This is a genomic window from Sphaerimonospora mesophila (assembly GCF_001417795.1).
In the GTDB taxonomy this organism is placed as follows: Bacteria; Actinomycetota; Actinomycetes; order Streptosporangiales; family Streptosporangiaceae; genus Sphaerimonospora; species Sphaerimonospora mesophila.
This window is the reverse complement of sequence record NZ_BCBX01000030.1, coordinates 392,174-449,844: the sequence shown is the minus strand read 5'-3', so window position 1 is coordinate 449,844 and position 57,671 is coordinate 392,174. Positions and strand designations below refer to the sequence as shown.

At 69.2% G+C, this 57,671-nt stretch carries 49 protein-coding genes (2 of these 49 running past the window's edge); 33 read left to right on the top strand and 16 right to left on the bottom strand.

The genetic code is table 11. The features are described from left to right. Positions 1-821, bottom strand: the 5' portion of a protein-coding gene (locus AP234_RS02415) for a PLP-dependent aminotransferase family protein (protein ID WP_055477832.1). The gene continues 511 nt to the left of window position 1, outside the view; the window shows 821 of its 1,332 coding nt (coding positions 1-821); the start codon lies at positions 819-821; its stop codon lies beyond the left edge, outside the window. Between the two features lie 138 nt (positions 822-959). Here AP234_RS02415 and AP234_RS02410 point away from each other — a divergent pair, with 138 nt between their 5' ends. Further along, positions 960-1,712, top strand: coding sequence for a LysE family translocator (locus AP234_RS02410; RefSeq protein ID WP_063842737.1), 753 nt, complete (start codon positions 960-962; stop codon positions 1,710-1,712). 555 nt (positions 1,713-2,267) lie between these two features. Here the strand turns inward: AP234_RS02410 and AP234_RS02405 are convergent. The 6 genes from AP234_RS02405 to AP234_RS02380 form a co-directional block, all read right to left on the bottom strand. Further along, the gene (locus AP234_RS02405; protein WP_055477831.1) at positions 2,268-2,615 is read right to left on the bottom strand and encodes a hypothetical protein; all 348 of its coding nucleotides are present in this window, start codon (positions 2,613-2,615) and stop codon (positions 2,268-2,270) included. 24 nt (positions 2,616-2,639) lie between these two features. Beyond that, positions 2,640-3,320, bottom strand: coding sequence for a uracil-DNA glycosylase (locus tag AP234_RS02400; protein ID WP_055477830.1), 681 nt, complete (start codon positions 3,318-3,320; stop codon positions 2,640-2,642). Positions 3,321-3,470: 150 nt separating this feature from the next. Then, positions 3,471-4,364: a carbohydrate ABC transporter permease gene (locus tag AP234_RS02395; RefSeq protein ID WP_055477829.1), complete on the bottom strand. Its 894-nt coding sequence runs from the start codon at positions 4,362-4,364 to the stop codon at positions 3,471-3,473. Then, positions 4,361-5,842 (bottom strand): ABC transporter permease subunit, encoded by a 1,482-nt coding sequence (locus AP234_RS02390; protein ID WP_055477828.1) that lies wholly within the window; start codon positions 5,840-5,842, stop codon positions 4,361-4,363. The genes AP234_RS02395 and AP234_RS02390 overlap by 4 nt, the downstream gene beginning before the upstream one ends. A gap of 13 nt (positions 5,843-5,855) precedes the next feature. Then, positions 5,856-7,184: an ABC transporter substrate-binding protein gene (locus AP234_RS02385; RefSeq protein ID WP_055478209.1), complete on the bottom strand. Its 1,329-nt coding sequence runs from the start codon at positions 7,182-7,184 to the stop codon at positions 5,856-5,858. A gap of 3 nt (positions 7,185-7,187) precedes the next feature. Beyond that, the gene (locus AP234_RS02380; RefSeq protein WP_055477827.1) at positions 7,188-8,456 is read right to left on the bottom strand and encodes an ABC transporter substrate-binding protein; all 1,269 of its coding nucleotides are present in this window, start codon (positions 8,454-8,456) and stop codon (positions 7,188-7,190) included. Positions 8,457-8,663: 207 nt separating this feature from the next. Between AP234_RS02380 and AP234_RS02375 the strand changes: the two genes are divergently transcribed. From AP234_RS02375 to AP234_RS02365, 3 genes are all read left to right on the top strand, one after another. Beyond that, the gene (locus AP234_RS02375; RefSeq protein ID WP_055477826.1) at positions 8,664-9,170 is read left to right on the top strand and encodes a PadR family transcriptional regulator; all 507 of its coding nucleotides are present in this window, start codon (positions 8,664-8,666) and stop codon (positions 9,168-9,170) included. 154 nt (positions 9,171-9,324) lie between these two features. Continuing rightward, positions 9,325-10,074, top strand: a complete 750-nt coding sequence (locus tag AP234_RS02370) for an ABC transporter ATP-binding protein (protein WP_055477825.1) — start codon at positions 9,325-9,327, stop codon at positions 10,072-10,074. Beyond that, a complete protein-coding gene (locus AP234_RS02365; protein WP_235557915.1) occupies positions 10,067-12,352 on the top strand; it encodes an FtsX-like permease family protein in 2,286 nt (761 codons plus the stop codon). The genes AP234_RS02370 and AP234_RS02365 overlap by 8 nt, the downstream gene beginning before the upstream one ends. A 46-nt stretch (positions 12,353-12,398) precedes the next feature. On the opposite strand, the gene AP234_RS02360 is transcribed toward AP234_RS02365, so the two are convergent. Together AP234_RS02360 and AP234_RS02355 are read right to left on the bottom strand one after the other, a co-directional pair. After that, positions 12,399-13,871, bottom strand: a complete 1,473-nt coding sequence (locus AP234_RS02360; protein WP_200926190.1) for an aldehyde dehydrogenase family protein — start codon at positions 13,869-13,871, stop codon at positions 12,399-12,401. A 70-nt stretch (positions 13,872-13,941) separates the two neighbouring features. Continuing rightward, positions 13,942-15,318: an MFS transporter gene (locus AP234_RS02355; protein ID WP_235557914.1), complete on the bottom strand. Its 1,377-nt coding sequence runs from the start codon at positions 15,316-15,318 to the stop codon at positions 13,942-13,944. Between the two features lie 293 nt (positions 15,319-15,611). On the opposite strand from AP234_RS02355, the gene AP234_RS02350 reads away from it, so the two are divergent. Together AP234_RS02350 and AP234_RS02345 are read left to right on the top strand one after the other, a co-directional pair. Beyond that, a complete protein-coding gene (locus AP234_RS02350) occupies positions 15,612-16,208 on the top strand; it encodes an amino acid synthesis family protein (RefSeq protein ID WP_055477822.1) in 597 nt (198 codons plus the stop codon). 477 nt (positions 16,209-16,685) lie between these two features. Next, positions 16,686-17,588: a LysR family transcriptional regulator gene (locus AP234_RS02345; RefSeq protein WP_055477821.1), complete on the top strand. Its 903-nt coding sequence runs from the start codon at positions 16,686-16,688 to the stop codon at positions 17,586-17,588. Between the two features lie 111 nt (positions 17,589-17,699). On the opposite strand, the gene treS is transcribed toward AP234_RS02345, so the two are convergent. From treS to AP234_RS02325, 4 genes are all read right to left on the bottom strand, one after another. Next, entirely contained in the window at positions 17,700-19,403 is a 1,704-nt protein-coding gene (treS, locus tag AP234_RS02340) for a maltose alpha-D-glucosyltransferase (RefSeq protein ID WP_055477820.1), read from the bottom strand. A 558-nt stretch (positions 19,404-19,961) separates the two neighbouring features. After that, on the bottom strand, positions 19,962-20,402 hold the full coding sequence (locus AP234_RS02335; protein ID WP_055477819.1) for an acyl-CoA thioesterase: 441 nt from the start codon (positions 20,400-20,402) through the stop codon (positions 19,962-19,964). A gap of 1 nt (position 20,403) precedes the next feature. Further along, positions 20,404-21,036 (bottom strand): TetR/AcrR family transcriptional regulator, encoded by a 633-nt coding sequence (locus AP234_RS02330; RefSeq protein ID WP_055477818.1) that lies wholly within the window; start codon positions 21,034-21,036, stop codon positions 20,404-20,406. Positions 21,037-21,186: 150 nt separating this feature from the next. Next, positions 21,187-22,854: a hypothetical protein gene (locus tag AP234_RS02325; RefSeq protein WP_055477817.1), complete on the bottom strand. Its 1,668-nt coding sequence runs from the start codon at positions 22,852-22,854 to the stop codon at positions 21,187-21,189. A gap of 230 nt (positions 22,855-23,084) precedes the next feature. Here AP234_RS02325 and AP234_RS02320 point away from each other — a divergent pair, with 230 nt between their 5' ends. From AP234_RS02320 to AP234_RS02300, 5 genes are all read left to right on the top strand, one after another. Next, a complete protein-coding gene (locus AP234_RS02320; RefSeq protein WP_055477816.1) occupies positions 23,085-25,106 on the top strand; it encodes a glycosyltransferase in 2,022 nt (673 codons plus the stop codon). A gap of 266 nt (positions 25,107-25,372) precedes the next feature. Next, entirely contained in the window at positions 25,373-26,122 is a 750-nt protein-coding gene (locus tag AP234_RS02315) for a DALR anticodon-binding domain-containing protein (RefSeq protein WP_055477815.1), read from the top strand. Between the two features lie 127 nt (positions 26,123-26,249). Beyond that, a complete protein-coding gene (gene lysA, locus AP234_RS02310; protein WP_055477814.1) occupies positions 26,250-27,650 on the top strand; it encodes a diaminopimelate decarboxylase in 1,401 nt (466 codons plus the stop codon). Between the two features lie 89 nt (positions 27,651-27,739). Continuing rightward, the gene (locus AP234_RS02305; RefSeq protein ID WP_200926214.1) at positions 27,740-29,020 is read left to right on the top strand and encodes a homoserine dehydrogenase; all 1,281 of its coding nucleotides are present in this window, start codon (positions 27,740-27,742) and stop codon (positions 29,018-29,020) included. A 141-nt stretch (positions 29,021-29,161) separates the two neighbouring features. Continuing rightward, positions 29,162-29,980: a polysaccharide deacetylase family protein gene (locus AP234_RS02300; RefSeq protein ID WP_055477812.1), complete on the top strand. Its 819-nt coding sequence runs from the start codon at positions 29,162-29,164 to the stop codon at positions 29,978-29,980. 103 nt (positions 29,981-30,083) lie between these two features. Here the strand turns inward: AP234_RS02300 and AP234_RS02295 are convergent, their stop codons facing one another. Then, positions 30,084-30,980: an IS982 family transposase gene (locus AP234_RS02295; protein ID WP_055477811.1), complete on the bottom strand. Its 897-nt coding sequence runs from the start codon at positions 30,978-30,980 to the stop codon at positions 30,084-30,086. A gap of 200 nt (positions 30,981-31,180) precedes the next feature. Between AP234_RS02295 and AP234_RS02290 the strand changes: the two genes are divergently transcribed. The 3 genes from AP234_RS02290 to AP234_RS02280 all read left to right on the top strand — a co-directional run bounded on the left by AP234_RS02290 (position 31,181) and on the right by AP234_RS02280 (position 35,713). After that, the gene (locus AP234_RS02290; RefSeq protein ID WP_235557913.1) at positions 31,181-32,608 is read left to right on the top strand and encodes a glycosyltransferase family 39 protein; all 1,428 of its coding nucleotides are present in this window, start codon (positions 31,181-31,183) and stop codon (positions 32,606-32,608) included. A 122-nt stretch (positions 32,609-32,730) separates the two neighbouring features. Then, a complete protein-coding gene (locus tag AP234_RS02285; RefSeq protein ID WP_055477810.1) occupies positions 32,731-33,990 on the top strand; it encodes a glycosyltransferase in 1,260 nt (419 codons plus the stop codon). A gap of 31 nt (positions 33,991-34,021) precedes the next feature. Next, a complete protein-coding gene (locus tag AP234_RS02280) occupies positions 34,022-35,713 on the top strand; it encodes a glycosyltransferase (protein ID WP_055477809.1) in 1,692 nt (563 codons plus the stop codon). A gap of 3 nt (positions 35,714-35,716) precedes the next feature. Here AP234_RS02280 and AP234_RS02275 read toward each other — a convergent pair whose 3' ends face one another. After that, a complete protein-coding gene (locus AP234_RS02275; protein WP_235557912.1) occupies positions 35,717-37,327 on the bottom strand; it encodes a glycosyltransferase in 1,611 nt (536 codons plus the stop codon). Positions 37,328-37,546: 219 nt separating this feature from the next. Between AP234_RS02275 and thrC the strand changes: the two genes are divergently transcribed. The 3 genes from thrC (at position 37,547) to rho (ending at position 42,228) form a co-directional block, all read left to right on the top strand. After that, positions 37,547-38,605 (top strand): threonine synthase, encoded by a 1,059-nt coding sequence (gene thrC / locus AP234_RS02270; protein ID WP_055477808.1) that lies wholly within the window; start codon positions 37,547-37,549, stop codon positions 38,603-38,605. Between the two features lie 192 nt (positions 38,606-38,797). Next, a complete protein-coding gene (gene thrB, locus AP234_RS02265) occupies positions 38,798-39,781 on the top strand; it encodes a homoserine kinase (RefSeq protein ID WP_055477807.1) in 984 nt (327 codons plus the stop codon). 413 nt (positions 39,782-40,194) lie between these two features. After that, positions 40,195-42,228, top strand: coding sequence for a transcription termination factor Rho (gene rho, locus AP234_RS02260; RefSeq protein ID WP_055477806.1), 2,034 nt, complete (start codon positions 40,195-40,197; stop codon positions 42,226-42,228). Positions 42,229-42,372: 144 nt separating this feature from the next. On the opposite strand, the gene AP234_RS02255 is transcribed toward rho, so the two are convergent. Continuing rightward, on the bottom strand, positions 42,373-43,548 hold the full coding sequence (locus AP234_RS02255) for a hypothetical protein (protein ID WP_152990194.1): 1,176 nt from the start codon (positions 43,546-43,548) through the stop codon (positions 42,373-42,375). A 334-nt stretch (positions 43,549-43,882) separates the two neighbouring features. On the opposite strand from AP234_RS02255, the gene rpmE reads away from it, so the two are divergent. The 16 genes from rpmE to atpD form a co-directional block, all read left to right on the top strand. Next, positions 43,883-44,110, top strand: coding sequence for a 50S ribosomal protein L31 (gene rpmE, locus AP234_RS02250; protein ID WP_055477804.1), 228 nt, complete (start codon positions 43,883-43,885; stop codon positions 44,108-44,110). A gap of 132 nt (positions 44,111-44,242) precedes the next feature. Then, positions 44,243-45,289 (top strand): peptide chain release factor 1, encoded by a 1,047-nt coding sequence (gene prfA, locus AP234_RS02245; protein WP_055477803.1) that lies wholly within the window; start codon positions 44,243-44,245, stop codon positions 45,287-45,289. A gap of 90 nt (positions 45,290-45,379) precedes the next feature. Then, on the top strand, positions 45,380-46,234 hold the full coding sequence (gene prmC, locus AP234_RS02240; protein ID WP_055477802.1) for a peptide chain release factor N(5)-glutamine methyltransferase: 855 nt from the start codon (positions 45,380-45,382) through the stop codon (positions 46,232-46,234). A gap of 40 nt (positions 46,235-46,274) precedes the next feature. Next, a complete protein-coding gene (locus tag AP234_RS02235) occupies positions 46,275-46,922 on the top strand; it encodes an L-threonylcarbamoyladenylate synthase (protein WP_062416041.1) in 648 nt (215 codons plus the stop codon). 163 nt (positions 46,923-47,085) lie between these two features. Further along, entirely contained in the window at positions 47,086-49,188 is a 2,103-nt protein-coding gene (locus AP234_RS02230; RefSeq protein WP_055477801.1) for a hypothetical protein, read from the top strand. Next, a complete protein-coding gene (locus tag AP234_RS02225) occupies positions 49,185-49,571 on the top strand; it encodes a hypothetical protein (RefSeq protein ID WP_055477800.1) in 387 nt (128 codons plus the stop codon). Before AP234_RS02230 ends, AP234_RS02225 begins: the two co-directional genes overlap by 4 nt. Before the next feature lie 166 nt (positions 49,572-49,737). Continuing rightward, complete coding sequence (locus tag AP234_RS02220; RefSeq protein ID WP_055477799.1) at positions 49,738-50,919, top strand: glycosyltransferase family 4 protein; 1,182 nt, start codon at positions 49,738-49,740, stop codon at positions 50,917-50,919. A 154-nt stretch (positions 50,920-51,073) separates the two neighbouring features. Continuing rightward, entirely contained in the window at positions 51,074-51,508 is a 435-nt protein-coding gene (locus AP234_RS02215; protein WP_055477798.1) for a hypothetical protein, read from the top strand. A 158-nt stretch (positions 51,509-51,666) separates the two neighbouring features. Continuing rightward, positions 51,667-51,882, top strand: coding sequence for an AtpZ/AtpI family protein (locus AP234_RS02210; protein ID WP_063842768.1), 216 nt, complete (start codon positions 51,667-51,669; stop codon positions 51,880-51,882). A 67-nt stretch (positions 51,883-51,949) separates the two neighbouring features. After that, positions 51,950-52,741: a F0F1 ATP synthase subunit A gene (gene atpB, locus AP234_RS02205; RefSeq protein ID WP_055477797.1), complete on the top strand. Its 792-nt coding sequence runs from the start codon at positions 51,950-51,952 to the stop codon at positions 52,739-52,741. 62 nt (positions 52,742-52,803) lie between these two features. Then, on the top strand, positions 52,804-53,025 hold the full coding sequence (gene atpE / locus AP234_RS02200) for an ATP synthase F0 subunit C (protein ID WP_055477796.1): 222 nt from the start codon (positions 52,804-52,806) through the stop codon (positions 53,023-53,025). A 32-nt stretch (positions 53,026-53,057) separates the two neighbouring features. Further along, positions 53,058-53,603 (top strand): F0F1 ATP synthase subunit B, encoded by a 546-nt coding sequence (locus tag AP234_RS02195; protein WP_055477795.1) that lies wholly within the window; start codon positions 53,058-53,060, stop codon positions 53,601-53,603. Continuing rightward, entirely contained in the window at positions 53,603-54,412 is an 810-nt protein-coding gene (locus AP234_RS02190) for a F0F1 ATP synthase subunit delta (RefSeq protein ID WP_055477794.1), read from the top strand. The genes AP234_RS02195 and AP234_RS02190 overlap by 1 nt, the downstream gene beginning before the upstream one ends. A 24-nt stretch (positions 54,413-54,436) precedes the next feature. After that, positions 54,437-56,086 (top strand): F0F1 ATP synthase subunit alpha, encoded by a 1,650-nt coding sequence (atpA, locus tag AP234_RS02185; protein WP_055477793.1) that lies wholly within the window; start codon positions 54,437-54,439, stop codon positions 56,084-56,086. Between the two features lie 3 nt (positions 56,087-56,089). After that, positions 56,090-56,992: a F0F1 ATP synthase subunit gamma gene (locus AP234_RS02180; RefSeq protein ID WP_055477792.1), complete on the top strand. Its 903-nt coding sequence runs from the start codon at positions 56,090-56,092 to the stop codon at positions 56,990-56,992. Between the two features lies 1 nt (position 56,993). After that, positions 56,994-57,671 carry the 5' end (the start) of a F0F1 ATP synthase subunit beta gene (gene atpD / locus AP234_RS02175; protein ID WP_055477791.1) on the top strand. It continues 750 nt past the right edge of the window, so 678 of the gene's 1,428 nt are visible here — the first part of the coding sequence; the start codon lies at positions 56,994-56,996; its stop codon lies off the right edge, out of view.

The window sequence follows — 57,671 nt, the reverse complement described above, 5'->3', positions numbered from 1 at the left end:
TCAGGCGCCCAGGCGGCGAGCGGGGGCAGGTCGTCACGGAGGAACGACCAGACCGTGTCCTCGATCGCGTGGACGCCCAGCCGGGCGAGCACGCTCGCGAGCTCGGCCCGCCGTTCGACGGGCATGCTGAGCGACAGCGGGTTGTGCAGCGTCGGCTGGAGATAGATCGCCTTCAGCGGAGCCTTGCGCGCGGCGGCCGCCACCGCATCGGGGACCAGCCCGGCCTCATCGACGGCCAGGGGGACGAGGGTGACCCCGAGCCGGCCGGCGATCGACTTGAGGACCGGATAGGTGAGCTCCTCGACGCCCAGTCGTGCGCCCGGGGGAACCAGCGCGGCGGCCGCGATCGCCTGACGGCCGTTGCCGGCGAAGAGCACCCGCGCCGGGTCCGGGCGCCAGTCTCCGCGTGTGACGAGGTCGACGACGACGTCGCGGGCGAGCGAATTACCGCCCGCGCCGATCGGCCGCATGGCTGACAGCAGGACGTCCGGCCGCAGCAGCGGCCTCATGGCGTCACCGAGCAGGTCAGCCTGCCCGGGCACGACGGGATGGTTGAGTTCGAGATCGATCCTGCTGCCGCCGGGCTCGGCGAGGGCGGGCGCGGGGTGCCGGGCGGAGGCCCGCACGAAGGTGCCGCGGCCGACTTCGCCGACCGTCAGGCCGCGGCGGTTCAGCTCCTTGTACACACGGGCGGCGGTGGAGTTCGCGATGCCGTGCCTCCGGGCGAAGTCCCGCTGGGGCGGCAGTCGGTCGCCCGGTCGCAGCCGGCCGGCGGTGATCTGCGCGGCCACCTCGTCGGCGACCTGCCGGTAGCTCTCCATCACAATCTCCTCGGTAGCCGCGACAGCAATCCAAACACAATATTGCACCGAGTGCAATATTCATTATTGCACTCGAAAGGGCTTGGAGAATACGCTGAGGAAATCGAAAGGAAGCGTCGCGGAAGGGGGACGGCGTCGATGGTCGAGTGGAGTGCGATTCTGGGCGTCGTGTCCATCGCGCTGGGAATGGTGCTGTCTCCCGGCCCGAACATGATGTATCTGGTTTCGCGGAGCATCGGTCAGGGACACCGGGCCGGAATGATCTCCCTGTGCGGCGTCGTGGCGGGGTTCCTCGTCTATCTGGTCGGCGCGAACCTCGGGCTGGCGGCGCTGTTCACCGCGTTTCCGGAGATCCTCACCGTGATCAGGCTGGCGGGAGCCGGTTACCTGCTGTGGCTCGCCTGGAAGACCGTCAAACCGGGCGGCGCATCGGTCTTCGCCGTGCGCGAGGTGCCCGACGATCCTCCGCGCCGGCTTTTCACGATGGGGTTGATGACGAATCTGCTCAATCCGAAGATAGCGATCCTGTACATCTCCGTCATTCCGCAGTTCATCGACCTGGAGAAAGGGAACGTGCTGCTCCAGGGAATCGCCCTCGGCGGTTTCCAGATAGTGGTGGCGGCCTCGGTGAACCTGTCGATCGTGCTGGCCGCCGGCGGCATCGCGGGATTCCTGGCGCGGCGGCCCGTCTGGCTGCGGGCTCAGCGGGCCGCGATGGGGAGCATGCTCGGTGTGCTCGCCGTAATGCTCGCCCTCGACACCGGCGGAGGTGCTCCGCGGCCCGGCCACACCGCAGCGGAGCCGGGCCGGGCGGGAGGTGTCCGGCACCTCGACGAGCCGATCGCCTCGACCGTGCCGGGGATCACGTGGAACCCACCGCCGCGCCGGTGACGCGGCGTCGGAAATGCTCAGAAGGCGGTTCGATAATTGATGCCCCTTTCGCCGTTGCGATTGGGTGAGGTGTTGAGCTGTGCTGATGAGTAAACCTGAACGCCTCCGACCGGCTTCTCCCCCCCGAAGAACACTCGGCACGGTAGCGACACGGGGTGCGCGGCCTCCCCATCTACTGGCACTGGCGCCCATCGCACGGACCCGAGCGGAGGGTCAAGTCCGCGGAATGTCGGGAGATCGCCGGACACGGGCGTAGTCCCGAGACCGATAGCGTCTCGACCTGCGTCCGGCGACCGCAGGGGCCGCGTCTCTTCGGTGCCGACGCGGCCCACGCTCCTTCGGTACTCCTGCCGGGCGGGTGGCGTGAGGCGTGACCGCCCCGGACTCCGGCACATGGCTGCTCAGCAGGATCGACGCACGCGAGGCGGCCCTGACCGGCGAAGCCGAGCCGGGGTTGTCCGCTCAGCCGCGTCCGTAGCTCCGCTGCGCGTCACTTGACCAGCCCGCCTCGCCCAATCGCAACGGCGAAAGAGGCGTCAACCGTCGAACGCCCTCTCAGAGCAGGTGGTCGTCGGGACCCTCGTGGTCGTGTTCTTCCTCTTCCTCAAGGATGCCCTCGGACGGCTCGACGCCCAGCATGGCCTCCCTCGGCTCCACCTCCTGGACGTGCTCGACGAGGCCGAGCACGTGGGCGGGCTCGATGAGCCACTGCAACGCCGCAGCGCCGGTCTCGTCGGAGCCGACCAGCTCGATCTGCTCCTGGCGCTCGGCGTCGTCAAGCTCCGCCTCCGGGTTGCGGATCTCGGCCAGCGCCGCCGCCTGCAGGGCGTCCACATCGAGGACCTCGACCACCAGGTCGACGGTGAGGCGCAGATAGCGTCCCGTGTCCGTTGCATCGCTCATGGTGGTTGATCCTATCGGCAGGCGTCAGGGTAGTTTCCACTCGACCGGCGCGGCACCCTGCCGCTCCAGCAGTTCGTTGGCCCGGCTGAACGGCCGGGAGCCGAAGAACCCGCTACGCGCGGACAGCGGGCTCGGGTGCGCGGACTCGATGCATGGTACGGCGCTGCCGAGCATGGGCCGCAGGTTGCGGGCGTCGCGACCCCACAGGATGGCCACCAGCGGGCCGCCGCGCGCGACGAGCGCCTTGATGGCCTGCTCGGTGACCTCCTCCCAGCCCTTGCCCCGATGGGAGGCGGGCTTGCCCGGCATCACGGTCAGCACCCTGTTGAGCAGGAGCACGCCCTGCTCGGTCCAGGGGGTGAGGTCGCCGTTGGACGGTGTCGGATGACCGAGGTCGGCCGTGTACTCCTTGAAGATGTTGAGCAGGCTCCCCGGCAGCGGGCGCACATCGGGTGCGACGGAGAAGCTGAGACCGACGGGGTGGCCGGGGGTGGGATAGGGGTCCTGTCCGACGATCAGCACGCGGATCTCGCTCAACGGCTGCTGGAACGCGCGGAGCACCTGGGACCCGGCGGGGAGGTACTGGCGGCCGTCCGCGATCTCCTGCCGGAGGAAGTCGCCCATGGCGGCGATCCGCCCCGCGACGGGTTCGAGGGCCTCAGCCCAGCCGGCTTCCACGAGTTCGTTCAACGGACGTCCTGCCATGGTCGGGCACTCTATCGGCTTTTCGCGTGCCGTACGGCAAGGATGGGAAATAAAGATCGGATGCCCGCTTACCCCCGTGAAGCGGGCATCCGACGTGCTTGAGCCGTTCGATCGGACCTACTTCGCCATGTCCTACTTCGCCATGTCGTCCTACTTCACCGATCCGGCGAGCAGGCCCTGGACGAAGTACCGCTGGAAGGCGAAGAACAACACCAGCGGGATGATGAGCGACAGGAAGGCTCCCGGGGCGAGGATGTCCACGTTGGTGCCGAACTGTCGCATCTGAGATTGCAGTGCCTTGGTCATCGGCTGGTTCCCGCTGTCGGCGAAGACCAGGGCGACGAGCAGATCGTTCCAGACCCACAGGAACTGGAAGATCCCGAGTGACGCGACCGCCGGTTTGGCCAGCGGGAACACCACGGTCGCGAAGATCCGCCACTCCGGTGCGCCGTCCATCCTGGCCGCCTCCAGCAGTTCACGCGGGATGCCGACGAAGAAGTTGCGCAGCAGGAAGATGGCGAACGGCAGGCCGAACGCGACGTGGAACAGGACCACGCTGACGATCGAGCCGAAGATCTCGAGTGTTCCGTACAGCTTGGCGATCGGGATCAGCGCGATCTGGATCGGCACCACCAGCAGGGCGATGACGAGCAGGAAGACCGTGTCCCTGCCGGGGAACTCGATCCAGGCGAACGCGTAGGCCGCCATCGCCGCGATGGCGATGATCAGCAAGGTCGCCGGGACCGTGATCAGGACGGTGTTCCAGAACGACGAGGTGAAGCCGGAGGCCAGCAGGTTCGAGTAGTTCTCGAAGGTGATCTCGGCCGGTTTGGTGAACAGCGTCCACCAGCCGGACGAGTTGTTGGCGGTCTCGTCGCGCATCGACACGATGAGCAGCCCCAGCGTGGGCACCAGCCAGAACACCGCGACGAGGACCAGGAACACCTGGATCACGCCGCCGCCGATCCGATCGACGACGCGCCCGGCGAGGCCGCGCTCGATCCCGGCCGCCGCCTGCCGGGGCTCGGCCGCAAGCGTTGTCATCGATCGTCCCTCCTGAACCGGCGGATGTTGAAGATCATGAACGGCACCACCAGCACCAGCAGGAAGATCGCGAGCGCGCTGCCCAGGCCCTGGTTGTTGCCGCCGCCGAACGACACCCGCCACATCTCCAGCGCGATCACGTTGGCGTTGGGCTGCACCGAGCCCGGAGCGATGATGAACACCAGGTCGAAGACCTTCAGCACGTTGATGATCATCGTGACGAAGACGACGAGAAGCACCGGCGAGAGCAGCGGCACCGTGATCCGGCGGAACACCTGCCACTCGGTCGCGCCGTCGATCCTGGCCGCTTCCAGCGCGTCTCGGGGAACCGCCGACAGCCCGGCCGCGATCAGCACCATCGCGAACCCGGCCCACACCCAGATGTAGGCGCCGATGATCGCCGGAGTGATCAGGGTCGGGCCCAGCCAGGTCAGCCCGTTGAACGGCGCCGCGAAGTTCGACTGCGGGAGCCGTACCGTGTAGGACCCGGCGGGCAGGCCGGTGAAGCGGAAGGTGCCGTCGGCCGCCGTCTCCGTGGTCGCCTTGACCTGGCCACCGGAGACCGCCTCGACCGTGACGCCTTCCAGGCCCTTCTCCTGCGCGTCGACCTGGTTGACCGTGCCGCCGCCACCGCGCACGACGTCGAGCCAGACGGTGCCGCCGATCCCGTCGCCGGGCGTCGCGGCGGCCGGTTCGGCGGGCGTCGCGTCCTTGACCGAGTCCGGCGGCAGGCCGACGAGCGGGATCAGCACGGTCTGGCCGGGCTCGGCCGGCCGCCGGAGCGTCACCGTGCCGTCCTCCTGGGCGACAGCGGGCGCCTGGTCGTTGTCGCGCGGCCGCGCGCCCGGATAGCCCTGACTCGAGGAGAACGTGTCGTGGACCGTGGTGAGTACGGCGTTGGCCACGCCCTTGTCCGGGTCCTGCTCGTAGACGAGCCGGAAGATGACGCCGGCCGCGAGCAGGGAGACCGCCATCGGCATGAACAGGACCAGCTTGAACGCGGTCGCCCAGCGGATCCGCTCGGTCAGCACGGCGAAGATGAGGCCGAGCACCGTCACCACCAGCGGGGCTACCACGACCCAGATGATGTTGTTCCTGATCGTCGTCAGCGTCGCGGAGTCGGTGAAGATCGATGCGTAGTTGCCCAGCCCGACGAAGCGCTCGCCCGAGGCGTCGTAGAGGCTGCGGAAGATCGAGTAGATGACGGGGTAGACCATCCACACGCCGAGCAGGAGCAGCGCGGGCAGCAGGAACAGCACCGCCAGCGTCGGCGAAGGGCCGAGCCGCGCGCGTACCCTCCCGGTGCGGGGCTTCTCCGAGGGGGTCGTCCCTGCCGGGGTCGGCTCCGTGGCGGTCGACTCTGTGGCGGTCGACTCCGTGGGGGTCTTTTCTGGCGGGTCGGTCCGGCCGGGGGAGGCCCCGGCGGCGGAGGTCTCGCCGCCGCCGGAGGCCTGCGGGCCGTCGAGCCGTTCGGTCACGGCCTTCCTCCCACTACTTCTTGAACGCCTTGGCCGCGTCCGCCTCGAGCTTCTCCTGCGCGCCCTTCACGTCGGACGGGTTGCGCAGGAAGTCCTGCAGTTGCTTCCACTCGCCCTTGCCGTCCGTGCCGCCGAAGGCGCTGGGCGCAAGGTCCGACATGTCGTACCTGACCGCCTCGCCGGCCGAGATGATCGTCTGGGCGAGCTGCCTGGTCAGGTCGCTGGGGTAGTTGTCGGGCGAGACGTTGCGGTTGGGGGACAGGTAACCGGGCTGCTTGGCCCAGACCTCGCCGCCCTCCTTGGAGGCCAGGAACTCCACCAGCGCCTGTGCGCCCTTGGAGTCCTTCATCACCACGGCGACGTCACCGCCGAGGACGACCGGGGCCGTGTCGCCCGCCTTCGGGAACGGCATGATCTGCGCCTCCTGGCCGACCTCGGCGCCCGACTGGCCCAGCGAAGCGGCGACGAAGTCGGCCTCGATGACCATCGCGGCCTTCTTCTGGGCGTAGACCTGGGTGACGCAGGTCGGGAAGTCGGTCTGCAGCGCGCCGGACGAGCCGCCGAGCATGAACTCCTTCTTGCCGAAGATCTGCGCCATCTTCTCCAGCGCCGTGGTCACCGTCGGGTCCGTCCACGGGATCTCGTGCTTGGAGAGCTTGTCGTAGTTCTCCGGGCCGGCGCTGGAGAGGTAGACGTTCTCGAACAGGTCGGTGAGCGTCCAGCCCGAGGCGCCGCACAGCGCGAACGGCGCGATGCCGGAGTCCGACAGCGTCTGCGCGGTCTTGCCGATCAGATCGTCCCAGGTCGTGGCGGGCTGCGCCCCGGCGTCGTCGAACGCGCTCTGGCGATACCAGATGAGCGACTTGTGCGCGGCCTTGACCAGCACGCCGTACACCTGGCCGTTGGCCGAGCCGAGCTCCTTCCAGTACGGCGTGTAGTTCTGGTCGATCTGCGCCTGCACCTCGGCGGACAGCGGCTTGAGCGCGTTCTCGTCGGCGTACTGCTGGACCAGGCCCGGCTGCGGCAGGATCGCGACGTCCGGCGGGTTGCCGCCCTGGATGCGGGGGCCGAGGTAGGCGCCGGTGTCCTCACCCGTCGAGGCGTAGGTCACGGTGGCGCCGGTCTTGTCCTGGAATGCCTTGAGGACCTGCTCGAAGTTGGTCTGCTCGTCGCCGGTCCACTTGGCCGCGACCTCGATCGTGACGCCCTCCAGCGGCTTGGCGGCCGCGGCGTCGCCGCCGCTGGAGGCGCTCGCCTGGCCGGCGGGCTCGTCGCCCGTGCCGCCGCCGCACGCCACGGCCGCGAGAGCGAGCAGCGCGATCGGGATGGGGAGTTTGCGCATCATCTATCCTCCGGGGTGGATCACCTCGCCGAGGCCCTGTTTCAGGTCGGCGACGGCTTCGTCAACGGGTGTGCCAAGGTTCAGCGCCGCGGACACGGTGCTGGAGATCACCAGGCTGACCTGGTTGTAGTCGGGGGTGACCGGTCGCGGCCGTGCCGACAGGATCGACTCCTTCAGCACGGGCAGGTAGGGAAAGCGCTTGATCAGCTCCGGATCGTCGTACAGCTCGGCCCGGACCGGCGGGAAGGACCCCTCGGTGAGCACGAGCCGCTGGATCTCCGGGCCGGTGAAGTAGCGGATGAAGTCGAGCGCAGTCTTCTGGCGCTTCGAATACGCGCTGATCGCGAGGTTCAGCCCGCCGAGCGCGCTGGACCCCGGACCGTCAGGTCCGGGCAGCCTGGTCACCGAGAACTTACCGGCGAGCTCGGAATGGGTGGCCGGGCCGTACGCGTGCGGCCAGTTCCGGGTGAACAGCAGCCGCCCCTCCTGGAAGGCGAGCCGGGACTCCTCCTCCTTGTACGTCAGCGCCTCGCGGGGGATCCACCCCTCCTTGACGCCGCCGACGAGGAAGTCGAGCGCGGTGCGCGCGGTGCCGAGATCCAGGGTGACGCCGCGGGCGTCCGGGCTGAGGATCGACCCGCCCGCGGATCGTACGGCCTCCGCGAAGTTCACGGTCAGCCCCTCATACGGGAGGAACTGCCCGGCGTATCCCCCGATTCGATACTTCGCGCCCAGCCGTCGGGCCTGATCGCGTAGCTCCGCCCAGGTCCTGGGCGGTTTCAGCCGCTCCTTCTTGAGGATGTCGGAGCGGTAGTAGAGCAGGCCCGCGTTGCTCACGTACGGCGCGGCCCACAGCCGGTCGCGGTAGATCGCCGTGTCGGCGACCCCCCTGAGCATCTTGTCCAGCGGGAACTGGCTGCGGTCGAGCGGCACGATCCAGCCGGCGTCGGCGAACTCCGCCGTCCAGACCACGTCGAGCCCGAGCACGTCGTAGACCTCGCTGCGGGCCTGCAGGTTGGCGACCATCTGGGCACGCTGCTCGTCGGCCGCCTCCGGGAGCTCCAGCAACGTCACCGGCTCGTCGGGATGCGCCTGGTTCCACCGCTCCAGCAGCGGCCCCAGGTAGGCGGTGGTGTCCCGGCCGATCGCCAGGGTGATCGGCCCGGTGCCGCCGGTCCCGTCGCCCGCCGATCCACCGGCGGCCGTGTCCGCGAACCCCGCGCATCCGGCCGCGAGCAGAGCGGCCAGCAGGGCGACGGCTCGGCGAACCACATGGCCTCCGTGTGTCTTGCGGATCTTCCGGGCGGGGATCTGTCGGATGCCGGCCTCTCGGGGCCGGACGCGATCGGTGCTCAGACGGTTGGTGCTTACATACGTGTTAGGTAGATGCATGCATGTTATGCATAGCGATAATGTGAGAGTCAACGCTGAGGCCGATAACGCTCCGGTAACTGCTATCCGACGGCTGGGGGTGAGCGCGTGCGGCAGTCGCTGCTGGCGCTCCTTGCGAAGGAACCTGCCCATGGATACGAACTCAAACAGGCGCTGGAGGCGATCTTCGGCAGCGCGTATCCCTCACCGAACATCGGCCAGATCTATGTGACGCTCGGGCGGCTGGAGAAGGATGGGTACGTCCGGTCCGTCGGCGTCGAGCAGTCCAACCGGCCGAACAAGAAGGTCTATTACATCACCGCCGCGGGCCGGGAGGCCCTGCTGACCTGGGTGGAGGAGCCCACCGAGGGACCCCGGGTCCGCGACGAGTTCTTCATGAAGCTCGTGCTGGCCCCGATGACCGGGCTGTCCGACCGGATGGCGCTGATCAACCGGCAGCGCCGCCACTACCTGGGCCTGATCCGGGATCTGGACGAGCTGGCCGAGCGTACCGATCCCGGCAACCGCGTGGCCCTCCTGCTCATCGAGGGCGCCATGCTCCACCTGCAGGCCGACCTCGACTGGCTCGAACGCTGCCAGGAGGAACTCCCGTAATGCCCCCCACCCCACCCCCCACCGTGATCTTGCGAAAACTCGCAGAAAGCGCCCTGACCGGCGCCTTCACCTTTTGTGATCTTGCAGAAACTCGCAGGGCATCCGTCTCACCTGCGGTGATGACGTGCGTGATCTTGCGGTCGGGACGAACGCCATGACCACGGCACCCGTGGTCAGAGCGGTCAACCTGGTGAAGATCTATCAGTCCGGCCGCGGGCTTCCCGTACCGGCCGTGCGAGGCGTGGACCTCGCCGTCGAGCCCGGCGAGTTCGTCGCGATCATGGGGCCGTCCGGGTCGGGCAAGTCGACGCTCGTCCATCTGCTCGGCGGCCTCGACACGCGTACCAGCGGCGAGATCTGGCTGGACGGCAAGCGCGCCGACACGCTGTCCGAGAGCGGCTGGGCCGTGCTGCGCCGTCAGAAGATCGGGTTCGTCTTCCAGTTCTTCAACCTGGTGAGCAACATGACGGTGGCCGACAACGTGGAGCTGCCCGCGCTCCTCGGCGGCGCGTCGCCCAGGCACGCCCGCGAACGGCGCGAATACCTCCTCGGCGAGCTGGGCCTGACCGATCGCGCCGCGGCCGCACCCGCCCAGCTCTCCGGCGGGGAGCAGCAGCGCGTCGCGCTCGCCCGCGCCCTCGCCAACCAGCCGAGGCTGCTCCTGGCCGACGAGCCGACCGGCAACCTGGACAGCCGCAACACCCGCGACGTCCTCAAGCTGCTGAGCCGGGTCCACCGCCAAGGTCAGACGATCGTGCTGGTCACCCACGACGCACGTGTGGCCGGCCTGGCCGACCGGGTGGTCTGCCTGCTGGACGGCGAGATCGTCGACGACGGAGCCGTAACCACACGGCGCCGGCGCCCCGGCGGCACAGCCGGCGACGTGGTGGAGCTGCGTGGCTAGCCCCATGGGTGTGTGGAAGGGCGCCGAGGGGAGGTGGATCCGGGCGGACCTGCGGGCCCGCCGGGGGCAGGCGCTGCTGACCGTGCTGACCGTGGCGGGGATCGTCGCCGCCCTCATCGCCGCGGCCACCCTCCTGGAGGACGGCACCAATCCCTGGCGCGGCCTGTTCGAGCGCGGCCGCGGCGCCCACATCTGGCTCCACACCAAGGCCGTCCCCGATGTCTCCGCGCTCAAGAGCCTCGACGGCGTCGGCGACGTCGCCGGGCCGTACCACAGCGCCCCCGCGGCCCTCGTCGACGGCGGCCGCAAGGTGCCGATCTCGCTGCAGGAGGCGCCGGCCGCGCTTCCGACGGTCGCCCGCCCCCTGCTCCGCGAGGGCCGCTGGCTCGATGTGCGCCATCCGGAGGGGGTGGTGGTCGAGCGGTCGTTCGCCCGCGCGCTCGGCCTGCGGCCGGGCAGCCCGTTCACCGTCACCGGTCTGAACGGCGCCACGCACACGCTCACCGTCGCCGGGCTCGCGGACAGCGGCGATCACGGCTTCTATCCGGAATGGGCGCCCGGCCTCGCCTGGACGCTCGGACAGACGCTCACCACGGTCGAGCCGGCCCCCGGCCGCACCGAGACCGTCACCGGCCTGCGGCTGTCGGATCCCGGCCTGACCGATCTCATCGTGCAGCGTGCCGTCTTCACCCTCCGCGGGCAGGTGCAGCGGGTCACCACGTGGCGGGAGGTCAGGGCGGCGATGGAGCTGGACAACCGCCTGCTCGGCCTGCTGCTCGGGCTGTTCGGCGTGGCCGGCCTGGTCGCCGCCGCGCTGGCGCTCGCCAACGTCGCCGGCGGCCGGGTTCTCACCCAGCTACGCGACATCGCCACGCTCAAGTCGCTCGGGTTCACCCGCGGTCAGGTCACCCGTGTGCTGCTGGTGGAGCACGGCGCGCTGGGACTCGCCGGCGTCGCGCTCGGCGTGGTCGTCGCCTGGCTGATCACCGCGTACGCCCTGCGCGAGAGCGTGGTGGTGCCGCTGTCGCCGGGCCCGCATCTCGCGATCATCGCGGGCACGGTCGTGGTCGTGCTGGTGGCGGTCTGGCTGCCGGCCCGGCGCGGCGGCCGCACCCCGCCCCTGCCCGCGGCCCCGGCCGCGCCGCCCCGGGGGCGGCTGTCGCGGCTGGCCCGGCTCGCGCTGCTCGTACGGCTGCCGCCCGCGCTGGTGCTCGGCGCGCGTGACGCGTTCACCCGGCGTACGCCGGCGCTGCTCACGGTCTGCGGGGTGGCGATCCCGATGACGATGATCACCGTGGGGCTCGGCTGCTGGGCGACGCTCGACGACTTCATCCGCCATCCCGAGAGCGTGGGCCAGGCGGCGGCCCTGACCGTACGGCCCGGCGATCTGACGGCGCAGGAGACACGGGTCCGGGTGATGGCCGAGCCCGACGTGGTCGCGGCCTATCCGGGGGCCGAGCTCGACGCACTCGTACCCGGGCAGACCAGGACGGTACGGACCCGGGCGCTGGGCACCTCCGCCGATCCCTATCCCTTCCCCGTCGTGGAGGGGCGGATGTTCCGCGACCGCGGCGAGGCCGTGGCCGGGCAGGGCCTGCTCGACCTCCTCGGCGCGCGCATCGGGGACCGGATCCGCATCACGGTCGGCGGCACCCCGCTGATCCTGCGGATCGTGGGCCGGGTCATCGAGCCCGAGCAGGACGGCGAGGTGCTCTCGCTCGGCATCGACAGCCTGGCGGCCAAGGACGCCGTGCCGCCGCGGTTCTACGCCCTGATCCTGCGGCCGGGCGCCGACCCGGGGGAGGCGAGGGCCCGGTTGCAGGCGCAGAGCCTGGAGGTCGCGCAGGCGGTGAACCCGGCCGACCGGCTCGCGGTGATCCGTGTGATCATCGTCGCGCTCGTGGGCGTGCTTGCCCTGATCGGCCTGGCCAACCTGCTGACCGCAGGCGCGCTCGGCCTGCGCGACCATGTGCTCGACCTGGCCGTGCTCAAGGCGATGGGCCTGACCCCGCGCCAGGTCATGGCCACGCTGGTCACCGGCACCGGCCTGCTCGCGGTGGTCGGGGTGCTCGTCGGCGCCTGCGCCGGGGCGCTCTGGTCGCGGGCCCTGATCGATATGGAGGGACGGCACAGCGGGGTCGGCGCCGGGATCGGCCGGGCGCCGACCCCGGGAATGCTCGCCGCGGCGATCGGCGTGGCGATCGGCGCCGCCCTGCTCGTCGCACTGATCCCCGCCCGCCGGGCCGCCCGGGCCCGGATTCCGGTCACGGCCCGGTGAGCCGGCCCGTGACCGCCCGCGCCGTCGCGGTGAAATCCGCTCACCGTCATCCGGCGAGCCGGACGTTGATCTGCTTCGTTTGGGTGAAACCAGCGATCATGCCCTCGAGGGATGCCTCTCGTCCGAGGCCGCTCTGTTTGTATCCGCCGTAGGATTGCCCGACCATCTGCCCGCCGCCCTGGTTGACCTGGACCCAACCCGCCTCGATCCGGTGGGCGACATCGATGGCCGAATTGATGTCGTCCCCCCAGATGTAGGCGGCGAGGCCATATGCGGTGTCGTTGGCCATGCGGATCACTTCTTCGACGTCGATCCACGGGATGACCATGATGACGGGACCGAAAATCTCTTCCCGCGAAAGCCGGAAGGTGTTGTCCGCTCCGGAGAAGACGGTCGGGATGTGATAGTAGCCCTCGGCCAGGCGGCCGGTGGCCGGAGGCGTTCCGCCGAGCTCGAGAGTCAACGCGGGATTGGCCAGGCCCTCGTCGATGTAGTCCTGGACGGAGCGGTACTGGGTCTCGTTGATAACGGCGCCGACGTCGCTGGCATCATCGAGCGGATTACCCACCTGAAGATCCGCGAGGCGTGCCACGAGCCGCTCGAGGACCTCGTCATGAACCTCACGGTGCAGGAAGAGCCGGGAGCCCGCGGTACAGCTCTGCCCTTGGCGAGTGACCCTTGAAGAAGCCAGCAGGCCGTCGATCAGCCCGTCGGTGATCGTGCCGGGGAAGACGATGGAAGGACTCTTTCCTCCCAATTCCAAGGAGACGTGGGCGAGCCGTTCGGCCGAGCGCCGAGCGATCAGTCGTCCCACCTCTGTGGACCCGGTGAAGGAGACTTTGTTCACTCCGGGGTGTCCGACGAGCGCGGCTCCCGCTGTGCCGCCCTGCCCGGTGATGACGTTGAGAACTCCATCCGGCAGGAACTCCTGGCAGATCTCGGCGAGCATCAGGATCGGAAGCGGGGCATCCTCGGCCGCTTTGAGAACCATCGTGTTCCCGGCGGCGAGGGCGGCCGGCACCTTGAATCCGGCGATCAGCAGGGGTGAGTTCCAGGGAAGGATGCCGGCGACGACTCCCAGCGGTTCCTGTCGGGTGTACTGAAGTTGCGAGGAGCCGGCCGGCAAGGTCGTTCCCTTCACCTCACCCGCGACTCCGCCGAAGTAGCGAAACAAACCGACCAGCATCGTGACCTCGGGCCGTGCCTGGGTACGGATCGCGTTACCCGTGTCGGCCGCCGTGATGCGCGCGAGATCTTCACTGCGGGACTCGATGGCATCCGCGATCTTGAGTAGAACGCGCTGGCGCACGCTGAAGTGCTGGTCACGCCATTCGGGCCATGCCGCACGCGCAGCGGCGACGGCCAGATCGACATCTTCCGCGGCGGCCTCGGGCACCCGAGCGAGCAGGTGCCCACGTCGTGCCGGGCTGCTGATCTCGCGCCACGCCCCGGAGACGCTCTCCACCCAACGACCACCGATCAGCATTCTCCACGGTCGGGGGCCGATCGCGGCCGTCAATTCTTCGACTGTGAGTACCTGTCGAGTCAACAAAGGTCGCTCCTGTCTGTAGCGCCGAGGAAGGACACGGCTAATCGCTCGACCGCTCAGGTGAGTGCTTGTTCACGCGTTCGCCGATGCCGTCCCTGCCCGAACCGACCGGGGATGTCGCCGCCGAGGTGCGATGCGTTTCCGGTGCGAAAGTAGCGCCGAGGAACGTAACCGCCTGCAGCGCGGCGACGTACAGAATGACATACAGTGGCGAGCCGTCCGCGGCCACGATCAGGGTCGTCGCGATAAGCGGTGAGAGCCCGCCAACGACCGAGCCGAGCTGATACCCCAGAGAGGCGCCGCTGTACCGGACCTCCGTGCCGAACAGTTCGCTGAAGAAGGCGGCCTGCGGCCCGTACATGGATGCGTGCACCAAAGCCAGTCCGATCACCAGGGCCAGATAAATGAGCCATGGTTCGCCGGTGTCCACCAGGGCGAAGAATGGGAACGGGAAAACGATGGCGAATGCGGCGCCCAGGCGGAATATGCTGCGGCGACCGAATCGGTCCGACAGGGCTCCGAACATTGGAATGGTGAGAAATGTCACGCACGCTGCGATCGTCGTCCCATTGAGCATCACATCTCGGGTAACGCCGACCTGGCCGGTGCCATAGGAGACAACGAACGTCACGAGCACGTAGAAGAGAGTGGTCTCCTGACGCATCGCCGCCGCCAGCAGCACCTGCTTGGGGTTGTGCCGCAGGGCTGTCCAGGCCGGCGACTTCAATGCGCCGTTCCGCCGGCGAAGGTCCTGGAACTCGGGACTTTCGGCGATGCCCAGTCTGATCACCAGCCCGACCACCACGAGGAGGGCGCTGGCCAGGAACGGGATCCGCCAGCCCCAAGAGGCGAACTGCTGCTCGCTCAACGGAGACAGCGCGATGAACGCTCCGGAGGCCAGGACGAGACCTGCGGGCACGCCCATCTGGGGGAAGCTGCCCGCTAGTCCGCGTCGATGTGGCAGCGAATGTTCCACCGACATGAGCACGGCGCCGCCCCATTCGCCGCCGACCGCGAAGCCCTGACAGAAGCGAAGCAGCACCAAGCAGATCGGCGCGGCGATGCCGATCGTCTCGTATGTGGGCAGGCATCCGATGAGGAAGGTGGCCGTCCCCATCAACAGGAGCGAGGCGACCAGGGCCGACTTACGGCCGACTCGGTCACCGAAATGGCTGAACACCACGCCGCCCAGGGGACGGGCGACGAATCCGACGGAGAATGCGGCGAATGCGCTGAGCGTTCCGACCGCCGGGTCGAAGGTCGGAAAATAGAGCTCGCCCAGGACCAGAGCGGCCGCGAGGCCATAAATGAAGAAGTCGTACCATTCGATGGCTGTCCCGATGAAACTTCCGAGGAATACTTTCCGGCGCATCGCCGCCGTGCCCGGGTTGGGCGGGGCGAGGTTTATGGATTTCATGGGAAACCTCCAAACAAGAGGTTGCCGCCGCGCTCGTCTTACCCTGCTGTGGAGTTCCCCCACATCCCCTGCGATCAAGTTCGCCGCCGCGGAAGCAGTGAGTTTCGAGCGATATTAGCAGGGGCCGGCCCCGCCGGTAATGCGCAGATGTGCACTGTGCGTTGCAGCGGCGAACAGGCCGATGGCTGGCGCGGCGTTGCACGGATGCAAGCCCCGGTGCGGATATCGCTATTCCGCGATGGTCGCCGGATGGCTATGGTCTTCTTGACCAATCCAGCAGAAAGGATCAGCGAATGGACATCGACAGGCTGATTCGTAAAATCGTTCACTTCGAAGATGAGATTCACGCGGAGGGTGAACGGCCCGTTTCTCCGCCCTTGCGGCGTATCGCGGTCGGTGCGGTGATCAAGAACCCTCGGCTCTCCGGAGCGTCCGGAGACGCCCTTGATGAGCTGGTCCACGTTTCTGAGCGGCTGGGTGTGGATCTGACCATGCGGGCGCTCGAGCGTCTCGGCGATCCCGCGAGCATCAGGTCGTACTCGAAAGCCGTCGTCGTGGGGTCCGCCGGGGACCTTGAGCATGGCGCGGCGATGATCCACTCGCGCCTTGGCATGGCGATCCGACAGACGATCAAGCGGGGCCGGGTCCTGATCCCGGGCAACGCCAAGGTGGGCCCGGCCGGCACTCAGGTGGACGTGTGTTTCGGACCCGTCGATGAAGGGTGGGATCTCGATGCCATGGACACCATGAGCATCTGCGTCGCGGACGCGCCCCGGCCAGAAGAGATCCTCCTCGTCGTGGCGTTCGCGTCGGGTCCCCGGCCGAACGCGCGTGCCAAGGGCCCCAGCCAGGACGACGTCGACAGGCTGCTCGCCGCGGCCGCTCGCTAGTGCCCCTCCCGCCAACCTTCGCCCCGTCGCGCGAACCTTGGCGGTCGCGGCACTAGAACCGGCCGGTCGCACGGTGGCCACCGGCCGGCTCGGCCTCGGTGGCCACCGCTGCCCGGGCCGGCGCTCCGCGGCCTCGTCACCCAGCGAGCGTCCGCCGCCGCGCCCACCCGTGCCTCTTTCCAATCCTGGAGACCCGGCATCACGCGCCAATGGGCGGGATGCGCCGTCGGTTTCCCGTCATCCCGAAGGAGCGCTTGGACGAGGGGATCCGCCGCCACGTGCGGCTTCCCCACCGCGACTCGATCATCTACCCGGACGGCGTCGTCTGGCCGCGTTATGGGCCACGCCCGGGGCCGCCTTCCCCGTGATCATCGGAGAGGTGCCGTCCCGGCTGTGGGCGACCTTGACGCAGGCGTCGGAGACGGGGCATGGTTGCCCCACCGCGCGCCCGGCGCTGCTTCAAACAGGATGACGAGGATGGCCTCCGCACCCGAATTGCTCCCGTGGGATGACCTGCAGTACTTCCTCGAGTTGGCACGCCGTCAGACGCTCGCCAAAGCAGCGCGCCGGTTGGGCGTCTCGCACACGACCGTCTTGCGTCGAGTCGCCGCTTTGGAGAAGCGGCTCGACCGGAAGTTGTTCGACCGGTCACACGCCGGCTTCAGTCTCACGGCCACGGGACACGAACTGTTGTTGCGCGCGGAGGAGATGGAGGCGCTGGCGGACGATATCTTCACTCCGGTCGCTGAACGGGGCAGGGCGGCCGGAACGGTACGACTCGCCGTGGTCGAAGGTTTGGCCAGCAAGGTTTTGGCTCCGCTGTTGACGACCTTCCAGCGGTCTTATCCGGATATAAGACTCGAGGTCATCACGGTGATGCAGCTGGCCAATCTCTCACGGCGAGAAGCAGACATCTCGGTCAGTCTTGCGAGGCCCCACGGCAGCAGGCTGCAGGCACAGATGCTCGCGACCTGTGGCGTACACCTGTATGCGGCACGGCGATACCTGGAGGCCGCCGGGACGCCTCGCACTCTTGCGGATCTGGACGGGCACGTTTTCGTCGACTATGTCGACGACATGGTTGAGATCCAGGCACTCCGCTGGCTTTCTGACATCACCCAGCCCAATGCCGTGGTCTTCCGGAGCACCAGTCCGCTTGTGCAGCTGTCCGCCGTACGCAGCGGGCTGGGCATCGGCATGTTTCCGCGGTATCTCGTGCGGGATGAGAAAGATCTCGTGTGTCTGCTATCGGATGAGTTCTATGCGCATAGAGAATTCTGGGTCGCCATCCATCAGGAGTTCCTTCGGATTCCGCGAATGCAGGCGGTCTATCAATTCGTTAGAGACTTCCTCGCCGAGCAGTTGACCGATCCGTCCTGAAATATCCGGCCGCTCTGGCTCCGGGATCGGACCTGCCGCGACCGGATCGGTGACGCTGCCCCGCTCGATCGGGTCGATGCGAGCGGGACAGCGATGCGAGCGGGCAGGCCGTCAGCAGGATGGCTGGATCGAGAACCAGTAGAAGCCGTAGCCGGGGAGCGTGAGCCGGTAGGGGTGATCGCCGATCGGGGGGAACGGCACGCCGCCGCGGCACTCCACCGGGATCATGCCGCTGAACCGGCGCAGGTCGAGCTCGACGGGCTGGGCGAAGCGCGACAGGTTGTTGACGCACAGCACCCGGTCGTCGCCTTCCTCCCGAAGGTAGGAAAGCACGCTGAGGTTGTCCGACCACAGCTCGGTGTAGTCACCGGTGCCGAAGATCGGGTGCTCCCGGCGGATCTGCAGCATGCGCCGGGTGAAGTGCAGCAGCGACGACTCGCTCTTCGTCTGCGCCTCGACGTTGACGGCCTGGTAGCCGTACACCGGGTCCATCACGGCCGGCAGGTAGAGGCGGCCGGGATCGGCCGTGGAGAAGCCGGCGTTGCGGTCGGGGGTCCACTGCATGGGAGTACGGACCGCGTCCCGGTCCTCCAGCCAGATGTTGTCGCCCATGCCGATCTCGTCGCCGTAGTACATGACCGGTGACCCCGGCATGCTCAGCAGCAGCGCGGTGAACAGCTCGATCTGGTCCCTGTCGTTCTCCAGCAGGGGCGCCAGTCGCCGCCGGATGCCCAGGTACGCCCGCATCCGGGGGTCCTTGGCGTATTCGGCGTGCATGTAGTCGCGCTCCTCCTCGGTCACGGTCTCGAGCGTCAACTCGTCGTGATTGCGGAGGAAGATGCCCCACTGCGCGTTCTCGGGCAGTTTGGGGGTGACCGACATGATTTCGGAGATCGGCTCCCGGCTCTGCCGCCGCACCGCCATGAAGATGCGCGGCATCAGCGGGAAATGGAACGCCATGTGGCACTCGTCGCCGCCCGTGGTCGGGTCGCCGAAATACTCCACCACGTCCGCCGGCCAGCCGTTCGCCTCGGCGAGCAGCACCCGGTCGGGGTAGAGCCGGTCCACCTCGGCCCTGACCCGCTTCAGATAGGCGTGCGTCTCGGGCAGGCCGGCGCACGAGGTGCCCTCGCGCTCGAAGAGGTACGGCACGGCGTCCAGCCGGAAGCCGTCGACGCCGAGGTCCAGCCAGAACCGGAGGACCTCCAGCATCGCCTCCTGTACGTCCGGATTGTCATAGTTGAGATCCGGCTGGTGGTGGAAGAACCGATGCCAGTAGTACTGACCACGAACGGGATCGTAGGTCCAGTTGGACTCCTCGGCGCCGATGAAGACGATCGGGGCGTCGGCGTAGCGGGTCGGGTCGTCCGACCACACGTAGAAGTCGCCGTACGGACCGTCCGGATCCCGACGGGACGCCTGGAACCACGGATGCCGGTCGCTGGTGTGGTTCATGACGAGATCGGTGATGACGCGCAGGCCGCGCTCGTGGGCGGCCTCGATCATCTTGACGAAGTCCCCCAGATCACCGAACTCCGGAAGGATCTTCAAATAGTCAGATATGTCATATCCGCCGTCTCGCAGGGGGGACTCGTACAGCGGCAGCAGCCAGAGGCAGTCGACCCCCAGCCACTTGAGATAGTCCATCTTCTCGATCAGCCCGCGCAGATCGCCGGTGCCGTCGCCGTTGGAGTCCTTGAACCCGCGAACCAGCACCTCGTAGAAGACCGCCCGCTTGTACCAGTGGGGGTCGGCAGGGGTCAGGTCGCCGGGGGAGGCCGGAACACGTTCCGGGCATGGCGAAGCAGCGTTCATCTGGTCTCGCTCGAAGACTCGAAAGGAGGGGAAGGCGCGTGGTCAGGTCAGCACCCGGGCTCTGGGCTCACGCCGCCTTCTTGGCGATTATTTGGGCAAACCTAGCACCTAACCAGGGCTGACCGTAAAGGCTTACACCCACTCAACAGGTAGTTTTTACCCGCTTCTGCTCGATCACGTACGGTGTCCCCCGCGCGCCGGGCCGTCGGCGGTTGCGGGGACGCGGCGACGCGGCCAGGCGAGGGCCGGAGCCGTGAGTACGGCGCCGATGGTGAGGCGTGGCCGCCGCCGAGTCCGATGAGCGCGTCGAGCAGATGGAGCGGCCAGGAACCCGTGACCCGGTGCGGACGGATGCCACGACACCGAGCAGACGCGGCCGGGGGCGACACGAGGAGGCGCGGGCCGGGCAGCGGCAGGAGTCGGGAGAAGGGCGACCATCGGTCGATCACGACGTTGTCGCTGGAAAAATGCGGGTTTCACGGCAACAACGTCATGATCGATGGCGAAGCCGCAGCCGGGTTTCTCGCCGGGGAATTACCGCGGCCTCAAGCCGCGGCCTCAAGCCGAGGCCCCCGCCGGCGACAGCAGAGGCTCGGCGGCGGCGCGCAGCTCGCTGCTGAACGGCGCCGGCCGTAACGTGCCGGGGTCCAGGTTGACATTGACGCGGTAGCCCTCCGCGTGAACCACCGAACGATCGGCGGAAAGCACGCGGAAGCCGTATAACGCGCTGGTCCGGCCGATGCGCTCGATCCAGAAGTGCACCAGCGGCTCGCTCGCCCCGGTGATCGGCACGTGGTAGGTCACCTTGAACTCCCGGACGGCCAGGAACACGTCCCTGAACGATGAACGGGTAGGATCGGGCGCCCAGCCCAGCCTGTGCCAGTACGCGCTGACCGCGCGCTCGACCAGCAGGGCGTAGCGAGAGTTGTGCAGCAGACCCATGGCGTCGAGATCGTCGAAGTGCACCTGGACCGGCTCGAAGTGTCCACCGTCTGTCACGTCAGTCCTCCGGAAGCAGTGAGGGGTTGGGACACAGTCCGCGTAGGCGCTGCAGTACGGTGCGGCGGGCGTGGGTGAAGGCGAGCCGCTCGTCGAGCAGTCGGGAGTGGGGGACGGCCGCCATTCCGAGCGCCTCGATCTCGTAGGCCAGTTGCGCCGGGTCCACGCCCTGGTCGAGCTCGCCGAGTGCGATGGCCTCTTCCACCAGGCTCCGGATGAACGCCTCCCAGTTGTGCAGGGCCTGCACGATGCGAGTCCGGACCGCTCCGGGGTGGTCGTCGAACTCCGCCTGGACCGCGAGGAAGAAGCAGCCGCCGGGGAGCACGCGCTCGGCATAGAACCGCAGCCTCGCTTGATGGAGGGCGAACAGCCGTCTGACCCCTGCGGGGGCGTGCAGGGCCGGCACCACGATGTGCTCCCTCCACTGACGGACGGCCCAGTCCACCGCATCGAGCTGCAGTTCCTGCTTGTCACGCCAGTGCGCGAAGAAACCTGACTTGCTGATGCCGATTTCGGCCGCCAACCGTCCCAGGGACAGCCCGTCCAAGCCTTCGACCGAAGCCAGACCGACCGCCTGCGCGAGGATCGTTTCGCGGCTGCGCTGCCCTCTCAGCCTGCGCCCATCCTGTGTCATAGCGGCAGACTATCTGAACGACCGGTCGTTCAGATATATGCCGTGGATCACACACCGTCCCTACGGCCGCGAGACCCGGGGATCCTCCGCCTCCACCGGTTCGATGGCAGACCCCGCACCTGATGATCGTCGGGATTCGGTGGTGCTGCTCTAGCCGACCCAGGGTGGGGTGAGATCGCCGAGCAGGTCCTCGTAGTCGGTCAGCCAGGAGCCGAAGACCACCAGCGAGCGCAGCCAGAACCGGGAGTTCCACGACCCGAAGGCGGTCAGCGCGTCGGGCCCGCCCGCGACCACCTCCAGCATCTGCGGCGACAGCAGACCGGGGATCGAGGCCGCCTTCGTCAACATGCGGTGGTTCCACTCCCGGGCGACCGGGCCGTTCGACCGCAGCGGCACCCGGCGGTGCGGAAGCGCGCCGTTCGTCGACGGCAGCGTGGCCACCCGGGGGTTGGCCGCCCGCAGGATCTCCCGATAGAACCTCCCGCCCTCCTTCTGGTCCACCGGCACGGACAGCGCGGCGTCGAAGAAGTCCGGATGCAGGAACGGGAAGACCGGGGTGACCTCAGGGCCGACGAGGTTGACCGGGGATCGGGCGATGCCCCGGGCCGTCCGCGTGTGCAGCACGCTCAGCGGCAACTCGGCCCGATGTCCGTGCAGCATCGAGGTGGCGGTGACGAAGGCCGTACGGACCCGGTCGTCGATCCAGGCGAGGGCGGCGTCGCCGAGCACGGGCAGGTGCGCCTCGCTGGTCGAGAGGGCGGTCAATAGCGCCTCGCGCCGCGAGGCGCCCGTCCCGGCGCCCACGGCGTCGGCGGTGATGAGGAAGTTCTTCATCAGGGGACCGCCGGCCAGGCCGTCGATCACCGGCCGTCCGCCCGCGTGGACCTCTCGGGCGAAGGGGGAGTACCACGCGTGATGACTGGTCAGGTATTCGAGCCGACGAGCCGCCCAAAGAGCCTCTTGCGGGTATTTTTCGGGATATTGCGGCACGATTCGGTGCGGGATGCCCAGCTCTCTCGTGATGTAGCGGGCGAAGTCGATGTCGTTGTCGAGCCCGTCGTCCGGGCTCGTCGTCCACGACTCGACGTCGATCTCGGCGGCCACCGCGACGCTCGCCAGCAGCCGCGAGTCGTACCCGCCGCTGACCGGCACCAGCACCCGGTCGTACGGCTTGAGCGCCTCGTGGAGCAGCGCGACCAGGTCGCCCCCGGTCAATTCCCGATCGACCTGCTCCTCCCGCACCCACCGGGGGGCCCGCCGATCGAGGCGCAGCCGCCGCCCGGTCCGCGACCAGGTCAGCGCGGTCGCCCCCGGCAGCCGCCTGACCTGGCGGTACGGCGTGTCCTCCAGCAGCGGGTAGGTCAGCTTGAGTATGGCCGCCCAGGCGTCCCAGTTCACCTCGTACGGCCGGCGGGCCAGCGCGAGCAGCGGCTCGATCAGGCCGGAGAAGTAGACGGCGTCCCCGTCACGCAGGTAGTAGACGTCGACCAGCCCGAACCCGCCGGTGTGCAGGATCACCCCGTCAGGCCCGTCGATCAGCCCCGGAGCCTCGCAGTCCTCCGCGACCGACAGCCAGTCGCTCCCGACGCGCCACACCGGCCGCCGGTCGCCCCATGCGAAGGCCGTCGCCGCCGACCCGGCCTCGCTGTACGGCTCGAGCGGGCGAGAGCCGAGCAGTGCGACCTCCGTCCCGGAATGCACCACCTGCACGGCCGGCCCCGACCGGGCCAGCAGGTCGAGCCTGGCCTGGTCGAACGGCCCGATGGCCCCGCAGACGTACGGCCTCGCCGCGAATCGCGGCCACTCACCCTTGCGCACGCTTCGTCCTCCCTAGACCCCCGCCGAGTCTAGGACCCACGAGTCCGGGCCGCCGAGCCTGGATTGCGCTCGTCCAGGGTCGGGTCACCGCCCGTGAATTCGTCGATGCGGACCCGAGTGCGCCGCCGGGAAGGGGAGGGGGAGGGGGGGAAGGCTTCGAGGGGCGATCAGGGAGTTCTGCGAATATTGTGACTCTCGTCCTGTCGTCCCTTCGGCCTGGAGTTGCCCCGATGACCGAGCGAAGCGAGTTGGCGTCCCTCCAGGAGGCCCTGGCGCGAGCCGTCGAGCAGGCCGCCTCGGCGGCCGAGCTGACCCGGCTGATCAAGGACTATCGGCGGCGGCTCGAGGAGGTCGCCGTCTCCGAGGCCGAGGCGCTGACGAGGATGCGGGAGGCAGAGGCCCGGCTCAAGGTGGTCGAGCGGCAGAACGCCAAGCTCGCCAAGAGCCTGGCGGAGCAGCGCTACCAGACCGCCGTCGCCAAGTGGAAGCTCGCCTCCATGCAGGAGAGCCGCTGGACCAAGCTCGGCGACGCCCTGCACACCAAGAGTCCGGGCACGGTCGCCAAGACCCTCAAGACCCCCGTCAAGAAGCCGCCGGCGCCCAAGCGGGCCGATTTCAAACCGGAGCTCCCCGAGGTGCCCGAGCCCACGGTCGTCAGGGCGGTCCCGGAACCCAGGGCGCCCGAGGTCTCCACCCCGATCGCCGAGGGCTTCACCGTGCCGAAGGGGCCGCTGGTTCGGCCGTACCTGACCGTGGCCGCGATCGTCGACAGACAGACCGAGGCGCTGCTGCGCTACGAATGGCGCCTGGTGACCAACTTCGGCCAGGACAACTGGGAGACGATGCTCGACCGGCACCGGCCGCATGTGCTGTTCGTCGAGTCCGTACGGCCCGGCCCCCGGCAGGGTAACGGGGGCAGGTGGCTGGAGGCCCTGGCCGGGGAGTCGCGTGCGCTGCGTGACCTGGTCGCCGCCTGCCGCACGCGCGGCGTCAAGACCGTCTTCTGGCACTCGGGCGGACCGGTCTCGCGGGCGTTCCCGGCGGCCGAGCACTTCGAATACGTGCTGACCACCTCCGAGGCCAGGGCACGCGAGTGGCGGGCCGCCCTGCGGCACGACCGGGTGGGCGTGCTGCCGCACGCGATCCAGCCGCGCGTGCACAACCCGATCCCCGCCGTGGGCGGACGCACCGGCGACGTCATGACGCTCGGCACGGTCACCGTGCCCCCCGACGCGCAGTGGACCGTGCTGGCCGGTCAGGACGACGCCGACGAGATGCCCTACGACGACCTGCTGACGGTCTACCGGAGGCCGGCGCTGGTGGTCGCGGGCTCCGACGCCGACGCGAGGGTGATCGCCGAGGTCGCGGCCTGCGGCACTCCGGTGCTCCAGGTGCGCGCGGGCGCCCGGGGCGAGGAGATCGCCGCCGCCGCCGAGGTGCTGCTGGCCGACCCCGCGCGGCTGGCCAGGGAGGCGCACCTGGCCTGGCGCGCCCGCACGAGCGTGACCCCGCTCCTCGACCCGATCCTGGACACCGTCGGCGTGCCGAGCGTGCGCAACAATGCCGAAATCACCGCGGTCACGGCCGTCGCGAGCCCGGCCGAGCTCGATCACCTGCTCGCCCAGGTGGCCCGCCAGCGGCACCGTCCGGGGCAGCTCGTCGTCGTCGCCGACGGCCTCGACGCCTCCCTGGTCGAGAAGACCGCACGCCAGGCGCTCGCGGCGGCCTCGGCCGGCGCCGACGCCTCGGCCGAGCCCGACCTGGTGATCCGCGTCGCGGACGAACCCATCACCCTCGGCGCGGGGCTCGACCGGGCGCTGCGGCTCGCCGACGGCGACTACGTGGCCGTCCTCGATCCGCGGGACGTGTACGGCGAGCACTATCTGGCCGACCTGGTCCGGCATTTCGCCTCCACCGAGGCCGAGGTGCTGGGGAAGGCCGCGTGCTACGCCCACCTGCCCAAGGCGGGCGCCACGCTGCTGCGCCAGCCGGAGGCGGAGCACCATTACCTTCCCGAGGTGGCCGGTGGGACGCTGCTGGCCCGTCGGCAGATCCTCACCGAGCTGGGCCTGGCCGACGTCTCGGAGGAGTGGGGCGAGGTCTTCATGCGGCAGTGCCGGACCGACGGCATCCTGGTCTACTCGGCCGACCGCTACTCCTACATCTGCGTACGCGACTCCGCCGAGGGACGCCTGCTCCGTTCGGCTCACATGGAGGGATACCTCCCCGCCGAGCCGCTCGCGCTGATCTGATCGCGCATCCCCGGCGGGAGAACGGGCCGTTGGAGCATCGGCCCGGTACCGGACACCGCCGAGGAGGTCTCGCCTGATCGGCGCGGTCGCTGCGCCGGGAGGAAGCCCCGGTCCGCCGCCGGGCCCGCCCAGCGTGGCCCGGCATGCGGTCCTCACTCCCTCCCGCTCCGCTCCCTGCCATCCCTCGCTCCGCTCCCCGCTATCCCTCGCTCCGCTCCAACGCCACTCCGGCCGACGATTACTCGGTGACCCTTTAGGCTGCCGGGATGACGCCCGTCCGGCTCGCGGAGATCCTCGGTGAGCTCCTCGGCACGCCGCCCGGAGAAATGCCTGCGCCGTACGGCTCATGGGAGCGCGAGGCGGTGTACGCCTCGGCGGTCGCGCTCCGCTCCCTCTCGCGGCGTGGCGCCACCGGACGGCGGTCCGCGGCGACGCCCCGGGACGCCGTCCGCGAGGTCGCGGAGGAGATGGCGGTACGGCTCCGCGGCCGTGCCGGCATCGCGGGCGTACGGGTGCGGCCCGACGGTTTCCTCCTGATCGCGGTGACCCGGCCCGGCGAGATCGTGGGCGAGATCGTGCGGGCGGACGGACCGCCCGGGGGGATCGTGGTCGCCGAGCCTGGCCGCGCGGGCCCCGACTACCCCCGGACCTGGGACAACCCCGGCTTCGTGGTCAGGTACGCGCACGCGCGGGCGGTGGCCGTGGGGCGCTGGGCAAGGGACCTGGGCGTGCCGGTGGCGGGGTTCCGGCCCGAGGCGCTGGACGATCCGTACGATCTGGCGGTGCTCCGGCTGCTCGCCGAGCTGCCCGGCCGGGCGGCGAGCCGGGCGCCCGGCTGGGAGACGTACGCCGAGCATCTCGCGCTCGCCTTCCACGACGCACACGAGCACGCGCCGGCCGTGCCGCGGGCGGACGAGTCGGCGGGTCCGGTGCACACGGCCCGCCTCTGGCTGGCCATGGCCGTGCGATCCGTGCTCGCCCAGATCCTGGTCACGCCGCTGCCCGACAGATTGTGAGCGTTCCAAGGACCTTTGACCAGTTCTTCCGCGTGGATCACCGGATTTCCGGATTTAATGTTGGTTCCTGTCTCGCCAGTTGGGCAGCTGTCTCCCTTGGGGGGCGAGGTCGGATAGCCTCATTCGGGTGAGTCGATTCGCCCACGCCGCCGCCCCGGATGACGGGCAGGCGGCCCCCGTCGCAGCGACGCGTGCCGAGGAATGTCCGCCGCGTGCTCCCGCCGACCTCAACGCGCTCGCCCCCGCGATCTGGCCGCGAACGTCCGGCCGGACCGGCGGCGCCATCACGATCGGCGGCATCGACGTCCGGGACCTGGCGAAAGACCACGGCACCCCGCTCTACGTCGTCGACGAGGAGGATTTCCGCTCCCGCTGCCGCGACTACCGGTCCGCCTTCCACGACGGAGACGTCCACTACGCGGGCAAGGCGTTCCTGTGCCGCGAGGTGGCCCGCTGGGTCGACCAGGAGGGGCTCGGCCTCGACGTGTGCAGCGCCGGCGAGCTCGCCGTCGCGCTCAGCGTGGGCTTCCCGCCCGAGCGGATCACACTGCACGGCAACAACAAGTCGGTCGCCGAGCTGGAGAAGGCGGTCGAGGCCGGCGTCGGCCACATCGTGGTCGACTCGTTCGAGGAGATCGCCCGGCTCGGGCGGCTCGCCGAGCGGTACGGCGTCCGCCCCAAGGTCATGATCAGGGTGACGGTGGGGGTGGAGGCGCACACCCACGAGTTCATCGCCACCGCGCACGACGACCAGAAGTTCGGCCTGTCGCTGAACAGCGGCGCGGCGGCCGAGGCCGTACGGCGCATCCTCGCGCTGCCGAGCCTCGAACTCGTCGGGTTGCACTCCCACATCGGATCGCAGATCACCGACATCGCCGGGTTCGAGGTCGCGGCCCATCGTCTCGCCGGCCTGCTCGTGCAGATCAAGGACGAGCACGGGGTGATCCTCCCCGAGCTGGACCTCGGCGGCGGCTACGGCATTCCGTACGTCGCGGGGGACGAGGCGCCGGACATCAAGATAATCGCGGACGGTCTCCGTGAGATCGTCACAAAGGTGTGCGGGGCGGCCGGTCTGCCCGTGCCCCGGCTCGTCGTCGAGCCCGGCCGGTCCATCGCCGGGCCTGCGGGTGTGACGCTCTACGAGGTCGGCACGGTCAAGGATGTCGAAGGCCTGCGCACCTACGTGAGCGTCGACGGTGGGATGAGCGACAATATCCGCACCGCGCTGTACGGCGCGCAGTACACGGCGGCCCTGGCCTCCCGGGAGAGCCGGGCCGAGCCCATGCTGTCGCGTCTGGTCGGCAAGCACTGTGAGAGCGGCGACATGGTGATCCGCGACCTGTGGCTGCCCGGCGATCTGACGCCGGGCGACCTGATCGCGGTCGCGGCCACCGGCGCGTACTGCCGCTCTCTGGCCAACAACTACAACTACCTGCCCAAGCCCGCCGTGGTCGCGGTGTCGGCGGGCCGCTCGCGGGTCATCGTGCGCCGGGAGACCGAGGACGACCTGCTGCGGGGCCAGCTGTGAGCATCGGCCGGCCAACCGTCCATCGGCAGGGCAGACATCCTGAGCGAGGAGGGCTCGTGAGTAACGCTGGCGGTAAACCGGCGCTCAAAGTGGCGTTGCTGGGCTGCGGCGTCGTCGGATCGCAGGTGGTGCGCCTGCTGCGGGAGCAGGCCCACGACCTGACCGCCCGGGTCGGTGCGCCCCTGGAGCTGGCCGGCGTGGCCGTACGCAGGCTGGGACGCAAACGCGACGCGGAAGTCGACCCCGCGCTGCTCACGACGGACGCCGAGGCCCTGGTCACCCGCGACGACGTGGACATCGTGGTGGAAGTGATCGGCGGCATCGAGCCCGCCAGGTCGCTGATCCTGTCCGCGATGGCGAGCGGCAAGTCCGTGGTGACCGCCAACAAGGCGCTGCTCGCCGAGGACGGCGCCACCATCCACGGGGCCGCCCGGGACAACGGCGCCGACCTCTACTTCGAGGCGAGCGTGGCCGGCGCGATCCCGCTGCTGCGCCCGCTGCGCGAGTCGCTGGCCGGCGACCGGGTCCGCCGCGTGCTCGGCATCGTCAACGGCACCACCAACTACATCCTCGACCGGATGGACTCCTCCGGCGCTTCGTTCAGCGAGGCCCTGGAGGAGGCGCAGGCCCTGGGGTACGCCGAGGCGGACCCGACCGCCGACGTGGAGGGCTTCGACGCGGCGGCCAAGGCCGCGATCCTCGCCGGGATCGCCTTCCACAGCAGGGTCACCGCCGCCGACGTGCACCGCGAGGGCATCACGGAGATCACCGCCGCCGACGTCGCCTCCGCCAGGGGCATGGGATATGTGATCAAGCTGCTGGCCATCTGCGCGCGCTCCGACGACGGCAGGTCGATCGGCGTCCGGGTGCATCCCGCCATGATCCCGAGGTCGCATCCGCTGGCCGGGGTCCGGGAGGCGTACAACGCGGTGTTCGTGGAGGCCGAGTCGGCCGGTCGGCTGATGTTCTACGGTGCGGGCGCGGGTGGCGCGCCCACGGCCTCGGCGGTCCTCGGAGACATCGTCGCCGTGGCGCGCAACCGGCTCGCCGGCACCCGCGGGCCGGAGGAGTCGACCTACGCCGACCTGAAGGTCCATCCGATGGGCGACACCGTCACCCGCTACCACATATCGGTCGACGTGGCGGACAAGCCCGGCGTGCTCGCCCGGGTCGCCGACATCTTCGCCAAGCACGACGTGTCCATCCAGACGGTCCTGCAGGAGGGACGCGGCGACGACGCGCAGCTCGTCCTGGTCACCCACCGGGCGAGCGACGCCGCCCTGTCGGCCACGATAGAGGAGCTGCGCGACCTCGACATCGTCCGCGCGGTGGCGAGCGTGATGCGGGTGGAGGGCGACGACACGCCGTAGGGGCAGGTTCCGAAAGCGACGTCCTGTCGCGTGCGTGACGGACGGCGCTCGTCCGACGCTCCCTGAAACGACATAACAGTCGCGTGCCCCTTTTGGGGGTTATAGACGCATGGATGGAGACATTAAGTAAAGTCTCCATCCATGCAAACGATCATCGCGCGGCTCGTGCCGGCCTGTCTGCTCGCGGTGGCGCTGGTCGTGGGGCTCCCGCCTGCGGGCGCCCTCGCCGGGACCGCCACCGCGAAGACGGTCGTGGTCCTCACGTTCGACGACAGCACGGCCGACCACGTGACGGCGGCCGGGATGCTGAACAAGAGGGGGCTGAAGGGCACCTTCTACGTCAACAGCGGCCGCCTGGGCAAACGGGGCTACCTGACCGTCGGCGACCTGAGGTTCATCGCGAAATCGGGCCACGAGATCGGCGGCCACACCCTCGATCACGTCAACCTGCTCCGCGAGACCGAGGACGTGCGCCAGAGGCAGATCTGCGAGGACAGACGGACGCTGCTGTCCCACGGGTTCAAGGTGCGGTCGTTCGCCTATCCCTTCGGCGCCTTCGACGAGTCGAGCAAGCAACTGGCCATGCGGTGCGGCTACACGACCGCGCGCGGCGTCACCGGCGTCCACCGGCCGGACGCCTGCCGGTCGTGCCCGTACGCCGAGACGATCCCGCCGGCGGACCCGGCCGCCGTCCGGGCGACCTCGCAGAACGGCATCGCGCGTACGGCCGGCACACTGGCGGGCTTCGTCACCCGTGCCCAGCGGAACGGCGGCGGCCTCGTCGTCTTCGTCTTCCACAAGATCGGTAACGACGCGAGGGACCCCTACGCGACGAGCCCCAGGGAGCTGGCCCGTTTCCTGGACTGGATCGCCCGGCAGCGGAAGGCGCGGGGGGTCGTCGTGAAGCCGCTGGGGGACGTGGCCGGGGGAAGGACCTGGCCCGTCCCCGACGACATGTGAGACGTGGAACGCGGCCGAGGATTGCCTCATTTCCGTAACGACCGCATCATTTGCGGTTGCTTCGCGTCGAAGCGCCTCCCTAGACGATCAATTCCGAATACGGTCAGTGATCGTAGGCGGTCAGTGAACGGCTGACCGCCTGCCCGGTCTGGAAGTTGTGCCAGATCGCCGCGGCCAGCGTCAGGACGCGCTGGGCGACGCGGACCGCGATGCCCTCCCGGGTACGGCCGCCGTGTTGCTCCAGGTCAAGCTGGCCTTTGAAGGTGTCGTTGACGGACTCGATGAGCTGGCGCACCTTCTTCAGCAGCGGCTGGCCGGGACGGCGGGCCTCGTTCTTCCGGGTGGGCCGCAGCAGCGTGATGCCCTGCGCGGACAGTGATCGCTCGAACTCCCGGGAGGCGAATCCCTTGTCGGCGATGAGCAGCAGCCCCGGCCGCTCGGCGACCAGATCGGCATCGACCTCCAGCATCGCGGCGAGCACCTCACGCTCATCGATCTTCGGATCGGCCAGCGCCCACAAGATCGGCATGCCGGCCGGCGTGCAGACCAGAAATAGGCGAAGTCCCCAGTAGAACCGTGAGTGGGACGCGCAGTAGCCGTAGTTCGCCCAGCCCGCCAGCTCCGAGCGCAGCACGGTGGGCCGCGACATTCCGCACGGCACCGGAGTGGAGTCGGTGATCCATACCGTGTCGTGCCAGAAGTCAGTGTCCCGCGCCAGGACCCGGGTGATCCGCCTGATCTGCGGTAACGCGGCACGGACCCGCTTGTTGTAGCCCGGCTGCTGAGGCAGGAACGGGAACAGGTGCCCGTAGTGCTTGCGCGCGTGGCGCAGCCAGCGGGCCTCGGAGTGGAAGCCCAGCATGGCCTGCATCACCGCCAGGCAGATCAACTCGGAGTGACTGAGGCGGGGTGGACGGCCGGGCAGCCGGGGCACTCCAGCGGCGTCATCGTCGATCTTGACGTAAAGTGCGATCACGAGGGTGTCCAGGTCGGTTTCCACAAAGCAGATCTTGGACGCCCTCGCCCTGTCTGCGGGCTGCGACGTACGGCCTGATCAATTAGGAATTGATCGTCTAGCCTGCCCGGGTGATCACTCTTGTGGGGGAAGAGTCGGGGGCCCCTCGGCACGGTTCTCATCGGCGGGCTCACCAGGATCGGGGGCAGGCGCGCGACCGGCGGTGGGTCCCGCGATGGACACCGGTGGCCGCGGGGGTCGCGGTCGCCGGTGTGGCGATCTCCGGGACGCCCGCGTCGCTGTCGGGTGACGAACTGGCGACCTACAGCGCGGTGACCCGCTCACTGGGCGGATTGTGGCTGCTCGTCCAGAACATCGATGGGCATTTCCTGCCCTACTACCTGTTCATGCACTTCTGGACGCTGCTGGGCGACGCCGAGTGGTGGTTGCGGCTGCCGTCGGCGCTCATCCTGGGCGTCGCGGCCGGATTCCTGGCCGATCTCGGGCGCCGGCTGCACAGCACGCGCGCCGGGCTGCTGGGCACCGCCCTGTTCGCCGTGCTGCCGTCGGTGTCCTATCACGGTGCGAACGCCCGGCCGTACGCTTTCGCCGCGGCGGCCGCGGTGATCTCCGCGTGGGCGCTGCACCGGCTGGTGGAGGCGCCGACCGTCCGGAGGGCGTGCTGGTACGCCGTCGGCGTGGCGCTGCTCGGTTGTACGCACCTGTTCTCGGTGCTGGTGCTCCCGGCGCAACTTCTGGCCGCGGCCTGGCTGCTGCCGCGCCGCGAGCTCCTGACCAGGGTGCTGCCCGCGATGGCCGTCGGGTGCCTGCCCATGGCGGTGCTCGGGCTCGTCGGGTGGGGCGAGCGCCACGCCATCAGCTGGATCAAGCCGCACGGACCCGACGTGCTGCTCAAGTTCCCCAAGATGGTGACCGGATCGCCGGTCCTGGGCCCGGTGCTGTTCGCGCTCGCCGCCGCCGGTGTCGTGATCCTGCTGCGACGGGCCGCCGACCGGCCCCTGGGGGCGCTGCTGGGCGGCTGGCTGGTGTTCCCGCCCGTTCTTCTGCTGCTCGTCTCCGCGCTGCTGACACCGGCGTACGTGGACCGCTACCTCTTCGTGGCCGCGCCCGCCCTGGCCCTCGCCGGGGGCATCACGTTGGCCGCGGTTCACGACCTGTTCCGTTCCGGTGTCCTGATCCCCCGGCTCGTCACCTGGACGGTCGTGATGATCGCCGCGATCCTGGGCATGCCGGAGCAGCTCGACTACCGGCAGCACAACGGCCACTATGACGACTTCCCCGGAGCGGTGCGGGTCGTCCAGGCGAAGGCGCGCAAGCGCGACGCGATCCTGTACGGCCAGAGCTGGCTGCGCACCGGATTCGGCTATTACGGCGGAAACGATCTGCCCGACGACGTCCTCCGGGTGGGCACCGCACGTGGCAAGGCTTTCGAATATCCGGAACGTTCCGACGTCGCCGGCGCGCTGAAGGGCCGCACCCGGGTCTGGATCGTCTGGCGCGGAACGAAGCAGTCCGGCCTCACTGGCTCGAAGTTCCCGCAGGTCGAAGCGGTGCGCGCGGCGGGGTTCCGGCTCTCCTCCGCGTGGCACTCGGCCGAGCTTCCCGGCCTGACGGTGGCCCTGTTCTCCCGGACTGTTCCAAACTCCTCGTGATCTTCTGGAGGGGACAGGGACGCCGAAACCGCCGGGATCGGTTGCTGACCGCGGAGTTAACCGGTTTGATCTGACAAGGGTCTGTCCCGATGGGAATGATCTTTGTGGGTGCGGGAGGTGCGGTGGAGACGGACATCTGCTCGCCGCTGGGGTTCGCCCGATCCCCGGCGGAGGGAACGGCCGAGCTGGCCTGGAGCGCCGGCCGCTGGGTCGTGACGCCTCCCCTCCCGGATTTGGAGCGCTCCTCGCCGCCCCCGGCCGACGCCGAGACCGCCGGTGAACGCTTCGCGGCACGTCCGTTGAACGACCGGGTGGGCCAGGAGGAGATCGACCCGCTGCGGCCGCTGCGCGCCCTGCGGGTGCGCTGGCCGGCCATCCCGGGCCGGGAGGAGGCCGGCGATCCGGGCTGGAGCCCGCGACACGCGCTGGAGACGCTGGCGGCCGTCACCGACCTCGCCGCCGCGGGAGTGCCGCTCACCGCCGGCCCGCCGCCGCGCTGGGTCCGCGAGGCCGACCCCGTCCTGGCGGACCTGATCGCCGGCTGGACCCCGGAGCCGGACGACGGCACCCCGGTCTCCGTGGGCGATCTGCGCAGGGAGGAGCAGAGCGTGCGGCTGCGGCGGCACGCGCTGCGGGCGAGGGGCATCGGCCGTACGGCACAGCCGGTGACCGTGGTCATGGCGACACGCCGGCCGCACCTGTTGGGCGCCGCGCTCGGGCAGATGGCCCGTCAGCGCGGCGTGGACCTCGAAGTGATCGTCGCGCTGCACGGTTACCCCGCCGCCCGGGCGGCACGGCTTCCGGCGGAGTTTCCCTGGCCGGTCACCGTGCTGGAGGCGGACCGGGCCACGCCGTTCGGAGAGGTGCTCAACCTGGCGGCGTCCCGGGCGACGACCGACGTCATCGTCAAGTGGGACGACGACGACTGGTACGGCCCCGAGCACATCGCCGATCTCCTGCTCGCCAGGGCGTACTCCGGCGCCGACGTGGTGGGCACCGCGCAGGAGTTCTTCTACCTCGAACCGCTCGACGTCACGGTCCGGCGGACCGACTACGGCAGCGAGATGTGGACCGACCACGTCGCGGGCGGCACGATCATGATCGACCGCGGGCTCTTCCACGAGGTCGGCGGTTTCGGGCCGTACCCCAGCGGTGAGGACGCCCACCTGCTGCGCGCGGTCGTGGCCCGCGACGGCCGGATCTACCGCACCCATGGCCTCGGGTACGTCCTGCGGCGCTCGCTGAGCGGCGAGCACACCTGGCAACGGCCACTTGCGCATTTCCTGAGAGTCTCGGTGAAACAGTGGCGCGGCTTCCGGCCCAGTGTGATGTTGGAGGACAGCGCGATTTCAGCGGACGGCGCGGTTCGGAGGACGGCGTGACTTCGGCGGACAGTGTGATCCTGGAGGCGACATGACGCCGCGAATCCCCGGAAACGATTACACCGTCCTCAACCCGCCCGCACTCGGATCGTCGTGGACGCCCCGGCTCCGGGTGAGCGTCGTCGTGCCCGCCTACGGCAACCAGGCCAAGCTCGACCTCACGCTGGCGGGTCTCGCCGTCCAGACATATCCGGACGACCTGATCGAGGTCATCGTCGTCGACAACGGCAGCGAGCCGCCGTTGCGCCTCCCGGACATCCGGCCGGGGAAAACCCGCCTGCTGCTCTGCCCGACCCCCGGCCGCGCCGCGGCGCGGAACATGGGGCTGGCCACGGCGACCGGCGATGTCATCCACTGGATGGACTCCGACGTCGTGCCCGAGCGGGAAGAGGTGGAGGCGCACATGCGCTGGCATCACCTCGCGCCCTATCTGTCGGTCACCTCCTATCTGCGTTTCACCACCGCGCCGCTTCCCGACCCGAGGGAGGTGGCCGAGGCCGAGGACCTCGCGAAGTTCTTCGAGCCGACCGAGTCGCACGCGTGGATCGAGAGCCTGGTCGAGCGGACGGACGGGCTGACCCGCACCCGCCGCGCGTTCAGCATCCACATCGGCGGGGCCACCTCGGTCGGCGCCCGGCTGTTCGAGCGGGCCGGACCCATGGACCCCGACATGATCCTCGGCCAGGACACCGAGATGGGATATCGCCTGGCCCAGGCCGGGGCGGTGTTCATCCCCGACCCCGAGGCGAGGGCCTACCACCTCGGCCCGTCCATGCGGATGCGAGACGCCGAGTCGATCAGCCGGGTCAGCCACCCGCTCGTGGCCGACCGTGTCCCCGTCTATCAGTGGCTGCGCAAACACCCCACCCGGCAGTGGAAGGTCCCCCTGCTGGAGGTCGTGGTCGACGCGGCCGGCGCGTCGAGCGACGACGTCCGGGCGACGGTCGACGCGGTCCTCGCCGGCACGCTGACCGACCTGTCGGTGCTCGTGACCGGTCCGTGGGACGAGATCACCCCGGAACTGCGCGCCCCGCTCACCGATCCCCACCTCGATCTCGCCCTGCTGCGCGCGCACTACGGTCACGAGGGCCGGGTCCGCCTGGTCTCCGGGCTGTCCGACGCGGTCGCGCCGTTCCGCCTCCGGCTGCCGCCGGGGTGGGCGCCGGGGGAGGACACCCTGGCCCGGATCCTCACCCTGGCGCGGGAGCGGGACCTCGGGCTGGTCAGCGTCCTGCTGTCCGAGAGCGCGGAGGGCATCGCCGCGGCCCGCCTGGAGCGCACCGAGGCGTTCGCCCGCGCCGCCCTGCTCGTCTCCGGCGACGAGGAGAAGGCCGGGGGCACCGGCGAGGACCTCGACGCCGTCGTCGACGAGATCTTCGGCACGTTCTGGGCCGACGGCGAGACGTACGGTTTCACCCGCGGATCCGAGGCCGGACCGCTGCCCAGCGTCCGGGCCGCCTACCGGGCCCGCGTCGAGGCGCAGGCCGAGGTCGAGCGCCTCACCAAGGAGGTCGAGCGAGTCCGCGGCCAGGTCGCCAAGTGGCGGGAGGAGGCCCGCCGGTGGCGCAGGACGGCCGTCGACTACCGCCGGGAGATGGGCTCTCTGCGGCGGCAGATCGCGGCGCTCCGGCGGACCCAGAGACGCCGGGGCCTGCGGAGCCTGCGACGCATCAAGGTCCTCGCCCGGGGACTGACCCGGCCCTTCAACCCGAAGAACTCCTGAGCCTCACGAACGGCGGAACAGACCACCCAGACGGCGGCCGCCCTGCCGGTTCGCCGAGCCCGAGGCCACCGCGCCGCCCTGCTGAGCACCGGTTCGCTGGGAGGCACCGGGCTTTTCCGCGGCCGTGTCATGCTGCGGCGCCGCGCTCTGTCGTGGCTGTGACGCAGGGGATTTCGCCGGGGATGCCGGCTGCTCGGGCTGCCGCCGCGGGGTCGTGCGGAACTCCTTCTCCGCGGCGTGCCGCACGCCGTGCGTCGCCTCGATGACGGCGGCAGGCTCCTCCCCGGGGCGGGCGAGCAGGCGGGCCCGGGCGACGGCCTCGGTCCGTTCGAGGGTGGCGGTGCGGCCGTCGGACAGCTCGACGACCAGCAGCCCGAGCCGCTCCTCCAGCATCGCCCTGGTCATCCGCTCCAGCGCGTCGGCGGCCGGCGGCGCGTCGATCGGCGAGGTGTAGCGGAAGGGCGTGGGAGCCGCGGTCGGCGCCGCCTCCCCGGCGAAGCGGACCCGCTGATCGTGGCGGAACGTCTCCAGCACCAGGGCGAGATCGAACTCCCGGCTCCCCGGCATGCGGCTCGCCCGGTCGGAGAGCTCCGGCCAGGGCCCCACGAGCGTGACCGCGATGTCGGTCAGCCCGGCCTGTGCGCCGAGGATCGCGTCGACGGTCGCGCGGATCAGCGCCTCCTCCGCGCCGGTCGTGTCGAGCACGATCTCCACGTACGGCACCAGCCGCCGCCTGCCGCGTTCCTTACGGAGATCCCGCCGCAGCGGCACCTTCTGCGCCAGATGGGTCTCGACCAGCCGGACGATCGCCTTACCGTGCGCACCCCGCTGCGCCGGCAGACCGAGGTGGACGGCACGCGCCGTCATGTCCGGCACGAACACGGCGCCGGCCTGGGCCAGCCGATAGGCGAACTCGGTGTCCTGGCCGCGCACGACCTCGGGGTCGAACCCGCGGACCTCGCGCAGCAGCGTGCGGCGGAGCGAGACGGTCGGCCCGGTGCACACCTGGTAGGGGTTGCGGCTGGTGCGCAGCCCGTCGAGACGGCGGATCGTCTCCTCGGTGGAGCTCGACACCAGTGCCGCCGGGTCGAACAGCGACGCCGGCGTGCCGTGCCGTACGGCGTCGTACACCTGCTCGGGCGTCAGGTCGGGCTCCTCGGCGAATTTCTTGCCGCCGATCGTCACGAGATAGTCGGTGAGGTGGTGCCAGCGGAAGAGCGCCTCCAGATGCTCCCGGCAGATCACCATGTCGGCGTCCAGACGCTGGACGATCTCGCCGTCCGCCGCCTCGATGCCCGCGTTCATCGCGTGTCCCGCCCCCCAGCCTCCCGCGGGGCTGGAGACGATCCGCGTGTTGGCCGGGCGGATCTCCGGCAAGCGCAGGGGCGGATCGCTGCCGTCGTCGACGACGATGACCTCGGTGAGGGAGGCGGGATAGGTCTGCGCGGCGAGCGCGGCCAGCGTCAGGTCCAGACGGTGCTGACGGCCGTGCGCGGGGATGACGACGCTGGCGGGCAGCGCCGGGACCCATTCCCCGACCGGCGGTGGGACCAGCGGGGAATAGTCGTTGTGCCGGATCCTCGGCCTGGCCTGCCCCTCCGTCACGTTCGCCACTTCCTCATCTCACGCATCTCCACCGGACGCCGTTCACACTAGTCAAGAGGAGCGACGGTTTCGCGGGGCGATCGGGGGAATCCACCGAGGACCGGCGTCGTCCGCGCCGGGGCGTCCATCAGGTGGACATCGCATCCCGGACGTCAGGCGGTTGGTCGTAGACTCATTGCCCGATACCGCAGGTGACACGCGCGTCGCGCGTGGGAGGAGCAATCAATCATGTCCAGGGCTTGGCGTGGCCTGATCGAGGAGTACCGCGACCGACTGCCGGTCTCCACGGCGACGCCCGTGGTGACCCTGCTCGAGGGGGGCACGCCGCTCCTGCCCGCCAGGCGCGTGTCCCAGATCACCGGCTGCGACGTCTATCTCAAAATCGAGGGCCTCAACCCGACCGGCAGCTTCAAGGACCGCGGCATGACCGTGGCCATCAGCAAGGCCGTCGAGGAGGGCGCCAAGGCCGTCATCTGCGCCTCGACGGGGAACACCAGCGCATCCGCTGCGGCCTATGCCGTACGCGCCGGGCTGCGATGCGCGGTGCTCGTGCCCCGCGGCAAGATCGCGATGGGCAAGCTGGCCCAGGCGCTCGTGCACGGCGCGAAGCTGCTCCAGGTCGAGGGATCGTTCGACGACTGCCTGGAGATGACCAGGAAGCTCGCCGAGAACTACCCGATCGCGCTGGTCAACTCCGTCAACCCGCATCGTCTCCAGGGGCAGAAGACGGCGGCGTTCGAGATCGTCGACGCGCTCGGCGACGCGCCGGACGTCCACTGCATCCCCGTCGGCAACGCGGGGAACATCTCGGCCTACTGGATGGGCTACAAGGAGTACGCCGAGGACGGCCTGGCCGGCAAGCGGCCGCGGATGCTCGGCTTCCAGGCGAGCGGTGCGGCCCCGCTGGTGTCGGGGGCCCCGGTGACCCACCCGCAGACGATCGCGACGGCCATCCGGATCGGAAACCCGGCCTCCTGGCGTCTCGCCGAGGCCGCACGCGACGAGTCGGGCGGCGGCATCCAGGCCGTCACCGACCGCCAGATCGCCGCGGCGTACAAGCTGCTCGCGCAGGAGGAGGGCGTGTTCGTCGAGCTCGCCTCTGCCGCGAGCGTCGCCGGCCTGCTGATGGCGCACGAGCAGGGCCTCGTCACGCCCGGAGAGCGCGTGGTCTGTACGGTGACAGGTAACGGGCTCAAGGACCCGGACTGGGCCATTTCCGGCGCGCCGTCCCCGGTGACGATCCCCACCGACGCCTATGCCGCCGCCTCGGCGCTCGGCCTCGACTGACCCCGGCCGCTCCGGCGTGCCCCGCCCCCGCCCAGGCCTGCCCCGCCCCCGCCCAGGCCTGCCCCGCCCCCGCCCAGGCCTGCCCTGCTCCTGCCCAGGGATGCCCGGTCCGGTTCGGTCCCGGGCCTCGCCCGTGCGTCCGTGCCACCTGACGCCCCCGTTCGTCGATCCGACATGAATGGAACTGTGTGAATGACGGATAGTCACGGCGTCGTGGTCCGGGTGCCGGCGACCAGCGCCAATCTCGGCCCCGGATTCGACAGCCTCGGCCTCGCGCTCGATCTGTACGACGAGGTGGAGGCCGCCGTGCTCGACGCGGACGGCGCGTTCCTGGAGGACGTGCGGGTCGAGATCGAGGGGGAGGGCGCGGACGGGGACGAACTGCACCGGGGCGAGGGCCACCTGATCGTCAAGACCATGCGGACCACGTTCGACCGCATGGGCGTCGCCCAGCCGCCCGGTATCCGGCTGCGCTGCCACAACCGGATCCCGCACGCGCGTGGCCTCGGCTCCTCCTCGGCCGCGATCTGCGCGGGCATCCTCGCCGCACGTGCCCTGGCCCCCGCCGTCGTCGCACGCACCGCCGGTGTGCGAAGCGAGGCGGAAGCCGTACGGCCCATGCCGGAGGGCGAGGTGTTCGCGCTGGCCACCGAGCTGGAGGGGCATCCGGACAACGTGGCCCCCTGCCTGGCCGGCGGACTCACCATCGCGTGGACGGACCAGTCCGGAACAGCGAGTATGGTGAAACTGTCGCCGCATGAAGACGTCCGCCCGATCGCGTTGATCCCGGGCTTCCGATTGTCAACGGAGGCGGCGCGGGGGCTGCTGCCGAAGGACGTTCCGCATTCGGACGCCGCGGCCAACGCGGCTCGCGCGGCGTTGCTCGTCGCGGCGCTCACACAACGGCCGGAACTCGGCCTGCTGCTCGCCGGTACCGAAGACCGTCTTCACCAGGACCACCGCGCTCCCGCGATGCCGGGCACGGCGGAACTGGTACGGAGCCTTCGCGCCGCCGGTGTGCCCGCAGTGGTCTCGGGGGCCGGTCCCACAGTTCTCGTGTTCGTGACGCGGGACGTCGAGGATTTGATCGCACCTAAAGTGGGTAATGACTGGCACATCCAGCCAATGAACGTCGACCCACGTGGTGCGTACGTTCGGTTTCCCGAGACACGCTGATGCCTCTTCGACCTTCAGGGAATAGTTGTGCGCGCTGGTGATGTTAGGCTGATAGCCGCACCAGGTGCCCCCGTGTTGGGTGCGTGCTTGTCATTCGCACATCGCTGCACTTCGCTTCGCGTCCTTCGACGCGGGCAGGGCGATTTTCCCGAAGCCGTTACCTTCAGCCGGCCCGCTTCCGAGCGGCCTGGTGAGAGGCGGGGTTCTCGGAGACATGCGCGTTCGATCCACCAAGACATCTGGTTGGTGACGGCAATCCGGGGGAAGTCCCCCGGGCACCTACCGCTTGCGAGTCCCGAGGGTCATCGACACATGAGACTCGTCAAGCCCGGCCCGGTCTGTCCCGCCGGGTCGCACCACCGGGACGCCTGGACGCATGATTCTGGCGCCCGACCCCTGGGAAGGACCCTTAGTTGAGCGACACCACCGAACTCCTCTCCGACGGCCAGGCCGCCGGCGACACCCCCACCAGCGCCCCGGCCCGACGTCGTCGCTCCGGCACCGGCCTCGCCGCCATGGTGCTCCCCGAGCTGCAGGCTCTGGCGTCGACCCTGGGCATCACCGGGATCGGACGGATGCGCAAGAGCCAACTCATCGCGGCCATCCAGGAGAGGCAGGGCGAGAAGCCGGGTGAGCCGGGACAGGCCGCCGCCGAGCCGAAGTCCGCCGAGACCGCGGCCCCTGCCGCGACTCCGGCCGCAGAACGACCTGCTCGTGGCCGCAGGGAACGTTCCCGCGCCACCGCGAAGCCCGCGGCCACCGAAGAGCCGGCCGCGGCGCAGGCGGTGACGGCGGAGCCGGTCGCCGCGCAGCCGACCGTGACCGAGCCCGCCGCAGAGCGCGAGGAGCGGCCCGCCGCGCCCGAACCGGTGGCGAGCGCGCCCGCCGTGGTCAGCGCTCCCGCCGACAGTGCGGCCGGCCAGTCGTCCGCCGCCTCACCGGCGACGACGGCCGATTCGCATGCGGACACCGCCGACACGCGCACCGATGGCCGGTCCGAGCGCAACGGCGACCGGCGCGAGCGGCGTACCCGCGGCGACCGGCGCGACCGCTCGGAGCGGGACGGCCGTGACGGTCGCGACGGTCGTAACGGCCGCGACGGCCGGTCCGACCAGCGCGCGGCTGCGGCCGACTCCGGCGACGGCCAGAGCCGTGGCCGCGACCAGCAGAGCCACGACCAGAACGGCCGCGGCGACAGCAGGAGCGACCACCAGGGCGAGGACGGTCGCGGCCGGCGCGGCCGGTTCCGCGAGCGCAACCGCCGCGGGCGTGACCGTTTCGACAGCGGCGAGCCGGTGATCAGCGAGGACGACGTCCTCATCCCGATCGCGGGCATCCTCGACATCCTCGACAACTACGCGTTCGTGCGGACCAGCGGCTACCTGCCGGGGGCCAACGACGTGTACGTCTCGCTGGCGCAGATCCGCAGGCACGGCCTGCGCAAGGGCGACGTCGTGACCGGCGCCGTACGGCAGCCGCGCGAGGGGGAGCGCCGCGAGAAGTTCAACGCGCTCGTCCGCCTCGACTCGGTGAACGGCATGGAGCCGGAGCAGGCCCGTCAGCGGCCCGACTTCAACAAGCTCACGCCGCTCTACCCGCAGGAGCGCCTCCGCCTGGAGACCGAGCCGAACATCCTCACCACGCGGATCATCGACCTGGTCTCGCCGATCGGAAAGGGCCAGCGCGGCCTCATCGTCTCGCCGCCCAAGGCCGGCAAGACGATGGTGCTGCAGGCGATCGCCAACGCGATCACCCGCAACAACCCCGAGTGCCACCTGATGGTCGTCCTCGTCGACGAGCGTCCGGAAGAGGTCACCGACATGCAGCGGACGGTGAAGGGCGAGATCATCCACTCGACCTTCGACCGGCCGGCCGAGGACCACACCACCGTCGCCGAGCTGGCGATCGAGCGGGCCAAGCGCCTGGTCGAGCTGGGCCACGACGTGGTCGTCCTGCTCGACTCGATCACCCGGCTGGGCCGCGCCTACAACCTCGCCGCGCCCGCGAGCGGTCGCATCCTGTCCGGCGGTGTCGACTCCACGGCCCTCTACCCGCCGAAGCGCTTCTTCGGCGCCGCCCGCAACATCGAGAACGGCGGCTCGTTGACGATCCTCGCCACCGCGCTGGTCGAGACCGGCTCGAAGATGGACGAGGTGATCTTCGAGGAGTTCAAGGGCACCGGCAACATGGAGCTCAAGCTCAACCGGTCGCTGGCCGACAAGAGGATCTTCCCCGCGGTGGACGTGGACGCGTCCAGCACCCGCAAGGAGGAGATCCTGATGGGCAAGGAGGAGCTGTCCATCGTGTGGAAGCTCCGCCGCGTCCTCCACGCCCTCGACATGCAGCAGGCGCTGGAGCTCCTCATCGAGAAGATGAAGGAGACCAAGTCCAACGCCGAGTTCCTGCTCCAGGTGCAGAAGACCACGGTCAGCAACGACCGCGACTGACACCGCCTGAGATCGGACGACGCCCCGTACGGCCTGGCCGTACGGGGCGTTCGCCTGCCCCCCTGCCAGGAGACGGGACGGGAGGCGTCAGGCCCGTACGGAGCATCCGTACGGGCCTGACGAGGTGGCCGAGGGCTCGGCCGGCTACTTCTTCTTCACGATGCTGACGTACTTGATGTTGGACTTGGTCCCGTACGTGTAGCCGGTGCCGGTCGCCGTGACGATCCAGTAGCCGTTGTACTTGGGCTTGACGGTCTTGGTGAACTTACCGGTGGAGGTCGCCTTCAGATAGGTGACGAACTTCCACTTCTTGCTGCCCTTCTTCTTGAAGTAGAGCTTCACGAACTTCTTGCTCCACGCCTTGGAGCCCCGGTAGACCTTGCCGTAGAGCTTGGTGCTCTTGCCCTTCTTCACCTTGGTCGGCGAGGCATAGAACTTGATCTTCGACTTGACCTTCGAGGAGCCGGACTTGTAGACACTGAAGCTCTTGGTGAAGGCGTACTTCTTGGAACCGCGCTCGACCGAGACCTTGAAGTCCCAGGAGCCGGTGGAGGTGCTGTAGTCGAACGCGCTGGAGTCGTGGTAGGACTTGCCGTCCGTCTCCAGACCGGTGCCCAGCGAGTAGTAGTCGTCCGAGCTCTTGCTCTCGAGACGCACGTCGGTGATCTTCTCGTCGCCGTACTTCTCGAGCTGGAACTCGACGAAGATGTCGATCTCCTTGCCCGACTTCAGGTAAATCGGGTCCGGGTCCACTCGCATGCCCGTCACCCGGGTGGCCGCCTTCACGTCGAAGGTGAGCGGCGTGTCGGCGGACTTCCAGGCGTCGTCCGTCACCGAGGGCTCGGACTTGTCGGCGGTGAGCCGGAGAAGCTGAAGCTGCCACTTGTCCCCGGGCTTGTCGCTCGACGACACCGGGATCGAGCCCGACATGGTGGCCTTGGTGGGGAGCGTGGCCGCGGTGGAACTGCCGAGCTGGGTGACGTCTGCGCCATGCCAGGACACGGTCGAGGCGCTGGAGTCCGTGGTGAAGCGCGCCCAGACCTTGTACTTCGGGTCGCCCTTCTTGACGTCCTTGTTGCTGGGGTCCTTACCAGCGGCCGCGTAGTACGGATCCTCGATGTCAAAGGTGAAGGTGATCTTGTCGCTGCCATAAGGCGGGATGAAGAGATCGCCACCCAGCTTCGGGGCCGAGACCGCGCTATCCGCCAGAAGGGCGGCGGAGACGGCGCCGGCGGGGGTGGCTACGGTGATGGCCGCACCGGTAGCGAAGACCGCCACCCCCGTTGCGGCCGCCAACGCGAGCCGCAGGCTCTTCCTCATGGTTACCCCTATCATTGGCAAAATTGAGGGAAAAGTCGGGTTTGAGGGTTGCAGCCTAGTGGTACAGGTGTTAAGCGTCCACCGAAGTGTGAACATTTGTCCCATTTGTAAGTGATCCCATTAAGGATCATCCAGGCTCCCCGTGCTCATCTCGCCCGCAGGAATAAGCCCATGGCCTGGTCGGGTTGAAGGATCTGGCACACTGGTAGCCGAACCGCAGCGGTACCGGTTCCCGCACGCGCATGCGAGGTGTGCCGATGCGCGCAGACCGTACGGCACAGCCGTACGAACAGAAGCGACCCGGCGACCGCACCCTAGCGTTAGGACTGAGGACATGAAGCCCGACATCCACCCGGAGTACGTGCTCACGCAGGTGACCTGCACCTGCGGAAACTCGTTCACCACCCGTAGCACGGCGAAGAACGGCGTCATCCACGCCGACGTCTGCTCGGCCTGCCACCCGTTCTACACGGGCAAGCAGAAGATCCTCGACACCGGTGGCCGGGTGGCCCGCTTCGAGGCGCGCTTCGGCAAGAAGGCCCAGGGCAAGACGGGCAAGTAGCTCATCCCCAGACGCCGGCTCGGGTGCGGCTCTCGATCTACGAGGGCCGCGTCCGGGTCGGCGTTCTTGGTGATTGGGATGGGATGCCCCCAGGCCGGACATCCGAGGACGTAGCGGAAAGGAGCGTGAGAGTTGAACCTCGACGAGATCATTGGTGAGTACGCGGACCTCGAACTGCGGCTCGCCGACCCCGCTGTGCATGCCGATCAGGCCAAGGCGAGGACCTACGGCAAGCGCTACGCGGTGCTCACGCCCATCGTCGCCACCTACCGGGAGCTGGAGGCCGTCCGGCAGGATCTCGCCGCGGCGCGGGAACTGGCCGCCGAGGACCCGGCGTTCGCGGAGGAGGCGGCCGAGCTCGAAGGCCGCATCCCGGGCCTGGAGGAGAAGCTGACGCATCTCCTCGTCCCCCGCGACCCGAACGACGACAAGGACGTCATCATGGAGATCAAGGCCGGTGAGGGTGGTCAGGAGTCCGCCCTGTTCGCCGGCGATCTCCTCCGGATGTACCTCAGGTACGCCGAGCGGGTCGGCTACAAGACCGAGATCATCGACGCGCAGCACTCCGACCTCGGCGGCTACAAGGACGTCACGGTCGCCATAAAGGGCAGGGAGGGCGTCTGGTCGCGGCTGAAGTTCGAGGGCGGCGTGCACCGGGTCCAGCGGGTGCCGGTGACCGAGTCCCAGGGACGCATCCACACCTCCGCCGCCGGCGTGCTCATCTACCCCGAGGCGGAGGAGGTCGACATCCAGATCGACCCGAACGACCTGCGGATCGACGTCTTCCGGTCCAGCGGCCCCGGCGGGCAGAGCGTCAACACCACCGACTCTGCGGTCCGGATCACCCACATTCCGAGCGGCGTGGTCGTCTCGTGTCAGAACGAGAAGAGCCAGCTCCAGAACAAGGAGTCGGCCCTGCGCATTCTGCGTGCCCGTCTCCTGTCCATGGCGCAGGAGGAGGCCGAGGCCGCGGCCATGGCCGAGCGCAAGTCCCAGGTGCGTACGGTCGACCGTTCCGAGCGGGTTCGCACGTACAACTTCCCGGAGAACCGAATCTCCGATCACCGGGTGGGCTACAAGGCGTACAACCTCGACCAAGTCCTGGATGGTGATCTCGACGCGGTGATACAGGCTTTGTTGGACGCGGAACTGGCGGAGAAGCTCGCGGCTCATTCGTGACCGATCCGAGCCGAAACGGCAACCGAAGTCGGAACCCGGCAGCAGACATAAGAGAGACCCCGAGCCACAAGAGACCGTGCCGTAAGAGACATGACCTTCCTGCTCGATGAGATCGCCCTCGCGACCGCCCGGCTCGCCGAGGCGGGCGTGCCGTCCCCGCGTACGGACGCCGAAGAGATCGCGGCCTTCGTGCACGGCGTGTCCAGGGGCCGGCTCCACCTGGTCAAGGACGCCGATTTCGACGCGCGGTTCTGGGAGGGCATCGCCCGCAGGGAATCCCGCGAGCCGCTGCAGCACATCACCGGACGCGCCTACTTCCGTTACCTGTCGCTCGAGGTCGGGCCGGGGGTGTTCGTGCCCCGCCCGGAGACCGAGATCGTGGCGGGCTGGGCGATCGACCGGCTGCGCGAGATGGACGTCGCCTCACCGATCGTCGTGGACCTCGGCACCGGTTCCGGGGCCATCGCGCTGTCCATCGCGCAGGAGGTCGCGCTCGCCCAGGTGCATGCCGTCGAGATCGACCCCCTGGCGTACGGCTGGGCGAAGCGCAACATCCTCGAGCACGGACAGGGCCGCACCACGCTCCATCCCGAGGATCTCGCCGACTGTCTGCCCGAGCTCGACGGGCGGGTGGATCTGGTGATCTCCAATCCGCCGTACATCCCACCGGGTGCGGTGCCGCGCGACCCGGAGGTGCGCGACTATGATCCGTCGCGCGCGTTGTACGGCTCGGGCGAGGACGGCCTCGACGAGGTGAGAGCCGTGGAGCGTACGGCACGGCGGCTGCTGCGGCCGGGCGGTTTCGTGGCCGTCGAGCACGCCGACGAGCAGGGAAACTCGGTGTACTGGCTGTTCCCGGAGAAGAACGGCTGGCGTGACGTGCGCCTCCGTCAGGATCTGACCGGTCGGGACCGCTTCGTCACCGCCCGCCTGGAACAGGACTGATCGGCCCTCCTGGCGAGGACGAGAGTGGAAGGATGGGTACGTGAGCCGACGGTATGACTGCGTGGACAAGGCCGGGCGAGCCGAGGGCATCGCCGCGGCGAAGACGGCGGTGGGGAACGGGGATCTCGTGGTCATCCCCACCGACACCGTCTACGGCATCGGCTGCGACGCGTTCGTGCACGCGGCCGTACGAGACCTCCTCGAAGCCAAGGGGCGGGGCAGGGACATGCCGGTTCCCGTGCTCGTCGGCACCGTCAAGGCGGCCAACGCGCTGGTCGAGAGCCTCGGCATGTACGGCCAGGACCTCATGGACGCCTTCTGGCCCGGCCCGCTCACGCTGATCCTGCGCGTCAACCGGTCGCTGTCGTGGGACCTGGGCGACACCAAGGGCACGGTCGCGGTTCGGATGCCGCTGCACCAGATCGCCCTGGACCTGCTCAAGGAGACCGGTCCGATGGCCGTGTCGAGCGCCAACCGGTCGGGCATGCCGCCGGCGACCACCGTCGAGCAGGCCGAGGAGCAGCTCGGCGACTCGGTGTCGGTCTATCTCGACGGCGGTCCGTGCGACGAGAACGTGCCCTCCACGATCGTGGACCTCACGGCGGCCGTGCCCCGGGTGCTGCGCAAGGGCGCGATCCCGGTCGAGAAGATCCGCCCCGTCGTGGGCTATCTCGCCACCGAGGACTAGAACCCGTTTCTCCCCCTGCTCACGGCCGGATGTGTGAGTTTTCGCGAGATCGCGGGCACGGGAGTCGGGGGGCGATTCATTCATGCATTCTGGCTATCGGACTTCATTAACGCCGTCAGTCAGGCTACGGTGAAGTGCGCGGATATCTCTGTGGAGGCGCGCCTTGGCCAAGCTCGACGGAATGGATCCCAAGCTCGTACGTGAACTGCTGCGGGAGGTCCAGCAGGCCGGCAGGGAGATGCAGGACGTCGAGGCCCGGGTGACGGGGTTGATGCGTCAGGCGGGGGTCGCCGCGCATGTGACGTACCGTCCGGCGCAGGTGGCCGACGCGTGCACCTCGATGGTCAAGGACGTGACCGGCCGGCTGACCCTGCTGGAGAAGAAAGAGAAACAGCGGAGCGGGAACGGCAAGCCGACCGAGGACAAGGGCCAGAAGTTTCATCAGGAGCCGGATATCACCATGCCGGCGGACGATCCGAAGCCTGAGGATCGCACGTCGGATGGTGCCAAGGTGGATCACAAACCGGACCAGAAGGCCGACCATAAACCGGATAAGACCGATCACAAAGCCGACCATAAACCGGACAAGGTGGATGGAAAGGCGGACGATCACCGGACGAATGACAAGCCCGGAAACGGGACGAAGCACGTCGGGACCTCGCCCAGCGGTACGCCGCACGGCGCGACCCCGGCGACGCACAGCGCGGCCGACGACGCGACCCCTGCGAAGACCGGCGACAAGAGTCACCGCGTGGTCGAAGGTTCCCTGTCGCAGCCCCCTCGGAGCGGCGCCGAGACCGCACCCGCCGACCGGCCGGCGAGCCCGACGCCCGAGCAGACGACCGGCCGGCCCACCGGCCAACCGACACCGACCGGCCAGCCCACCGGCCAACCGACCGACCAGGTCGTCAGCCAACCGACGGGCCAGCCGGACGGTCAGTCCACCGGGCAGCCGAATGGGCAGACCACCGGGCATCCGGTCAGCCAGCCGAGCGGGCAGACCACCGGGCATCCGGTCAGCCAGCCGAATGGGCAGCAGCCCGATCCTCAAGAGAGTCGGCCCGGCGATCCGAACGCGTACGGCACCGGCGCGAACGGCGCCGCGAGTCCCGCCGCCGGAGTCGGTGCGGGCGATCCCGCCGGCGACGCGAGCGCGCCGGGCGGCGGAACGGCGACCTGCCAGTGCGGTGGCGTATGCCACTGCGGCATGACGAACGCGGCTAACGGCACGGGCACCCCCACGGCTAACGGCACGGGAACGGCCGGTACGGCCCCGGGCGGCGGCGCCCCCACGGCCACCCCGGGCGCCACCACCACGACCGCCGGTGTGGCCGACGCCTCGTACACCGATGCCGCATACCCGGGCGGTTCATCCACCGGCGCCGGTCAGGGGACGACGCCCCAGGCCCCGGGCGTGGGCGCCGGCAACGACGCCGCCACGACCGGCAACGCCTCGACCGGCGCGGGGAACACAGCCGCCACGACGGGCCATGCCGCGCAGGATGCGAGCAACACCGGCGGGGTCCCGGTCCGGGATGACTCCCAGATCATCGACACCCCCCGCAAGGACCATCCCGACGACGTCGATCAGACCGCAGGTCGCCGGGTGATCGTGGTGGACGGGGTCAAGGTCGTCAGCACGCCGATGAATCAGCCCGGCATCATGGACACGCCTGGCGCCGGAGCCCAAGCCGCGCATACGGTCACCGGCCCCCACCCCGACGGTCCGCCGGGGATCGTCGAGCCGAACCAACCCGCCCACTCCTCCGACGCCGCCAACACGGCTTCCGCCAACACGGGCACCGGTCATATGGGCGGCGGCAACGCCGGACAGACGGGTTCCGCACAGTCGGGTTCCGGACAGGCGGCCTCCGGAGCCGCGATCTCCGGGAACGCCGTCCAACCGGACCATACACCCGTCCAACCCAACCAGGCGCCGGCCCAACCGGGGCAGACGTCGAGTCACTCGGGGTTGGCGCCGGGGGATCCGATGGGCGACTACGTCGGCACCCCTGCCGACAACCTGACGGAGGATCCGTTCGCCGCCGGCGGCACGGACTCGGTGCCGGGAACACCCGAGGGCCACGACCGCCGCGTCCAGGACCGTCATCCTCAGGGCGACCCACCCGCGGACGGCGGCCGGACTCGGCATGATCCGAACCCCGGCCGGCCGGTGGTGGTGGAGGTCCACCTGGACACCTCGCCCGACGACGCCGCCGTGTCCGGCGTGTCCGGTGACTCCGGTCAGAGGGAGGTCAGACTGTGACGTTCGCCGATCCGCCTGCGCCCACACCACGTCAACCGGGTGAGCAGCCGCCGACCACGTCGACCACCGAGTTGCTCTCTCCGGGCGGCCAGCCGACGGGCTGGGTGTTCAACCCCGAGTACCAGAAGCTCGTGGACCTCTGGTTCCAGGTTCTCCCGCAGATGGACCGCCTCACCAGATCACTGGACAAGCCGTACGCCATGGCGCGCAGCAGGGACGTATGGGACGCGCCGGTGTCCGGACGCTACGTCGAGGACCTGACCGAATGGCGCAAGAGGCTGGCCATGTACCGCCAGGCGGTGCTCACCGCCATCAGCGATCAGGCGGCGGACACCCCCCGTTGGGTGCCGGGTGGTACGGGAGCGCCGCACGCGTTCTCCTGACGGTGTGGCTTCGGGCGGCACGGGAGTGACCAGGGTGCGCTAACGTCTGTCCTCGAAGGGTAAAGGGGCTGACCGCGAAGCATCCGGTGTATCCCCGCGGTGAGAATGGCGGTCGGTGTCGCTTTCCCTGCGCAACGTGTCCGCCTATGCAGGGAAACTGGGTTCCGTGAAGGAATATCTCCTCTTGGCGCTCGTCACGGCGGCGGTGACGTACCTCCTGGTGCCGCCGGTACGGGCATTCGCACTGCGGATCGGTGCGGCGCCAGAGGTTCGAGAACGGGACGTGCACAAGGTGCCCACGCCCCGCCTCGGAGGACTCGCCATGTTCGGCGGCATGGCGGCCGGGCTGCTCATGGCCACTCAGCTCGAACACGTCGGCGCGGCGATCAGCAGCGGGCAGACCGGGAACACGGTGATCGCGCTGCTCGCCGCCGGCGGTCTGATCGTGTTGACCGGCTTCCTCGACGACTGGCTGGGCATGGACGCCCTGGTCAAACTCGGCGGCCAGGTCGCCTCGGGCGGCATCCTCGTCTATTTCGGGATGAACCTGTCGTTCCTGCCGCTGCCCCAGTCCTGGGGAGGTTCCTACAGTCCGGATGCCAAGCTCCGCACCATCCTCACGATCCTGATCGTGGTGGTCGTCATCAACGCGGTGAACTTCGTCGACGGGCTGGACGGCCTGGCGGCCGGCATCGTCGGGATCGCCGCGCTCGCCACGTTCGCGTACTCGATCGCGCTGTCGCAGACCAGTAGCGGCTCGCGCATCAACGTGACGGCCGCGGTCGCGGCCATCCTCATCGGGATGTGCCTGGGCTTCCTGCCGCACAACTTCAATCCGGCGAAGATATTCATGGGCGACACCGGCGCCATGCTGATCGGTCTCCTGCTCGCCACCTCGCTGATCACCATCACCTCGTCGGTCGAGCCCGCCGCCGGGATCAACAAGTTCCCGGTCATCCTGCCGCTGGTGCTGCCGATCGCGGTCATGGTCCTGCCACTGGCCGACCTGATCATGGCGGTGATCCGCCGCACCTCGGCCGGGCAGTCGCCCTTCCATCCCGACCGCGGCCACCTCCACCACCGCCTGCTGGACCTCGGCCACTCGCAACGACGCAGCGTCCTGATCATGTACGCGTGGACGTTCCTGTTCGCGTTCGCCATCGTCGGATTGTCGATCGGCGGGGTTCCACTCATCCTGTTCCCGCTGACGGTCCTGCTGGCCGTGGCCGTACTGGTCATGATGGCGCTGCCGAGGTTGCGGTCGAGGCAGGACGCCATGCGCTACCGGGGTGTGGGCGCGCACGCGGCCTCTCCCACCCGTCACCGGGATGTCACGACTCGCCGCTGACCCGCCCGATCTCGCGCGTGCGCATGGTAACCGCTAGAAACGGCAGGTAAAGGTGGCAGTCCGGAGCTTGTGATAGCTTTCACTAGCAAGGGTTGCCCTACCGCACCCCGCGAGGTACCAAACGCTCGCTTGATATCCGACACATGGAGTTCCGATGCAGGCCAACGACATACGCGTGCTCAAGAGCGCGGCGCTGCTCACCGCAGCAGCGGGCCTGCCGGCCATCGTCGTCGCGAGTGTCGTCGCCGGTGTGCAGGGGGCGATCGGCGCGGGCATCGGCCTCGCGCTGGTGGCGGTGTTCTTCACCGTCGGCCTGGTCGTGGTCTCCTGGGCCGGCCGGATCTCACCGGCCGCGATGATGCTGGCGGCGGTGTCCGGTTATCTGGTCAAGGTTCTGCTCATCATGGCGTTCCTGAAGGCGTTCGAGGACACCACCGCATTCCATCCCCGGGCGTTCGCGTGGACCGTGATCGTCTGCACCCTGGTCTGGACCGTGGGGGAGATGCGCGGTTTCGTAAAGCTGAAAATGCTCTACGTCGAGCCTGGCCGTGACGGACTTCCCGGTCGGGGCAGTTCCGATGTCGCCTAGTGTCCCTCCCGCCGTTCTTCGCTCCGAGGTTTCGCCCAGATCGGACAGCGCCATGAGGCGTGCCGTCCGGGCGAACCTCGGCAGTCGGGGCATTAAACTTGACGCGGGCGGGCCCGATATGACTAGCCCCGCTTCCGGCTGCTATGGTCATGCCCGCGATGAGCGAAAAGGAGCGTCGGCCCGAGGACGACGGCCGCGACTTCGCCAACGCCGCCTGGTCGATTCCCAGCTATCTGCTCGCAGGGATCATTCTGTACGGCGGCGCAGGCTGGTTGCTGAGCCGTTGGACCGGCGTGGCCGTCTTCACGCCCATCGGGGTGATCCTCGGGGTCGTGCTCTCCATCTATCTGGTCTACCGGAAGTTCGGTCGCTGACCTCAGGCGACGGTCATCTTTCCGGTAAGACCTTCCTGATCCATTTCCACATCGAAGGGAACGCCGCGTGAACGCGCTGACGGTCCTCGCCGCCGATGAGTTCAAGGCTCCGGGGCTTGAACTGTTCGAAATCCCTCCGCTCTGGGACGGGGCGCCCTTCTGGCTGACCAAGCCGGTCGTGCTCGCGGTGCTGAGCTCACTGCTGATGATCGGGCTGTGCTGGTCCGCCTTCTCCAACCCAAAGCTGGTGCCGCGGGGGATTCAGAACGTGGCCGAAATGGGCTACATGTTCGTCCGCGACCAGATCGCCCGGCCGTTCCTCGGTAAGGACACCGACCGCTGGATGGGCCTGCTGCTCAGCATCTTCCTGCTGGTCTGGCTGTGGAACCTGCTGGGCGTCGTCCCCGTCCTCCAGTTCCCGGTCGCCTCGCACATCGCCTTCCCCATCGTGCTGGCGGCCAGCATCTACCTGCTGAAGATCTACCTTGGGATCAAGCACCAGGGCGCGATCGGCTACTTCAAGAACATGATGTTCCCGCCCGGGCTGCCCAAGTTCATCTACGTCCTGCTGGCCCCGATCGAGTTCCTGTCGAACCTGATCATCGCGCCGTTCACGCACGCGGTCCGACTGTTCGCGAACATGTTCGCCGGCCACATGATCCTGGCGTTCTTCAGCATGGTCGGCTTCTGGTTCCTCTTCGAGAAGCTCACCCCCCTCGGCGCACCGGTGGGCGTGGTGGGCGTGCTCATGACGATCGCCATGACCGGCTTCGAGCTGTTCATCCAGTTCCTCCAGGCCTTCCTGTTCGCGCTGCTGGCCGCGATGTACATCGGCGGCTCGCTGCACCCCGAACACTGAGGTCTCTCCCCCTAGTCCAGACCGGTGACAAGGGTCACCGGCCGTCGAGTGAAGGAAACACCATGAACGTTCTCGCTGAGGTTTCGGGCAACATCGGCGCCATCGGCTACGGCCTGGCCACGCTCGGCCCGGGTATCGGCGTCGGCCTGATCTTCGGCCAGGGCCTGCAGGCGATCGCCCGCAACCCCGAGGCGTACGGCATGATCCGCCAGAACATGCTGCTCGGCTTCGTTCTCGTCGAGGCGCTCGCGCTGATCGGCCTCGTCGCGCCGTTCATCTACTGAGGTCAGACAACCCCTGACGGAAGGCTGCAGCCATGACAACGGCAGCTACACTTCTCGCGGCTGAGGGCAGCAGCCCGATCATGCCGCACGCATACGAGCTGGTCGTCGGCGGCTTCGCGTTCCTCGTGGTCTTTCTCGTCGTCGGTAAGATCCTCACCCCGCGCATCCAGAAAACGCTGAATGAGCGGACCGAGGCGATCGAGGGCGGTATCAAGAAGGCCGAGGACCTTCAGGCCGAGGCCCAGCGCACCCTGGCGGAGTACCGCACCCAGCTCGCCGAGGCCCGCCAGGAGGCCGCGCGGCTGCGTGAGGAGGCGCGCGAGCAGGGCGCCCAGATCAAGGCGGAGCTGCGCGAGGAGGCCCAGGCCGAGGCCCGGCGCCTCATCGAGGCCGCGCACGCCCAGATCGAGGCCGACCGGCAGCAGGCGCTCGCCCAGCTGCAGAGCGAGATCGGCCGGCTGTCCACCGATCTCGCCGGCCGCATCGTCGGCGAGTCTCTGGAGGACGAGGCCCGTCAGCGCCGGATCATCGACCGGTTCCTCGATGAGATCGAGGCCCGTCCGGAAGCGGTCCGCTGATGCGTGGTCTGAGCAGGACCGCGAGGGCGGAGGTCGAGGAGCGGTTCAACGCCGTCGCGGCGTCGGCCGACCTCGGCGTGCTGGCCGAGGAACTGTTCGCGGTCGCCGACCTGTTCGACCGTGAGCACGGGCTGCGGCGGAACCTGTCCGACCCCGCCCGTCCGGCCGAGCAGAAGGCGGAGACCGTCCGCGCTCTGCTGGCGAGCCGGATCGGCGAGACCGCGCTCGAGGTCACGGCAGCGGCGGTCCGGGCCAGGTGGTCCAGGGCAGGCGACCTGCCCGACACCCTGGAGCGGGTCGGCGTCATGGCGGCGGCGGCCGAGGCGGAGTCCGCCGGCCGGATCGACGACGTCGAGGACGAGCTGTTCCGGTTCGGCCGGATCCTCGCGGCCAACCCGGCGCTGCGCCGCGCGCTCAGCGACCCGGCCGTCCCCTCGGAGCGCAAGCGGGACCTGCTCGCCACCTTGCTCGGTGGCAAGGTCGCCCCGGCCACCCTGCGCCTGGTAACGCAGCTCGTGACGCATCCGCGAGGACGTAGCCTGGAGACGGTCCTCGAGGAGTACGGCTGGATCGTGGCCCAGATCAGGGAGCGCCTGGTCGGGGTCGTGCGCAGCGCCGTACCGCTCGGGGAACAGCACAAGCAGCGGCTCGCCGCCTGGTTGCGAGCCACCTACGGGCGAGAGGTCCACCTGAATGTGGAGGTGGACCCGCAGGTGCTCGGTGGATTCTCCGTCAAGATCGGGGACGACTACATCGACGCCACGATCGCCGGACGCATCGAAGAAGTCCGCCGCCGGTTGGCCGGCTAAGGCGAATAGGGAGACAGAGAAGAGATGGCGGAGCTTACGATCCGGCCGGATGAGATCCGGGACGCGCTTGAGCGCTTCGTCCAGGCGTACGAGCCGGAAGGCGCCGCGCGCGAGGAGATCGGGACCGTCGTCGACGCCGGCGACGGCATCGCCCATGTCTCCGGTTTGCCCTCGGCGATGGCGAACGAGCTGCTGGAGTTCGAAGGCGGCACGCGCGGTCTGGCACTGAACCTGGACGTCAGGGAGATCGGCGCGGTCATCCTGGGCGACTTCAGCAAGATCGAGGAAGGGCAGCAGGTCCGCCGCACCGGCGAGGTCCTGTCGGTCCCCGTGGGCGACGCCTTCCTCGGCCGCGTGGTCGACCCCCTGGGCAACCCGCTGGACGGCAAGGGCGCGATCGAGGCCGAAGGCCGCCGCGCCCTTGAGCTGCAGGCGCCCTCGGTGGTCCAGCGCCAGCCGGTGAAGGAGCCGCTGCAGACCGGCCTCAAGGCGATCGACGCCATGACGCCGATCGGCCGCGGCCAGCGTCAGCTCATCATCGGCGACCGCGGCACCGGCAAGACCGCGATCGCCGTGGACACGATCCTCAACCAGAAGGAGAACTGGCTGTCGGGCGACCCGGACAAGCAGGTGCGCTGCGTCTACGTCGCCGTCGGCCAGAAGGGCTCGACGATCGCGCAGGTGCGCGGCCGCCTGGAGGAGGCGGGCGCGATGGAGTACACCACCATCGTCGCCGCTCCGGCCTCCGACCCGGCGGGCTACAAGTACATCGCCCCCTACACCGGCTCGGCCATCGGCCAGCACTGGATGTACCAGGGCAAGCACGTGCTGATCGTCTTCGACGACCTGACCAAGCAGGCGGACGCCTACCGCGCCGTCTCCCTGCTGCTGCGCCGCCCGCCGGGCCGTGAGGCCTTCCCGGGTGACGTGTTCTACCTGCACTCCCGGCTGCTGGAGCGCTGCGCCAAGCTGTCGAGTGACATGGGCGGCGGCTCGATGACCGGTCTGCCGGTCATCGAGACCAAGGGCAACGACGTGTCGGCGTTCATCCCGACCAACGTCATCTCCATCACCGACGGGCAGTGCTTCCTGGAGACGGACCTGTTCAACGCGGGTGTCCGCCCGGCCATCAACGTCGGTGTCTCGGTCTCCCGAGTCGGCGGCTCGGCCCAGATCAAGGCGATGAAGAAGGTCGCGGGCACGCTCCGTCTGGCGCTGTCGCAGTACCGCGACCTGGAGGCGTTCGCCGCGTTCGCCTCGGACCTGGACGCGGCCTCCCGCGCCCAGCTGGAGCGCGGTGCCCGTCTCGTGGAGCTGCTCAAGCAGGCGCAGTACAGCCCGTTCCCGGTCGAGCAGCAGGTCGTGTCCGTGTGGGCCGGCACCACCGGCGAGCTCGACGAGGTGCCGATCGAGGACATCCGCCGCTTCGAGACCGAGTTCCTCGAGCACCTGCAGCACGAGCACAAGGGCATCTTCGACAGCATCCGCGAGACCAAGGACCTGTCCGACGACGCGGTCACCACGCTGAAGGACGCCATCACGGAGTTCAAGAAGGGCTTCACCACCTCCAGCGGCGAGCTGCTGGTCAAGGACATGCCCGTCGAGGCTCTGGAGGCCGGCGAGGTCGGCCAGGAGACGGTCGTCCGGCGCGTCCGCAAGACCGAGAAGAAGTAGCGCATGGGTGCCCAGCTGAGACTCCTGCGCCGGCGGATCAAGTCGGTCAGGTCGACCGCGAAGATCACCCGCGCGCAGGAGCTGATCGCCTCCTCACGCATCGTGAAGGCCCAGCAGCGGATGCAGGCGGCCGTGCCGTACGAGCGTGAGATCACCAACGCGGTGTCGGCGGTCCTGTCGAACTCGACGACCGTGGACCACCCGCTGATGGCGGCGAAGGAGCAGCCGGCCTCCGCCGGCGTCCTCATCGTGACCAGCGACCGCGGGTTCTGCGGCGGCTTCAACGCCAACGTCCTCCGCGAGGCCGAGGCGCTGAAGGGCCACCTGATCGAGCGGGGTCTCGCGGTGAAGCCGTTCGTCACGGGCCGCAAGGGCCTCACCTGGCACCGGTTCCGCAGCCGCGAGATGACCGGGGAGTGGGAGGGCTTCTCCGACAACCCGGGCTACGCGAACGCCAAGGAGATGGCGGACGCGCTGATCGGCTCGTTCACGGACGACAACGGGATCGACGAGATCCACATCGTCTACACCGAGTTCGTCTCGATGCTGACGCAGCGCGTCGTCGTCAAGCGAATCCTGCCGCTCGAGGTCCAGGAGGAGGCGGAGGAGGTCGACGAGGGCCCGGTTCCCTACTACGAGTTCGAGCCCGACGCCGGTGAGGTGCTCAACGCGCTGCTGCCGCGCTACATCGAGTCGCGCATCTACAACGCGCTCCTCCAGTCGGCCGCCTCCGAGCACGCCGCCCGGCGCCGCGCCATGAAGTCGGCCACCGACAACGCCAACGAGCTCATCGGCGTGTTCACCCGCCAGATGAACCAGGCGCGCCAGGCCGAGATCACCCAGGAAATCAGCGAGATCGTCGGTGGCGCGAACGCGCTGGCTGACGCCGCAGCGGGGAAAGAGTGAAATGACCGCACAGACTGTTGAGACCAGCGTGGGCCGGGTCGCCCGCGTCACCGGTCCGGTCGTCGACGTGGAGTTCCCCGTCGAGGCCATGCCGGACATCTACCAGGCCCTCACCGTCGACGTCGCGCTCGGCGGGGAGACCAAGACCCTGACCCTCGAGGTCGCCCAGCACCTCGGGGACAACCTCGTCCGGGCCATCTCGATGCAGCCCACCGACGGTGTCGTCCGCGGCGCCGCCGTCGTCGACACCGGCGCCCCGATCTCGGTGCCGGTCGGCGACGTCGTCAAGGGCCACGTGTGGAACGCCCTCGGCGACCCGCTCGACACGGACAAGGCGTCGCTGCAGGTCACCGAGCGGTGGCCGATCCACCGTCCGTCCCCGGCGTTCGACCAGCTCGAGTCGCGTACCGAGATGCTGCCCACCGGCATCAAGGTCATCGACCTGCTGACGCCGTACGTGAAGGGTGGAAAGATCGGTCTGTTCGGCGGCGCGGGCGTCGGCAAGACCGTTCTGATCCAGGAGATGATCCGCCGGGTCGCGCTGAAGTTCTCGGGCACCTCGGTGTTCGCGGGCGTCGGCGAGCGCACCCGTGAGGGCAACGACCTCTGGCTGGAGATGGAGGAGGCGGACGTCCTCAAGGACACCGCGCTCGTCTTCGGCCAGATGGACGAGCCGCCG

Coding starts and splice junctions, on each gene's coding strand:
- AP234_RS02410 (WP_063842737.1), top strand. CDS start 960: ATGGTCGAGTGGAGTGCGATTCTGGGCGTCGTGTCCATCGCGCTGGGA.
- AP234_RS02405 (WP_055477831.1), bottom strand. CDS start 2,615: ATGAGCGATGCAACGGACACGGGACGCTATCTGCGCCTCACCGTCGAC.
- AP234_RS02400 (WP_055477830.1), bottom strand. CDS start 3,320: ATGGCAGGACGTCCGTTGAACGAACTCGTGGAAGCCGGCTGGGCTGAG.
- AP234_RS02395 (WP_055477829.1), bottom strand. CDS start 4,364: ATGACAACGCTTGCGGCCGAGCCCCGGCAGGCGGCGGCCGGGATCGAG.
- AP234_RS02385 (WP_055478209.1), bottom strand. CDS start 7,184: ATGCGCAAACTCCCCATCCCGATCGCGCTGCTCGCTCTCGCGGCCGTG.
- AP234_RS02370 (WP_055477825.1), top strand. CDS start 9,325: ATGACCACGGCACCCGTGGTCAGAGCGGTCAACCTGGTGAAGATCTAT.
- AP234_RS02355 (WP_235557914.1), bottom strand. CDS start 15,318: ATGAAATCCATAAACCTCGCCCCGCCCAACCCGGGCACGGCGGCGATG.
- AP234_RS02350 (WP_055477822.1), top strand. CDS start 15,612: ATGGACATCGACAGGCTGATTCGTAAAATCGTTCACTTCGAAGATGAG.
- AP234_RS02345 (WP_055477821.1), top strand. CDS start 16,686: ATGGCCTCCGCACCCGAATTGCTCCCGTGGGATGACCTGCAGTACTTC.
- treS (WP_055477820.1), bottom strand. CDS start 19,403: ATGAACGCTGCTTCGCCATGCCCGGAACGTGTTCCGGCCTCCCCCGGC.
- AP234_RS02330 (WP_055477818.1), bottom strand. CDS start 21,036: ATGACACAGGATGGGCGCAGGCTGAGAGGGCAGCGCAGCCGCGAAACG.
- AP234_RS02320 (WP_055477816.1), top strand. CDS start 23,085: ATGACCGAGCGAAGCGAGTTGGCGTCCCTCCAGGAGGCCCTGGCGCGA.
- AP234_RS02315 (WP_055477815.1), top strand. CDS start 25,373: ATGACGCCCGTCCGGCTCGCGGAGATCCTCGGTGAGCTCCTCGGCACG.
- AP234_RS02300 (WP_055477812.1), top strand. CDS start 29,162: ATGCAAACGATCATCGCGCGGCTCGTGCCGGCCTGTCTGCTCGCGGTG.
- AP234_RS02280 (WP_055477809.1), top strand. CDS start 34,022: ATGACGCCGCGAATCCCCGGAAACGATTACACCGTCCTCAACCCGCCC.
- thrC (WP_055477808.1), top strand. CDS start 37,547: ATGTCCAGGGCTTGGCGTGGCCTGATCGAGGAGTACCGCGACCGACTG.
- thrB (WP_055477807.1), top strand. CDS start 38,798: ATGACGGATAGTCACGGCGTCGTGGTCCGGGTGCCGGCGACCAGCGCC.
- AP234_RS02255 (WP_152990194.1), bottom strand. CDS start 43,548: ATGAGGAAGAGCCTGCGGCTCGCGTTGGCGGCCGCAACGGGGGTGGCG.
- rpmE (WP_055477804.1), top strand. CDS start 43,883: ATGAAGCCCGACATCCACCCGGAGTACGTGCTCACGCAGGTGACCTGC.
- prmC (WP_055477802.1), top strand. CDS start 45,380: ATGACCTTCCTGCTCGATGAGATCGCCCTCGCGACCGCCCGGCTCGCC.
- AP234_RS02215 (WP_055477798.1), top strand. CDS start 51,074: ATGCAGGCCAACGACATACGCGTGCTCAAGAGCGCGGCGCTGCTCACC.
- AP234_RS02210 (WP_063842768.1), top strand. CDS start 51,667: ATGAGCGAAAAGGAGCGTCGGCCCGAGGACGACGGCCGCGACTTCGCC.
- atpE (WP_055477796.1), top strand. CDS start 52,804: ATGAACGTTCTCGCTGAGGTTTCGGGCAACATCGGCGCCATCGGCTAC.
- AP234_RS02195 (WP_055477795.1), top strand. CDS start 53,058: ATGACAACGGCAGCTACACTTCTCGCGGCTGAGGGCAGCAGCCCGATC.
- AP234_RS02190 (WP_055477794.1), top strand. CDS start 53,603: ATGCGTGGTCTGAGCAGGACCGCGAGGGCGGAGGTCGAGGAGCGGTTC.
- atpA (WP_055477793.1), top strand. CDS start 54,437: ATGGCGGAGCTTACGATCCGGCCGGATGAGATCCGGGACGCGCTTGAG.
- AP234_RS02180 (WP_055477792.1), top strand. CDS start 56,090: ATGGGTGCCCAGCTGAGACTCCTGCGCCGGCGGATCAAGTCGGTCAGG.